Genomic DNA, 57,112 nt, shown 5'->3' on the forward strand with positions numbered 1-57,112 from the left:
GCGAAGAGACCGGGCGTCAGGCCGCGACGCTGATGATCCGTAAATTGCGCGAGCCAACATTACAAAATCAGGCGATTACGTTGTCGGGCCAACTGGTGCCGCGCGAGTCTGCCTGAACCACGTTCACCAGCCAATCCAGCCTCGCCGCGTTTTCCGGCGACATCACGAGCCCGCACTGGACGTACAGGGCGGCTTCATCAATGGGGCGGAAAACCACGCCCTGGCGCTGAATCGCAGCAAAAGATTCGGGAAACAAACTCAGCCCTTCTCCACGGGCAATACGCGCCAGCAGCACGTCATGTTCCAGCGGCTCTTCAATACAGGCGGGCAGGTAACCCGCCCGGCGGAAAATATCGCGAGTAAAGTCAAAGAAGGCGGGGTTACGCTCGCGCTTGAACCAGAATAACGGTCGGCCGTTCAGCTCGCGGAGCATCAGTTGCTGCTGCTTCGACTCAGGCCATTGTGCGGGCAACGCCGCAATCAACGGCTCCTGTCGGCTAAGAGGCATCAGGCTTAACCCTGGGGTTTCCAGCGGCAACGCCACCAGCGCAGCATCCAGTTTTCCGCGGCGCACCTGACGCACCAGCTCTGGTGAACCGTGCCGCACAACGTGCAGTGTCTCCACCTGGGCCGCCAGCACGGTTTCCAGCGTGGCAAAAACGCCCTGCTCAAATGCGGTGGTCAATCCAATGCGTAGCGATGACGCGCCAGCCTGAGCGAGCCGGCTCAGGGCATCATAGGTTTCATCCTGCTGCGCCAACAGTGGGCGAATAATCGCCAGCACCTGCCGCCCTTCAGCCGTTAACGTCAGCCCTTTGGTATGCCGGACAAAAAGCGTTACCCCCAGCCGTTCTTCAAGCTGGCGAATGTGACGGCTCAGCGGCGGCTGCGACATATACAGCCTTTCCGCCGCACGACGCATATTGTTCTCTTCCGCCACCACGGCAAAGTAGCGCAGCAGCCGGATATCCAGCGCATGCAAAGGGGATGTAGTCATACCGAAAAGGTATCACGGAATCGGTATTATCCAAATGATTCTGCGCGCTCTATCCTCTCGCCATACGCTAACAAACGAGGTGATGATGATGGATTCAGAACGCTATATAACCGGTCAGAAAATGCTGCAACAGGTTGATGGAAAAGGGGGAGAGGCCGTCGTGAATAGCCTGAAGGATATCGCACCGGACTTCGCCCGCTATCTGCTTGAGTTCCCGTTTGGCGATATTTATGCGCGCCCGGGGCTGGACCTGCGCAGCCGGGAAATTGCCACCGTCGCCGCGCTGACCGCCATGGGTAACGCCGCGCCGCAGCTCAAAGTGCACATCGCCGCGGCGCTGCACGTTGGCTTAACTCAGGAAGAGATTATTGAAGTGATTATGCAGATGGCGGTTTATGCGGGATTCCCGGCGGCGCTCAACGGCCTGTTCGCCGCAAAAGAGGTTTTTGCGGCGAACGGCAAACGCTAGTTACAGCAACTGCGCCAGACGATTAATATCCGACTGAATGGCCCCGGCGGTCACGTCGCGGCCGGCGCCCGGCCCACGAATCACCAGCGGGTTATCGCGATACCAGCGGCTTTCAATGGCAAAGACGTTATCACACGGTAGCAGCGAGGCCAGCGGATGTTCCTGACGCACCGCTTCCACGCCGACGCGCGCTTTGCCGTTGGCGTCGAAACGCGCCACATAACGCAGCACCAGCCCCATTTCCTGAGCGGCTTCCAGACGCTGCAACATCTGCTCGTTCAGCTCATCGCCGTTCTCAAAGAAATGGTCGATTGAGCCTTCTTCACAGTGCGCCGGCACCAACGATTCCACGCGAACCTGGTCCGGCTCAATGTCATAGCCCGCCTCACGCGCCAGAATCACCAGCTTACGCATCACATCCTTACCGGAGAGGTCGACACGCGGATCCGGCTCGGTCAGCCCCTGCTGCCAGGCCTGATCGACAAGGTCGGTAAACGGCACAGTGCCATCAAACTGCAGGAACAGCCAGGAGAGCGTGCCGGAGAAGATGCCGCTGATCGCCAGAATGCTGTCGCCGCTTTCAATCAGGTCGCGCACGGTATGATTAACCGGCAGACCCGCGCCTACGGTGGCGTTATACAGCCAGTGACGGCCGGTTTTTTCAAACGCGTCGTGAATCTGGCGATATTTATCGCTGCTGCTGGCCCCGGCCAGTTTGTTGGCGCTGATCACGTGGAAACCGTGGCTGGCAAAATCGAGATACTGATCGGCCAGCTGTTCGCTGGCGGTGACATCCAGTACCACCAGGTCGTCATATGGATGGGCGCGCATCCACAGGAACAGCGACTCTTCGTCCTGCTCAACGGCTTCATCGTCAAAGAAAGCCAGCGCGCGGCTGGCGTCCAGCCCTTCATAGCTCAGCAGGCTGCGGCGGCTATCCACCACGCCTGCCAGCACAAATTCAAAACCGGTTCGCGCCGATAGCGTCGTCTGCTCACGGGCAAACAGTTCCAGCCAGCGGGAACCGATATTCCCTTTGCCGAACAGCACCAGGCCAATGCGTTTTTCGGCGCGGAAAATCGACTGGTGCAGCCCCTGAATCAGGCTTTCCGTCGGGCCAGCACGCAGTACGGCGACCAGGCTGATGCCCTCTTCCGACTGCCAGGTAAATTCGACCGGCTGCCCCTTAAGCTGTTGCCAGAAACGGTGGCAGTGCAGCGGGTTGCGGGTGACGCCCGCACCAACCATCGCCACCAGCGCCAGCCCCTGTCGCAGGCGTAGCTCGCCCGGCAGACCCGCTTCATCGAGAATTTTCAGCGCGCTATCAACCACTTCCGAGGTATAGCAGAACTGCAGCAGACGATGATCCGCGTGCACGCCAACCGCCAGCGGACGAATCTGCGCGCGTTTGAGTATCTGGTCGATCTCCTTATGCGCCAGCTTAAAGTCCTGGCTAGCCGGAACGCGGAATTCGATTAAACAGACATCATCATGACTGGTGACAATCCGCGCGCCGGTACCGGAAGCCAGCACGCGTTCGATGCGCGTGGACCCTTGATCCGGCGTGTAGCTACAGCGCAATTGCAGATCGATATCGCTGCCGGAAACCGGCTGTAAAGTACGCGCGTGCAGCACCGGAGCGGCCAGACGCGCAAGTTCACTGGCTTCATCCAGACGCAGCAGCGGCAGCAGACAAGCATCTTTCACTTTACGCGGATCGGCGCTGTACACGCCCGCCACGTCGCTCCAGATGGTAACGCGGGAAACACCCGCCAGCGCGCCAATCTGGGTGGCGGAATAGTCGGAACCGTTACGCCCCAACAGTACGGTTTCACCCGCGTTATTACGGCTGATAAAACCGGTCACCACCAGACGTTTACCCGGATGCTGCGCCATCAGCTGTTGTAACAGAGGGTATGACAATCCTTCATCCACCTGCGGCTGCGCGCTACGTTCGGCACGCAGGAACGCGCGGGCATCGAGCCAGGCAGCGTCCAGACCTTGCAGCTTGAGGACTTCCGCCATCAGGCGCGCCGACCACAGTTCACCGTGGCCGACCACTTCCGCGTACACCGCGTCGTTGACGCCGTTATCCAGCAGCCCGGCTAACCGCTCCAGGTCATGAATAAAGTCGGCAATCATGCCATCGGCAATCTCGGCGGGCAGCAGGCCGCTAATCAGATCGGACTGATAGCGGCGCAGCGTCTGCTGAACCTGATGCGCAGAGAGGCGATCGGTCTGACTGAGCTTCAGCCAGTTGATCAGCTGGTTGGTGGTGCTACCGGCGGCGGAAACCACCATCATATCGCCTGGCTGAGAGTACTCCGCCATAATGCCGGCAACACGCAGGTAACACTTCACATCCGCCAGACTACTCCCACCAAATTTATGCAGCTGACGCTCTTTCGCCCCTGCCTGCGCAATCACACTCATATTTACCCCTGTGCTGCGATCCGGAATCCATTTTCCAGATCGGCAATTAAGTCTTCGCTATCTTCAATACCGGTTGAGATGCGTAATAGCGTCTCAGAAATCCCCGCAGCGGCGCGCGCTTCCGGCGCCATGCCCGCATGGGTCATGGTAGCCGCATGCGAGATCAGGCTCTCTACCCCGCCCAGCGATTCCGCCAGGGTGAACAACGACAGCCCGCTCAGGAAGCGGCGCAGCGTTTGCTCGTCGCCGTTTAGCTCGAAGCTGAGCATCGCGCCAAACCCTTTCTGCTGGCGGGCGGCAATTTCGTGGCCCTGGTTTTCCGGCAGAGAAGGATGATACAGCTTTTTCACCAGCGGTTGGGTTTTCAGGAAGTCGACAATCGCATACGCGTTACGCTGCGCCACTTCCATACGTGGAGAGAGCGTACGCAGGCCGCGCAGCAACAGGTAGCTGTCGAACGCGCTGCCGGTGACGCCGATATTATTCGCCCACCATGCCAGTTCTGTGACGGTATCCGGATCTTTAGCAATCACCACGCCCGCCACCACGTCGGAATGGCCGTTGAGGTATTTGGTGCAGGAGTGCAGTACCAGATCGGCGCCAAGCGCCAGCGGGTTTTGCAGCGCCGGGCTTAAGAAGGTGTTATCCACCACGCTCACCGCACCGGCCTCACGTGCCAGCTGGCAGATTTTCGCAATATCGACCACGCGCAGCAGCGGGTTGCTCGGGCTTTCGACCAGCACCAGCTTCGGTTTTTCCGCCAGCGCCGCTTTTAAGGCTTCATCATTGCCCTGATCGACAAACAGCACGCGATAGCAGCCGCGTTTTGCCAGGCTATCAAACAGGCGGTAGCTGCCGCCGTAGCAGTCGTGCGGCGCCACCAGCAGATCGCCAGGTTTCAGGAAGACGGTGGTCACCAGGTGAATCGCCGACATGCCCGTATTGGTCATCACGGCGCCCGCGCCGCCTTCCAGTTCAGCCAGCGCGCGCTGCACGACGTCACGCGTCGGGTTGCCGCGACGCGAGTAGTCATGCGCGCGCGGTTCGTTAAAACCGGTAAAGTTATAGGTACTGGAAAGATGAATCGGCGGGACAACACAACCATACTGCTCGTCGTCATTTAATCCGCTACGCACTGCGATGGTGGCCTGTTTACGGGTCATGAGGATTCGTTCCTGGCAAGGTCTGTGAAAAGTCAGACCCCAGAGTAAACATTGTTACCATAGCCGTCAATACATCTAGACATCTAAACCTCTTTGCGTATAGATTGAGCTATTGGCAAATAGCCGTTAAAATTATATGCATTAGCGCACATCTGCGAAGGCGAAGCGCGTGTCAGCGCAAGGCCACTACGGTACACTACGCGCGATTACGGCCGTGAACCGGCCTGTTAACTAATGACTAGAGGATTAAAGGTATCTCATGGCTGAATGGAGCGGCGAATATATCAGCCCATACGCTGAGCACGGTAAGAAGAGTGAGCAAGTAAAAAAAATTACGGTTTCCATTCCTCTGAAGGTGTTGAAGATCCTCACCGATGAACGCACGCGTCGTCAGGTGAACAACCTGCGTCACGCCACCAACAGCGAACTGCTGTGTGAAGCGTTCCTGCATGCTTTTACCGGTCAACCGTTACCTAACGATGAAGACCTGCGGAAAGAGCGCAGCGATGAAATTCCGGAAGCGGCGAAAGAAATTATGCGTGAGCTGGGAATTGACCCGGAGACGTGGGAATATTGATTCGCTGAAGAAGCCGGGAAACGTTAATGTTTCCCGGCTTTTTTATTGTCAGCGAGCGTTACTTCACCTCGTACTCCGGCCATGGTCGCGCGGCAATAAACTGCGCCACCGCCTCGCGGTCGGGAATCGCCGAAAGCGCCCCTTTCTGCGTGGTCGCCAGTGCGCCACAGGCGCTGGCTTGCGCCATCGCGCGATGTAACTGCGTGATATCGTCAGGCATCCCTTGCTGTGCAAGGCTGGCGAGCAAGCCCGCCATAAACGCATCGCCCGCCCCCGTCGTATCCACACTCTCAACGACATAACCGCTGAAGTGCACAACGTTCCCCTGGTACAAAACCATCGCCCCCTGCGCGCCGTAAGTCACCACTTTGAGCGTCGCCGGATAGGCCTCCAGCCCAGTAATGGCTTCGGCAAAGCTCTGGGACTGGGTTAACCAGTACCACTCCTCTTCCGAGAGCTTCAGGATATCGGCCTGACGGGCAAAGTGGCGCACGGTTTCCAGCATGCTTTCGGAGTCGGGCCACATTTGCTCACGCAGATTGACGTCAAAACTCAGCAGGCCATGCTGCTGTTTAATACCCACAATCGCCTGCACCAGTGTATCGCGGCAGGCCGGCGCCACCAGCGCCAGCGAGCAAAAGTGCAGGATATCCGCGCCAAACTCAGGGAGCGCCTGCGCCGACAAGAACTGATCGGCGGAGGGATTCACCAGGAAGGTGAAATCCCGCTCGCCGCCTTTACCGAGCGACACCACCACCGTGCTGGTGCGGTGCTGGTCATCCAGCTCCATTGCCTGCGTGTTGACGCCATACTCCCGCAGCGTCTGCTGCAAAAGATGGCCGAAAGGATCGTCACCCACCCGCCCAATAAAACCGCTGCGGCAACCTAATCGCGCGGCCCCCGCCGCGACGTTTACCGGCGCGCCGCCGGGGCAGGCTTCATAGCGCCTGTCGCCAATGGGAAGCAGATCGGCCACCGCATCGCCTAGCGCCCAGATATTCATCATGCTTCTTCCTCCGGTTATTTATCCAGGGGCCAATAGCCGCCGCTGTGCAGCGTGGCTCGCCCGTTGCTGGCGAACAGCGCCAGTTCACGTTGCCCTTCCAGCGGATAAATGCGGCTACTTAAGCAGGCCTCACCGTCATTCACGAAAACTTCCACGGAGGAACGATCGATAAATATCCGCAGCGACAGACGATCGCCCGCCGGTAACGCGATGCTGCGCGTCCCTTCCAGCGCGAATTGCGGATAGCGGCGCTCCAGCGTCAATCGCTGCGCCTGAGTATCAACAGCGATCCGCAGGCCATCGCCTAACGCGAGGCCGTAGCTTTCCGCCGTCGCGCTTTTCATCGACCACACCAGTTCCAGCTCAATCGCCTCAGCGTCATCCACGATGTGTGAACGTTGATTGTGCAACTGCTGCGCCAGCAGCGGGTAATAGCTGCCGCGCAGCGTCGCCACCTCTTCGGCGGGTACCATCTGCAGGCGGTTATCTGCGCCGAGACGAATTTCGCGTGGCAGAGAGAGCATCCCCGCCCAGCCGTCCTGCTGTTCCGGCATCGGCGATTCCCACATATCCAGCCAGCCGATCACGATGCGGCGGCCATCCGGCGTCAGGAAGCTTTGTGGGGCATAAAAATCGTGCCCGTGGTCCAGCTCAATGAATTCGCCATCGGTCGAAAACGGCTGCCCCTGCTGCCAGTCGCCAATCAGATAGCCGCTCTGGAACAGATTGCGGTTGCGATAACCTTCCGCCGCCAGCCCCTGCGGTGAAAACATCAGTATCCGCTTCCCGTTGAGCGTGAAGAAGTCCGGACACTCCCACATATAGCCCATGCCTTCCTGCGCTTCGGCCAACACGCCCTCTTCTTGCCACTGACGCAGATCGGCGGAGCTGTACAGGCGCACCTGCCCGGTATCGCCAACGCGCGAACCGACAATCAGGTACCAGGTATCGCCTTCACGCCAGACTTTCGGATCACGGAAGTGATGCAACCCGGCGGGAGTATCAATAATCTGTCCCTGACGTTCAAAATGAATCCCGTCGCGGCTGGTCGCCAGGCACTGCACCTGGTAGAGATTATCGTCACTGCCCGGATCGCCATGAAACTTATGCCCGGTGTAGATCAGCGCCAGCGTGTCGCCATCTACCACCGCAGAGCCGGAGAAACAGCCGTCCTTATCTTCCGGGCCTTCCGGCGCCAGCGCCACCGGCAGATGCTCCCAGTGCACCAGGTCTTTACTCCGCGCATGCCCCCAGTGCATTGGCCCCCACTGGGTTGAGTAGGGATGATGCTGATAAAACGCATGGTACCAGCCGTCAAACCACACCAGTCCGTTAGGGTCATTCATCCACCCGGCGCGCGCGGCAAGGTGATAGCGCGGATACCAGCGCGGATTCAGCGTGGCGCTGCGTTTCTGGAGTTCCTGTTCAGCATGGGCAATTGAAAATGTCATATTCTTCACTCTTGTTCAGACAGCAGAAGATTGTGTCAGCAGCGGCTCGGAAGCCGGTTTGCTGGCACGTAATAGGAAGATGGAAATGAAGGTGGTGCAGAACACCAGCGCTCCCATAAACAGGTAGGATTCGGCAAAGCCATATTTTTCATAGCTATAGCCCGCAAGCGGTGACAGTACGGTGGCGATAACCGAGCTGGTGCAAGCAAACCCGACCAGGTACAGCGTTGAGGAGAGGCGCTTATCAAAGTTGGCGCTGTTGTATTTGAAGATGGAGACCAGCAGTACCGGCAGCTCAACGCCGTGCAGCAACTTGGTGATGGAGATCAGCAACGGCCCCTCAACCAGCCCGGAAGACACCATGCGCAAGGCCATGATCATCCCTGCAAAAATCAGCCCGTTTTTCGCGCCAATACGATTAACCAGCCACGGCGCGCAGAACATTCCTGCCGCTTCAAGGAAGACCTGGAACGAGTTCAGATAGCCATACATCGCATTCCCTTCCTGCAGCGTCGGGAACTGTGAGGAGAAGTAGACCGGGAACTGCTGATCGTAGACGCTGTAGATACAGGTGCCGACAACAAAAAACACCAGTGCCCAGAAGCGCGGCAGCGTCAGCAGACGCAGGGCATCTTCCAGCTTGATGTTGCTCTTCTCGCCCTCTGTTGAAAGCGCCTGCGTATCACCCGGTACTGATAGACGAACCAGCAGGAAGAAAAAAACCAGCCCCGAGCAGCTTGCCACCGCAAAGTTAAGCTGTGGGTTGATGTTAAATAGCAATCCGGCAAAGAAGGTGGCGACGGCCCATCCCAGCGACCCCCACATCCGCGCTTTGCCAAACTCGAAATGCGTCTGGCGCGCCACGCGCTCAGTGTAAGACTCCAGTACGCCGATCCCGCCGTTAAAGGTCAGCCCAATGTAGAGGCCGCCAAAAAGGCTGCCAATCAAGATGTTGATTTTCAGAAGGTAGCCAAAGAGCAAATATGCCGGGCCGGAGAGAATGAGCAGTACGGTGATATACCAGAGTAGGTGTTTGCGAAGGCCTAACTTGTCCTGAATAAAACCGTAACAGATCTGCGCAAACAGCGCGGAAACCGACAGAACGGAGAAAATAATACCCGTATCGCCAGGCTGTAGCCCCACCTCCTGGTGCAGCCAGATAGAGAGCAGCGAACCTGAAGAGGACCAGGTGACAAAAAAGAAAAACAGCAAGGCGCTAAGTAACAAGTAACTGCTGGAGTGATGTTCTTTCATCATAGCAATCTCATCGTGGGTTAACGCCATAATGGTAACGTTAACAAAAAGCAATTCTCATGTCATTTTGCTGCGATATCCGATGTTAATCACAAAAGTTAACGTTAACATTATAAAAATAAGATCATGATCAACTATTTCCTGCCATAACGGGGAAGTAGAGTACGCTAGAATAACGCGCTATCCTTTTACATCAGTAAGTTAGTGGTTCTGTTGCAATCGTGGAGTCTGAAATATGGCATCTTTAAAAGATGTAGCGAAGCTGGCGAACGTCTCCCTGATGACGGTTTCCCGCGCCCTGAACAGCCCGGAGCGGCTCAAACCGGAAACGCTGGCTCGCGTACAATCCGCTATTGCCCAAACGAACTATGTCCCCGATCTCTCCGCTAAACGTATTCGTGGCGCGCACGATACGCCGAAAACTATCGGCGTACTGGCATTGGATACGGTCACCACGCCCTTCTCGGTCGAGATCACGCTGTCGATTGAAGAGACTGCGCGCGCACACGGCTGGAACAGTTTCGTGGTGAATATGTTTTCTGACGATAGCCCGGAGGCGATTGTCGACCTGTTACTCTCACACCGTCCCGGCGGTATTATTTACACCACCATGGGCCTACGTCAGGTGCCCGTTCCCGCCAAGCTGCTCACTCTGCCGTGCGTGCTGGCAAACTGTGAAAGCCTGAACGATCCGGTCGCCAGCTTTATTCCGGACGATGAACAAGGGCAATATGAAGCGGTGAAGGGGCTGCTGGCGGCAGGGTATACCCGCCCGCTGTGCCTGCATCTGCCGGAAAATCATCTGGCCACCGTACGCCGCCGACAGGGGCTGGAGCGCGCCTGCCACGAAGCGGGTATTAACGCTGATACGCTGACGCATTACTACATGGAGTACGGCGATGCGCACTACCGCGATATGCCAGCCAGAGTACTGGCGCATATCAAGCAGGGTAAACCCCAGTTTGATTCGGTAATTTGCGGTAACGATCGCATCGCGTTTATGGTTTACCAGACGCTGCTGGTGCAAGGGCTAAAGATCCCGCAGGACGTCGCGGTATTGGGTTACGACAATATGGTGGGCATTGGCGATCTGTTCCTGCCGCCACTGTCGACGGTGCAGTTACCGCACTACGAGATTGGCCGACTCAGCGCGCTGCATATCATCAATGGCGACAAACATCGCGAGACGGTCCGCGTCGCCAGCCCGTGGTTACCCGGAGAATCGATATAAAAAAACCGCCGTCAGGCGGTTTTTTTGGAATTTTTTCAGCGAATTAGAAGCGAGTCACTTCAGGATGTAGCTCAGACATTGAGATCAGGTAGGAAACAAAAACGTTTTTGATTGCAGTCAGCATAGTCACACCTTTACCCATAGTAATTTTGTGGTCGTTTGATGGGCAAATAATAAGCTTATCCGGCTGGCCGTGCAATATTTTTGTGACGCTCATCACAAAAAATCTTGTTTGACTGACTTCAGATAAACGAAAGGCGAGAGATTGCTCCCTCGCCTTTCGTTTCACATACGCAGATTACTTACTTATCCCATTGAATTTGTTCAATGTCTCTTCCATTTTCAGCGTTTCTTTACGGTTAAGCGGATAGAAATAAATCAAAATGACTGCCGCCAGGAACAAGCATAAAGCTGGCAGAAGGTTCGCCATTGTGTAGATATTTTCCTGCACGATGCTGGTTTGCACGGCGCCGCCCGTCGATGAAGACTGATAGCCAATAATCGCCAGCATAAACCCGCCAATAGCCCCGGCGCATGCCTGGCCAATCTTACGGGCAAAGAAGTTCACACCATACACAGTGCCATCTTCGCGATCGCCGGTTACATACTGGTGATAGTCGCATACGTCGGTCATAAACGCCCAAATCATCAGGTTGAACAAGCCCGCGCCCAACGTCGCCAGGAACAGGAAAATCAGATAGATTTTCGCGTCCGTAATGTGAATGAAGTACATCAGCACATACATGACGACCGCAAAAAGCAGCGCACCGACACTGGCCTCTTTTTTACCGAACCGCCTGGTGAGCCACGATGCCGATGGCGCTAACAAAACCAGCGAACCAAAGGTAAACAGCAGCGCGATGGACATCGCCTCTTTATTGTGGAAATAGTCATTAAACAGGTAAGTCATGTTGGTGCCGGAAAGGCCCTGATTAATCACAATAAGCAGATCCACAACGACTAAAACAATCAGCGCCTTATTACGTGCCAGCCCCTTCAGCAGTACAGAAACGGGCATGCTCTCTTTTCTTTCCACCCGTACGCGTTCCGTCGTTAAGTGACAGGTCAGGCTTAAAAAGATAAAACCCAGCACTGCACAACCGATGGCAATCCAGAAAAAGTGTTGCCCGGAAATCACCTGGCTGCCGTCCACCAGCGTGGTGTACATCAGGATCGGAATGAAAAAACCGGTGGCCCCGCCGCCAATCGCCGAACCAACACTGCGGTAAGTTGACAGCGATACCCGGTCTTCCGGGTTAGAACTAATCGCCGCAGACATGGCGCCATAAGGAATACTGACGGTCGATAACAAAGAACCGTAAACAAAATAGGAGCAGCAGATATAGATAATTTTTGCCGTATAGGAAAAATCATGCACAAACGGCAGGAACAGAACCACGGCAATAATGCAGAACGGATACTTCATGCGACGTACCCAAGGGTTAAAACGCCCATGAGCGGTCAGTTTTGAGGTATCACATAAACGCCCAACGCCAACATCCACAAACGCATCAAAAAGTTTGGTCACAAAATAGAGTGACCCGACAATCACGCCGGAAACGCCGATGACGTTGGTGTAATAAATCATTAAGAAACTATTGACTAACCCGAGGATGAAACAGGTTCCCAGGTCGCCACATAAATAACCGATTTTATCTCTGAATCCGAAAGGTCTGACAGCAATATTTTGATTGCTTCCAACCCGGGTTCCATCATTAGACATGATGTCAATTCCTTAGACACATTATTCACACAAGCTATACGTATATTCTGATACTTACCGCAATAAACGAAACTGGAGAATATTAATGATTAGAAGTTATAACCTAAACCAATACGGTAGCGAGTCTGGCGATCGTCAGTCGTGGAGGTATTATATCCGGATGAGACATTGCCAACTTCAATAAATGGAATCCAGGAGTTAATGTTATAAGCGACGCGGAAGTTATATTCATAATCCTCTTTGCCGTTATTGTAGAGATCTTCGCTATCCGCCACTTTATAAATGCCGTTAAGCTCAAACATCCAGTTATCGATGTTATAGCCGAGCCAAGCTTCTGGACGGTAGACGGTGCGGTCATCGCGCCCATCGCCGTTACGACGGGCGTACTCGGTACGGTAGCGAAAAGCCGTCCACCAGTTATCATTGATGTTGTACTGTACGCGAATATAAGGCTTATAGATTGCCATATCGTCGCCCGTCTCAACGGCAATGCCCGGTTGCCAAATAAATCCTTGCCATTCAAACTGGTAGCTAGCCGTATACTCTGCGCTGTTAGATTCCATATTGTTCAGCGCATGATTGGACTCTTTGTCATCCGAACGTGACACCGCTTCTACCGCGACACCAAATCCGGTTGCAAAACGGTTCGACATATAGACACGGTCGTAATTCCGGCCATCATCATAGTACTCATGACGATAGTCCACGTACCCTGCATGCGCCGCACAAGATAATAAAGGGAGCAGTAAAAATGCGTATTTCTTCATTGCAATCACTCTTAAAATATCAGCAAGATGTCCAATTAGCTCTGTTTTTAAACAAAGAAAAGGATGTTTAGTAGTATTTTTGTCACCCTGAAATTCTATTTTGCAATGTATAGAAACACCTTTTCATTACTGCCATCAAAGATTAATAAATGGCAAAAAACTAAAGGTAAATGAGATGCAGATCACCAATAAAAACCATTACCAGAACAAATAAGAAAACATTTAAAATATATAGACTGGATTTTATACATATTGAGTAAAGTAAGCATAAGAATGCATACAAGAATCAATATTTATTTTTATTACTATTTTAAAATATATATTCAGAATGAAAATTAAAATCGCCGGACACATCATTTCGTAGAGGATGGAGGGGATTTTTGGACACAAAAAAAGCGCCCTGAGGCGCTTTTTTCTGCCTGGCAACTTACTTGCTGCCTGGGATGCTGAAACGCTTGTTGAAGCGGTCAACACGGCCACCGGTAGCAACATCACGCTGCTTGCCAGTATAGAACGGGTGGCATTTACCGCACACGTCCAGGTTCAGGTCGTGACCGACGGTAGAGCGGATCTGCATGACGTTACCGCAAGAACAGGTTGCAGTAATTTCTTCGTATTTCGGGTGAATATCTTTTTTCATGGGAAAACCTCGGTTAAGGCCGCGTCGCTCTTCCAGCCCTAACGCCAGACACCACGCGATGTTGATAGTATGTTTCCTGATGCCAAAATGCACCAAAGGCGGCGAATCATACAGAATTTGACCAGCAGATGCAAACTGATCCGCACCCCTACAATGTGTATACTGTCTCGCCAGATTTCAAGTCAGGAAGAAAACATGCCCGTTGCTCACGTTGCCCTGCCTGTTCCACTGCCCCGCACGTTCGACTACCTGCTGCCTGACAACCTCAGCGCCAAAGCGGGCTGCCGCGTGCGCGTGCCGTTTGGTAAACAAGAGCGCGTGGGGATTGTGGTGTCGGTCAACGAAAGCAGCGAACTGCCGCGCGATGAGCTCAAAGCGGTGATCGACGTGCTGGACGACGAATCGGTTTTCTCAACCTCGGTGTGGCGTCTGCTGCTGTGGGCCGCGGAGTACTACCATCATCCGATTGGCGACGTTCTGTTCCACGCGCTGCCCATTATGCTACGCCAGGGAAAACCTGCCAGCGCCGCGCCGCAGTGGTTCTGGTTTGCCACCGAGCAGGGACAGGCGGTGGATATTAATAGCCTGAAGCGCTCCCCAAAACAGCAACAGGCGCTGGCGGCCCTGCGTCAGGGAAAAATCTGGCGTCACCAGGTGGCAGAGCTGGAATTTAATGAAAGCGCGATGCAGGCGCTGCGCACCAAAGGGCTGTGTGAGCTGGGCAGCCTGGCACCGGAAATTATCGACTGGCGCTCCGCTTATTCCGTCCCCGGCGAACGCCTACGTTTGAATACCGAGCAGGCCACCGCGGTTGGCGCTATTCACAGCGCCTCCGACGAATTTTCCGCGTGGCTGCTGGAAGGCGTCACCGGCTCGGGTAAAACAGAGGTGTATCTCAGCGTACTGGAAAACGTGCTGGCCAAAGGCAAGCAGGCGCTGGTCATGGTGCCGGAAATCGGCCTGACGCCGCAGACCATCGCCCGCTTTCGCGAGCGGTTTAACGCCCCGGTGGAAGTCCTGCACTCGGCGCTCAACGACAGCGAGCGGCTGGCCGCCTGGCTGAAGGCGAAAAGCGGCGAGGCGGCGATTGTCATCGGCACCCGTTCTTCTCTCTTTACGCCATTCAAAAATCTCGGCGTGATCGTCATTGATGAGGAGCACGATAGCTCGTACAAGCAGCAGGAAGGCTGGCGCTATCATGCCCGCGACCTCGCCGTATGGCGCGCCCACAGCGAGCAAATTCCCATTATCCTTGGCTCGGCAACGCCGGCGCTGGAGACCTTGCTTAACGTCCGCCAGCATAAATACCGTCTACTGCGCTTAACTCGCCGCGCGGGCAACGCGCGCCCAGCGACTCAGCACGTTCTCGACCTCAAAGGCCAGCAGTTGCAGGCCGGACTCTCCCCCGCCCTGATCAACCGCATGCGCCAACATTTGCAGGCCGATAATCAGGTGATTTTGTTCCTCAACCGCCGTGGTTTTGCGCCAACGTTACTGTGCCATGATTGCGGCTGGATTGCCGAATGCCCGCGCTGCGACAGCTACTACACGCTACACCAGTCACAGCACCATTTGCGTTGCCACCATTGCGACAGCCAGCGTCCTATCCCGCGCCAGTGCCCATCCTGCGGCTCAACGCACCTGGTTCCGGTCGGGCTGGGAACCGAGCAACTGGAACAGGTACTGGCGCCGATGTTCCCCGGCGTCCCGTTGTCGCGTATCGACCGCGACACCACCAGCCGTAAAGGGGCGCTTGAGCAACATCTTGCTGAAGTGCACCGCGGTGGCGCGCGTATTTTGATTGGCACTCAGATGCTGGCAAAGGGGCACCATTTCCCTGACGTCACGCTGGTTGCGCTACTGGACGTCGATGGCGCGCTGTTCTCCGCCGACTTTCGTTCGGCGGAACGCTTCGCCCAGCTGTATACCCAGGTCTCTGGCCGCGCCGGACGCGCGGGCAAACAGGGCGAAGTGGTGCTGCAAACACACCACCCTGACCACCCGCTACTGCAAACGCTGCTCTATAAAGGCTACAACGCCTTCGCCGAACAGGCGCTGGCCGAACGCCAGACGATGCAGCTGCCGCCATACACCAGCCATGTCCTGATTCGCGCGGAAGATCATAACAACCAGCAGGCGCCGGTGTTCCTGCAGCAGTTACGTAACCTGATACAGGCCAGCCCGCTGGCGGACGATAAGCTGTGGGTGCTCGGCCCGGTTCCTGCGCTGGCGCCCAAACGTGGCGGCCGCTATCGCTGGCAGATTCTCCTGCAACACCCCTCCCGCGTGCGTCTGCAACATATCGTCACCGGCACGCTGGCGCTCATCAACACCCTCCCGGAATCCCGCAAAGTGAAGTGGGTTCTCGACGTTGACCCGATAGAAGGTTAATTCAGAGTTGCGAGCGGGATCGTGAAATCAAACAATCATCACACTTTTGATGAAAATTCTGTAACAGATCCCCCTAACTATCTGATAAAAGTGTGTCAGATGTCAGGCCACAAAGGACGTGCCTGCGCCAGTCAGTGAGGAGAGAATCAGGTGAAGGCTAAAAAACCGGTTGTTGCCGCAACCATGAAAGACGTTGCCCTCCAGGCTAACGTCTCTACGGCAACCGTATCCCGTGCATTGATGAACCCTGAGAAGGTTTCGCAGGCAACGCGTAATCGCGTGGAGCAGGCGGCGCTGGAGGTCGGGTATCTTCCGCAAATGCAGGGCCGTAATATGAAGCGCAATGAGTCGCGCACCATCCTGGTGATTGTTCCGGATATCTGCGATCCCTTCTTTAGCGAAGTGATCCGCGGGATCGAGGTGACAGCGGCGGCGCAAGGTTATCTGGTGCTGATTGGCGACTGCGCGCATCAGAATCAGCAGGAAAAAACCTTCATCGATTTAATCATCACCAAACAGATTGACGGCATGCTACTGCTCGGCTCCCGTCTACCGTTCGACGCCAGCATTGAAGAACAGCGCAACCTGCCACCAATGGTGATGGCGAACGAATTCGCGCCGGAGCTGGGCCTGCCAACGGTCCACATCGACAACCTCACTGCCGCCTTCGACGCCGTTAACTATCTTCACGAGCTGGGCCATCAGCGTATCGGCTGTATCGCCGGGCCGGAAGAGATGCCGCTGTGCCACTATCGCCTGCAGGGATACGTTCAGGCGCTGCGCCGCAGCGGGATTACCGTTGACCCTCACTACATTGCCCGCGGCAACTTCACCTACGAAGCGGGTGCCAGCGCGCTGGAACAGCTACTGGCGCTGCCGAAACCGCCAACCGCCGTATTCTGTCACAGCGATATTATGGCGCTGGGCGCGCTCTCCTGGGCCAAACGCCAGGGTCTGAAAGTGCCGGAGGATCTGTCCATTATCGGCTTCGATAACATTTCGCTGGCCGAATTCTGCGACCCACCGTTAACCACTGTCTCTCAACCGCGTTTTGATATTGGCCGTGAAGCCATGCTGCTGCTGCTAAACCAGCTAAGCGGGCAGTTTGTTGATAGTGGTTCCCGTCTACTCGACTGCGAACTGATCGTTCGCGGCAGTACAAGCAAAATTTGATGTAAAGCCGGGCGCTTTAAGACTTGCTTGTCTGGTCAAAGCCCCGTCGCTTAAGTAACATGTCGGGCTAACTAACGGAAAAAGACAGCGAAACGATAGTGGCACAACGAGACTATGTACGCCGCGGCCAGCAGGCACCTTCGCGGCGCAAGAACAGCGCTTCACGGAATACACGGAAAAAGCAGAGTAACTTTCCGGCAGTCTCTCCTGCCATGGTGGCAATTGCTGCTGCGGTAGTGGTCGCTTTTATCGGCGGTTTGTACTTCATCACGCATCATAAAAAAGAAGACGCCGAATCCCTGCAAAGCCGCCAGATAACCGGTAACGGCCTGCCGCCGAAGCCGGAAGAACGCTGGCGCTACATCAAAGAGCTGGAAAGCCGCCAGCCGGGCGTGCGTGCGCCAACGGAACCGTCCGCGGGCGGGGAAGTCATCAATCCGAATCAGCTGACCGACGAACAACGCCAGCTGCTGGCACAAATGCAGGCGGATATGCGCCAGCAGCCCACGCAGCTGACCGAAGTGCCGTGGAACGAGCAGACGCCAGCACAGCGCCAGCAAACGCTGCAACGCCAGCGTCTTGCCCAGCAAGCGCAGCAGCAATCACAGCAGCAGCAGTGGACGCAAACGCAGCCGGTGCAGGCGCCGCAAACCCGTACCACGCAGCCGGCACAGCAGCCACGTCAAACGCAGACTCAGCAGCAGCCGAAAGCCGTTGCGTCGAACTCGCCGTATCAGGATCTGCTGCAAACACCGGCCCACACGGCTTCACAGCCAAAAACCCAGGCCGCTGCACCGGTAACGCATGAAACGACGCCGCCGAAGGCGAGCGAGAAAAAAGATGAACGCCGCTGGATGGTCCAGTGTGGTTCCTTCAAAGGTGCCGAACAGGCGGAAACGGTCCGCGCTCAGCTGGCGTTTGAAGGCTTCGACTCGAAGATCACCACCAACAACGGCTGGAACCGCGTGGTCATCGGCCCGGTGAAAGGTAAGGATAACGCCGACAGCACCATCGCTCGTCTGAAGATGGCGGGTCACGGAAACTGCATCAGGCTCGCTTCAGGGGGTTGAAACCCCCAAAAACTCCCCCATCTATACTTACATTCTGCCCCGTACGCGGTACGGGGCTACTCTATCCGTATTGGTAAAGGGGTCTGCTCGTGACAACAATAGTAAGTGTTCGCCGTAACGGCAACGTCGTCATTGCCGGGGATGGTCAGGCCACGCTGGGCAATACCGTCATGAAAGGCAACGTGAAAAAAGTTCGCCGTCTGTACAACGACAAAGTGATCGCCGGTTTTGCGGGCGGTACTGCGGACGCCTTCACGCTGTTCGAACTGTTTGAACGTAAACTGGAAATGCACCAGGGCCACCTGGTGAAAGCCGCCGTCGAACTGGCGAAAGACTGGCGTACCGACCGCATGCTGCGCAAACTCGAAGCGCTGCTGGCCGTGGCTGATGAAACCGCCTCGCTGATCATCACCGGTAACGGCGACGTCATTCAGCCAGAAAACGACCTGATTGCCATCGGCTCTGGCGGCCCATACGCCCAGGCCGCGGCCCGTGCGCTGTTGGAAAATACCGACATGAACGCGCGTGATATCGCGGTGAAAGCGTTGGATATTGCAGGTGATATCTGCATCTATACCAACCACAACCACACCATTGAAGAATTACCGTCTAAGGCGTAAGGATCTCCCATGTCTGAAATGACCCCACGCGAAATTGTCAGCGAACTGGACAAACACATTATCGGCCAGGACGCAGCGAAGCGTTCCGTCGCGATTGCCTTACGTAACCGCTGGCGTCGTATGCAGCTCGACGAAGAGCTGCGTCACGAAGTCACGCCGAAAAACATTCTGATGATCGGCCCAACCGGCGTCGGTAAAACCGAAATCGCCCGTCGTCTGGCCAAACTCGCCAACGCGCCGTTCATCAAAGTTGAAGCCACCAAGTTCACCGAAGTGGGCTATGTGGGTAAAGAAGTTGACTCCATCATCCGCGATCTGACCGATTCGGCGATCAAGATGGTGCGCGTACAGTCGATTGAGAAAAACCGCTACCGCGCGGAAGAGATGGCGGAAGAACGTATTCTCGACGTGCTGATCCCGCCGGCCAAAAACAACTGGGGCCAGGCTGAACAGCAATCTGAACCGTCCGCGGCGCGCCAGGCGTTCCGCAAGAAGCTACGCGAAGGCCAGCTGGACGACAAAGAGATTGAAATCGATCTCGCCGCGGCGCCGATGGGCGTTGAAATCATGGCGCCTCCGGGCATGGAAGAGATGACCAGCCAGCTGCAGTCCATGTTCCAGAACCTGGGCGGCCAGAAGCAGAAACCGCGTAAGCTGAAAATCAAAGATGCGATGAAGCTGTTGATTGAAGAAGAAGCGGCGAAACTGGTCAACCCGGAAGAGCTGAAACAGGACGCGATCGACGCGGTTGAGCAGCACGGCATCGTGTTTATCGACGAGATCGACAAAATCTGTAAGCGCGGCGGTAACTCCTCCGGCCCAGACGTGTCCCGTGAAGGCGTTCAGCGCGATCTGCTGCCGCTGGTTGAAGGCTGCACCGTCTCCACCAAGCACGGGATGGTGAAAACCGACCACATTCTGTTTATCGCTTCCGGCGCGTTCCAGGTGGCTAGCCCGTCAGACCTGATTCCGGAGCTGCAGGGTCGTCTGCCAATCCGCGTTGAGCTGAAAGCCCTGACCACTCAGGACTTCGAGCGCATCCTGACCGAGCCAAACGCCTCTGTCACCGTGCAATACAAAGCGCTGATGGCCACCGAAGGCGTGAACATTGAGTTCACCGAGTCGGGTATCAAGCGTATTGCCGAAGCGGCATGGCAGGTTAACGAAACCACCGAAAACATCGGTGCGCGTCGTCTGCATACCGTTCTTGAGCGCCTGATGGAAGATATCTCCTACGACGCCAGCGATCTCAATGGCCAGAGCATCACAATTGATGCGGAATACGTGAGTAAACATCTGGATGCATTAGTCGCAGATGAAGATCTGAGCCGTTTTATCCTATAATCGCGTTCACTGCATGTTCATCTTTAATTGATGGGGCTGAAAGGCCCCATTTTTATTGGCTGATTACTAATGACAAATACACCTGTAAGCCGCACTCAGGCCTGGCTGGAAAGTCTGCGCCCCAAAACGCTACCTCTGGCCTGCGCGGCGATTATCGTCGGCACCACCCTCGCCTGGTGGCAGGGCCACTTTGACGCGGGCGTCGCCGTGCTGTCGCTGATTACCGCCAGCCTGCTGCAAATCCTCTCTAATCTCGCTAACGACTACGGCGACGCGGTGAAAGGCAGCGACAAACCGGACCGCATCGGACCGCTGCGCGGGATGCAAAAAGGGGTGATTACTCAGCAGCAGATGAAGCGCGCGCTGATTATCACCGTCGGGCTGATTTGCGTCTCCGGTCTGGCCCTGCTGTTCACCGCATCCCAGACGACCGGTGATTTTATCGGTTTCCTGGTGCTGGGGCTGTTGGCGATTATCGCCGCCATCACCTATACCGTCGGCACGCGCCCGTATGGCTATATTGGCCTCGGCGATATTTCCGTGCTCATCTTCTTCGGCTGGTTGAGCGTTATCGGTAGCTGGTACTTACAGACGCACAGCCTGAGCAGCGCGATTATTCTGCCAGCCACCGCCTGCGGCCTGCTGGCCACCGCGGTGCTGAATATCAACAACCTACGCGATATCGACAGCGACCGCGACAACGGCAAAAACACGCTGGCAGTGCGTTTAGGGCCCGTCAACGCCCGTCGCTATCACGTTTGCCTGCTGATGGGCACATTGGTGTGCCTGGCGCTGTTCAACCTGATTTCCCTGCACAGCCCGTGGGGCTGGCTGTTTATCCTCAGCGCTCCGCTGCTGGTGAAACAGGCTCGCTACGTGATGCGTGAACGCTCGCCGCAGGCAATGCCGCCCATGCTGGAACGGACGGTCAAAGGGGCGCTGCTGACTAACCTACTGTTCGTCATTGGAATTGTGCTCAGCAAGACGTTCGCTTAACTGACAAATATCAATTAACAATTGATGATTTTGCCAACAATGCGTAGAGCGCGATATACTAAAATCACTCGCAGCAACTGAGCGTTAATCCTATGAAATACGATACTTCCGAGCTTTGCGACATCTACCAGGAAGATGTCAACGTAGTAGAACCCCTGTTCTCTAACTTTGGCGGGCGGCTGTCGTTCGGTGGGCAAATCATCACCGTGAAATGTTTCGAGGATAACGGGTTGCTGTACGATCTGCTCGAACAGAACGGTCGTGGCCGCATTCTGCTGGTCGACGGCGGTGGTTCTGTCCGCCGCGCACTGATCGACGCCGACCTCGCCCGTCTGGCCACTCAGAACGAGTGGGAAGGCATTGTGGTGTACGGCGCTGTGCGTCAGGTCGATGATTTAGAAGAGCTGGATATCGGCATTCAGGCCATCGCGGCGATTCCGGTCGGCGCGGCGGGCGAAGGCATCGGCGAAAGCGACGTACGCGTTAATTTCGGTGGTGTCACCTTCTTCTCCGGCGACCATCTGTATGCCGACAATACCGGTATTATTCTGTCGGAAGATGCGCTGGATATTGAATAAGCGCCATGAACCTGTAAAAAAGCCTTCTCACTGAGAAGGCTTTTTTTTCGCTCAAATCTGCCCGTTTCCGGGCAAATGTGAATCAGTACAGCTGCTTAGCGCATTCCAGCCAGTCACCTTTGAACGGACGCTTCATGTTTTCGATCGCGTCGATGATGTCATGGTGAACCAGTTTTTCGTTCTGAATACCGACGCAACGGCCACCGAAGCCCTGCTGCAGCAGTTCAATGGCGTACGCGCCCATACGGGATGCCAGGATACGGTCATAAGGCACCGGGGAGCCGCCACGCTGGATGTGGCCCAGAACGGTCGCACGGGTTTCACGGCCCGTTTCTGCTTCGATAAAGTGCGCCAGTTCGTCAACATCGCACATGTGTTCGGTAATCGCGACGATCGCGTGTTTCTTACCTTTTGCGATGCCCGCTTTGATTTCCGCAACCAGGTCGTCACGTTTGAATTCGATTTCCGGCACCACGATAAACTCGCATCCGCCTGCGATAGCTGCCGCCAGAGTCAGGTCACCGCAGTAGCGGCCCATCACTTCAACAACGGAGATACGCTGGTGAGAAGAAGAGGTGTCACGCAGACGGTCAATCGCTTCTACCACGGTGCTCAGCGCGGTGAAGAAGCCGATGGTGTAGTCAGTGCCTTTGATATCGTTGTCGATGGTGCCCGGCAGACCGATGCACGGGAAGCCCATTTCGGTCAGACGCATAGCACCCATGTAGGAACCGTCGCCGCCGATAACCACCAGCGCATCAATGCCGCGTTTTTTCAGGTTTTCGATAGCCACGTTGCGAACGTTTTCGTCGCGGAATTCCGGGAAGCGCGCGGAGCCCAGGAAGGTGCCGCCACGGTTGATCATGTCGGACACGCTGTAACGGTCAAGCGGGACCATGCGGTCTTCATACAGGCCCAGATAACCGTCGTAAATGCCCATCACTTCCAGGCCTTCCGTCAACGCCGCGCGCACCACGCCGCGAATCGCGGCGTTCATGCCTGGCGCATCACCGCCACTTGTCAACACACCGATTTTCTTAATCATGACTACCTCTGAACTTAGGAATGCTAAAAATTAATTCTTCTGCCCGAAGCGCTCCCACTGTTGGGGGAGAGAACGACTCTATGTAGAGATAGTATATCAAGCGCTTCTTGCTGAATTGATTCAGGTCAGGCTAAGCGGCGGTTATTTATACAAATAATGCCGATTTAGCTCACACTTTGTACAACCACTGCGAAAGTTCAAATGCCGCTATTGCCTTGCGGGACAACAGAGCATGGATCCTGGTGAATAATCACGTCGGAACCGGGAAAGCGATGCAAAATCGCCTGCTCCACCTGGTCGGCAACGTGATGCGCCTGAACCAGCGGCAGGTTATCTTCCATTTCCAGATGGATCTGAATAAAGCGGGTCGGCCCTGACTGCCGCGTACGGAGATCGTGAGCACCGCTTACGCCCGGCCAGGCGGTCACGATGTCGATAATTTCCTGGCGTTCTTCATCGGGCAGCGCGCGATCCAGTAGCGACTGAACCGCTTCGTACCCCATACGTAACGCGCTATATAGAATATAGATGCCAATTCCTAATGCAAACAGCGCATCGGCACGATGCCAACCGTACCAGGAGAGACCGAGTGCAACAAGAATTGCGCTGTTCATCATAACATCAGACTGATAATGAAGCATATCCGCCCGAACGGCCTGGCTTTGGGTTTTTCGCACCACCCAGCGCTGAAACGTCACCAGAACCAGAGTGCTGATTAAGGCAATAACCGTTACCGCCACGCCAATGCCCGGCTGGCTCATCGGCGTAGGGCGAACCAGATGTTCAATACCGGTCAAAAACAGGAACAGTGCGGAACCGGAGATAAACATACTTTGCGCCAGCGCCGCCAGCGATTCTGCTTTCCCATGACCAAATGTGTGCTCTTCATCAGCCGGTTGCAGTGAGTAACGCACTACCAATAGGTTGGTCAGCGAGGCAGCAATATCCACCAGTGAGTCCACCAGCGCCGCCAGAATACTGACCGAACCGGTAAACCACCATGCAAAAATTTTAATGATCAGCAACAGCGAGGCCATTACCGTTGCCGCAATTGCCGCGCGGCTGACCAACTGGCCATAAGATTGATTCATAAACACTCCTGACTTCAGATCTGCGTAGTATAGCGGAATGTTTATGCAGCGCACCGTGTCGCATTTAGGGCAAAAAAAACCCCCTCATCATGAGGGGGAAGACAGGGATGGTGTCTATGGCAAGGAAAAACAGGGTTTGTTACTGGTTGCTACGGGTATTGCTACTAAACAGATTCACATTCGAACCTTGTTGCATCCGTGCAACGTCACGCAGCTGCTCCATTCGCTGCTGGTGATTCTCATTTAAAGCCGCTTGCTGCTCTGGCGTTAGCAGGCGATACATCTGATTGCGAACCTTCGCCATTTCAACCTGGCGGTTCACCTGCTCCTCGGCCATTTTTTCGGCCTGGGCGCGCACAGCGGCTTCATCAAATTTTTCTGCGGTGACAAGGCGATGCATTGCCTCCACTTCGCTAACATTAACGGGTGGGCGATCGTGTCGCGCCCGTTGCATCAAATCGCGCATTTGCTGGCGTTGATGTTCGGTTAAACTAATACCGTCGAACATATGACCCTGGCCGTTTCGCAGCGAATTATCTTCCGCTGGGTGCCAGTTAACGCTGGTGACGACTTCATCGGCCTGGCTTAGTGCACTGAATGCCAGCGTTGAGGCCATGACGGCAGCGATAACATTGCGCATCACATGCTCCCAAAAACTTTTGTGTCGCGATTCAACGAGAGACAGTTTACGATTCAGGCTGAAAACATGCGTCAGGGGGTGTAAAACAACGTAAAGTCATGGATTAGCTGGCTCTGATGACGTAATTTCTGCCTCGGAGGGATGAAAATATGAATAAAATTTTACTAGTTGATGATGACCGAGAGCTGACTTCCTTACTTAAGGAACTGCTTGATATGGAAGGCTTTAACGTTCTGGTTGCCCATGATGGCGAACAGGCGCTTGCGCTTCTTGATGACAGCATCGACCTACTTTTACTCGACGTGATGATGCCGAAAAAGAACGGAATCGACACGCTGAAAGAATTACGACAAACACACCAGACTCCCGTCATTATGCTGACCGCCCGCGGAAGCGAGCTGGATCGCGTTCTGGGCCTTGAACTGGGCGCAGATGACTATTTACCGAAACCCTTTAACGACCGTGAGCTGGTCGCGCGTATCCGCGCTATTTTGCGCCGTTCGCACTGGAGCGAACAGCAGCAAAGTAGCGATGCCAGTTCGCCTACCGTAGAAGTCGACGCCCTGAGCCTGAATCCAGGCCGCCAGGAAGCCAGCTTCGATGGTCAAACCCTGGAGCTCACCGGCACCGAATTCACCCTGCTCTATTTGCTGGCACAGCATTTGGGTCAGGTGGTGTCGCGCGAACATTTAAGTCAGGAAGTGCTGGGCAAACGCTTAACGCCGTTCGATCGCGCAATCGACATGCACATTTCCAACCTGCGTCGTAAGCTGCCGGAACGTAAAGACGGTCATCCGTGGTTTAAAACCCTGCGTGGTCGCGGCTACCTGATGGTCTCCGCTTCATGATAGGAAGTTTAACCGCCCGCATCTTCGCCATCTTCTGGTTAACCCTGGCGCTGGTGTTGATGCTGGTTTTGATGTTACCCAAGCTCGACTCGCGTCAGATGACCGAACTGCTGGATAGCGAGCAGCGTCAGGGCATCATGATCGAACAGCACGTTGAAGAAGAGCTGGCCAACGATCCCCCCAACGATTTGATGTGGTGGCGTCGGCTGTTCCGCGCGATTGATAAATGGGCTCCGCCGGGCCAGCGTCTGCTGCTGGTCACCAGCGAAGGCCGCGTGATTGGCGCAGAACGCAACGAAATGCAGATTATCCGTAACTTTATCGGACAGTCGGACAACGCCGACCATCCGCAGAAGAAGAAATACGGGCGCGTGGAGTTAGTCGGGCCATTTTCGATTCGTGACGGTGAAGATAACTATCAGTTGTACTTAATCCGTCCGGCCAGCAGTTCGCAGTCTGACTTTATCAACCTGCTGTTCGACCGGCCGCTGTTGCTGTTGATCGTCACCATGCTGGTCAGCGCGCCGCTGCTGTTGTGGCTGGCGTGGAGCCTGGCAAAACCGGCACGTAAGCTGAAAAACGCCGCGGATGAAGTCGCTCAGGGCAACCTGCGCCAGCATCCCGAACTGGAATCCGGGCCGCAGGAGTTTCTGGCGGCAGGGGCCAGTTTTAACCAGATGGTGATGGCGCTGGAACGGATGATGACCTCCCAGCAGCGTCTGCTTTCCGATATCTCCCACGAGCTGCGCACGCCGTTAACGCGTCTGCAACTGGGCACGGCGCTGCTACGTCGCCGCAGCGGTGAAAGCAAAGAGCTGGAGCGTATTGAGACAGAAGCGCAACGTCTGGATAGCATGATCAACGACATGTTAGTGATGTCGCGAAATCAGCAGAAAAGCGCACTGGTGAGTGAGACGCTGAAGGCGAATCAGCTGTGGGGCGAGGTGCTGGATAACGCCGCGTTCGAAGCCGAGCAGATGGGTAAAACGTTCAACGTTGACTATCCGCCGGGGCCGTGGCCGCTGTACGGCAACCCGAACGCGCTGGAAAGCGCGCTGGAGAACATCGTCCGTAACGCGCTGCGCTACTCGCACACGAAAATCGCCGTGAGCTTCTCGGTGGATAAAGACGGCGTCACCGTTCACGTGGACGACGACGGTCCGGGTGTCAGCCCGGAAGATCGCGAGCAGATATTCCGCCCGTTCTATCGCACCGACGAGGCACGCGACCGTGAGTCTGGCGGTACGGGGCTGGGACTGGCGATTGTTGAAAGCGCCATGCAGCAGCACCGCGGCTGGGTGAAGGCTGATGACAGCCCGCTCGGCGGCTTGCGCCTGACGCTGTGGTTACCGCTGTACAAGCGAACCTAGAAACCATCGGCCTGCATATGCAGGCCGATTTTTTTGGCCATGTGCGTTTGACCGCCTGATGGCGTTACGCTTATCAGGATTACTTGCCCCACAATCTTCGGCTGTTATCTTCAATCTTGCCGCTCATGCGGCGCTTCTGCATGGTTCTGCTCCAGCTGACGGACAGTCCGGCTGCGCTCAGCAGGCGGTGATACTGGTCGTCATCAAAAGGCAGATGCCAGGCAATGGCAGCGGCGTCATACACCGAAACATCGCTCAGGCGCGACACCAGCTCCAGCGGAGCGTCAGTGGAAACCTTACCCGGCGCAATCACCCGATACAGCCAGCCCACCTTGCCGCTGCGCTGCATCTGAGAAGCCATATCGCTGATAGCAAAGTGGAAATTGAGCTTAAAACACGGAGAACGCGGCTGGGTGACCTGAATCAACGTCTCACCCCAGCGATAAATATCGCCGATAAACACGTTGTGTTCGGTCATGCCTTCCGTCGAAAGATTTTCACCAAAGGCGGGGGCGCAGAACAGTTCGGCCTGTTCGGGGAATTCACGAATCAGCTCGGCATAGTGTTCGCGGGGATAGTGGCACAGCGCGCGGTCGGGGCCGCCGTGGATTTTCTTTTCGGCCTGCTCATCGCCAAGCAGTCCCAGCTCGGTCAGTTCCAGCTCGCCGTCGATTTGCACCTTGGCGATAGCGCTCGGGCGGCTGCCGTCATAATCACGAATTTTGCCAATAAACACGTCAACCGGATAATGCATCTGCTGCTCCTTACGCGGATACAAAAAAAGCGAGTCATCAGACTCGCTTCTACAGACGTGCAATGCAAATTATTTTTTAGCGGCGAAACGCGCTGCTGCTTCGTCCCAGTTCACCACGTTCCAGAACTCTTTGATGTAGTCCGGGCGGCGGTTCTGGAATTTCAGGTAGTAAGCGTGTTCCCAAACGTCCAGGCCCACGATCGGGAAGCCGGAAGCGCCGGAAATGGCTTCACCCATCAGCGGGGAATCCTGGTTAGCGGTAGAAACCACAGCCAGTTTGTCGCCTTTCAGCACCAGCCACGCCCAGCCGGAGCCGAAACGGGTTGCTGCTGCTTTTTCGAATTCAGCTTTGAAGTTGTCAACGGAACCGAAGTCACGCTCGATAGCCGCTTTCAGATCACCCTGCAGGGTGGTGCCTTTTTTCAGGCCTTTCCAGAAGAAGCTGTGGTTAGCGTGGCCGCCGGCGTTGTTACGCAGAACGGTTTTCTTATCCGCCGGCAGCTGATCCAGTTTCGCGATCAGTTCTTCAGCAGACAGAGAAGCGAACTCCGGCAGGCTCTCCAGCGCTGCATTAGCGTTGTTCACGTAAGCCTGGTGGTGTTTGCTGTGATGGATTTCCATCGTCTGTTTGTCGAAGTGCGGTTCCAGGGCATCGTACGCATAAGGCAGTGACGGCAGGGTATAGCTCATAATCATCTCCATTATTGTCGGGCGGCAAACCTGTAAACGCCGCGTAATCAGTTGGTTCATTATAGTTAATTAAATGATATTGAAAATGATTATCAATGCCGTAGTTTTTATAAGGTTATAACAATTTGTTATGCCCCTGATAACACGCGGCATTCAGGTTAATTGACGGGGATACGACTGCGCTGACGCCACTGCCCCGGCGTCATGCCAATCTCGCGGTTGAACACCACGGAAAAGTAATTGCTGTCCTCAAACCCACAGCGCATCGCCACTTCACCAATCAGCAGCTCAGTGTGTTGCAACAGGTACTGCGCGTGGCAAATGCGCAGCTGGCGCAGGTAATGGTTTACGGTCATGCCGGTCTGGCTGCGGAACTGCTGGCGTAGCGCTCGCTCGCTACATCCCTGTTGCGCACAGAAGGAATCCAATACGAAAGGCCGGTTCAGACTGCCCGCCAGCGCGGTGAGCAGTTTATCCAGCAACGCTTCGCTTTGCGTTGCCGCCAGATTATCCGTCGCGTAACGATAGCGCTTCAGGCACACCACCAGTTGGGCAAACAGCAGTTCAGACATCTGGTTTGCCAGCGCGTCTTCTTTGCGGCTCTCGTGCTCCAGCTGGGTCATAATCTGCCGCGCCTGTGTCATTCCGGTACTGCCAATGCGCCAGTGCGGCACCCAGGGCGAACCGCGCAATCCAGGAATATGGCTGACCCAGTCAAGATTAAGCTTCAGGCGTTCGGGGCAATAGATAATATTCTGCAAAACCAAATCGTTAACCGAAGCGTAGGAGTGTTTATCTTCGGCACGAATATAGAACAGATCGCCGCGGGTAATACGGTAGGGACGGTCATTGAGGATGTGCAGGCCGTTGCCGCGCCAGACCAGCACCAGCTCGCAAAATTCGTGGGTATGCTCAGCAAAAACGTTTTGCGGATAACGATCCGCCACCGCAACGGCCTGTGCGGTACTGGCGAAAAACTCGTCTTTTCGAAGGATTAACTGGCCTGACACGCTGATACCTCAACGACTAACAACTCACTATTATTAGCCGTTTTGCGGTAAAAAACGGTGATTGCCTTCGCGTTACTGAAGCAGCGTATCCCGGCCCTGGCGGATATCGCGCGGCGACCAGTTAAATTCGCGACGGAACAGCGTGGAGAAGTGGTTACTGTCACCAAACCCGCAGTGGTAAGCAATATCGGTCACGCTTTCATCGCTGTGGCGCAGCAGGTGCCGCGCTTTAATCAGCCGCAGACGGTTCAGATAACGCTGCGGCGTCAGGCCGGTACAGTGCTTCAACTGGCGGTGCAGCGTACGTAGCGATAGCGAGAACTGCTCGGCCAACCCTTCCCAACATACGTCCTCAGCAAAGTGATCTTCCAGCCACGCCATCAACTGGTTTAGTCGGGCATCGTTATCGATAGCGCCTTGCACCTGACTGCCTTTACGTAACAAGACCAGTAGTTGCATAAACAGAATTTCTCGGTTGGCCAGCGACATCATATCGGTACTGTCATTGGCTTCTTCCATCTGACCCACAATCGCTCGCACCTGCTGTAACGTACTCTGGTTAACACGCCAGTGGGAAGGATAGTGGCCATCAAGTTCCTGCGGCAGCAGTTTGTTCAGACCTGACAAGAACTGGAAAGCATCCGGGGCACGATATAACACGTTTGTCAGACAGAGATTGTCGGTATGTTCATACAGATGGCGATCGACGTCGCGCACGAAGCAAACGGTGCCACCACAAATGGTATGCGGCTGGCCATTGAACACATGAATACCCGTGCCGTGCTCAACAATAACAATCTCATTAAAATCATGATGATGCTCAGGAAAAGCCGCCTGAGGAAGTCGAGGTTCGATCGCAACAGGCAACTTACCGGAAGAGAAGAAATCCACGCTGTGTAATACGGTCATAACAACGCCCACCAGATGAGAAATGTTATCAGGATAGTAATATCCGCTGAGGGTTCTCACCTTGACGTTTTGACAGCAAAGCGCGCAAACCCGGTCATTTTTTCAAGAAACAGCCGGAAAGTTCGGGAAATGAGGTCAGTATCACACCCCCTGAAAGCGGCATGATCGCAGGAATTTGTGAACTCTCTCACGTTCATCTTTGCTTTCTTGCCAGCGCCCAATAGCGTCTGTCAGTAACGAGAAGGTAGTGGCGGTGTCCTTTTTTTAGACTGAGCGGTAATGACTCTCAGAAGGACTTTTGCCATGACTCTTCGCCATTGTGTGGCCGTCGATTTAGGCGCTTCAAGCGGACGCGTAATGCTGGCGCGCTACGATGCCCGGTCGCGTTTGCTTTCACTGCGCGAAATCCACCGTTTCACGAACAGCCTGCATCAGCAGGATGGTTTTGATACCTGGAACATCGACAGCCTGGAAGCAGAAATCCGCACCGGCCTTAACAAGGTGTGCGATGAAGGCATCCGTATCGACAGCATCGGTATCGACACCTGGGGCGTTGACTACGTGCTGCTGGATAAAAATGGCCAGCGTGTCGGCCTGCCGGTCGCCTATCGCGACAGCCGCACCGACGGCGTGATGGCCATGGCGATGGAACAGTTAGGTAAAAGCAATATTTACCGCCGCAGCGGCATTCAGTTCCTGCCGTTCAATACGCTATATCAACTGCGCGCGCTGGTTGAACAACAGCCGGAACTGGTCGCTCAGGCGACTCACGCGCTGCTGATCCCGGACTATTTCAGTTACCGTCTGACCGGCAAGATGAACTGGGAGTACACCAACGCCACAACCACGCAGTTGGTGAATATCAACAGCGATAGCTGGGACGAAGACCTGCTCAACTGGACCGGCGCGCCGGCCTCCTGGTTTGGCACGCCGACGCATCCAGGTAACGTGATTGGTCATTGGGTTTGCCCACAGGGTAACAATATTCCGGTCATTGCCGTCGCCAGCCATGACACCGCCAGCGCGGTGATTGCATCGCCGCTGGCAAGCCATGATGCCGCCTACCTCTCTTCCGGCACCTGGTCGCTAATGGGCTTTGAGAGCAAAACGCCTTACACCAGCGAGCAAGCGCAGCGCGCGAATATCACTAACGAGGGCGGTGCCGAAGGCCGCTATCGGGTGCTGAAAAACATTATGGGTTTGTGGCTGCTACAGCGTGTGCTGAAAGAGCAGAACGTGAGTGATCTGCCGACGCTCATCGCGGATACCGCGAAGCTGCCCGCCTGCCGCTGGCTGATCAACCCCAACGACGACCGCTTTATTAACCCACACAACATGAGCGCCGAAATTCAGGCTGCCTGCCGCGAAACGGCACAACCGGTGCCTGCCAACGCCGCCGAGCTGGCGCGCTGCATTTTCGACAGCCTCGCGCTGCTGTACGCCGACGTGCTCAACGAGCTGGCGCAGCTACGCGGCAAGCCATTTAGCCAACTGCATATCGTGGGCGGCGGCTGCCAGAACCATCTGCTGAACCAACTGTGCGCCGATGCCTGCGGCATCACCGTGGTGGCGGGGCCAATCGAAGCCTCAACGCTGGGTAATATCGGCATCCAATTAATGGCGCTGGACGAACTTTCCAACGTCGATGATTTCCGCAAGGTCGTGACCCATAACTACGGTCTCACCACCTTCACCCCTCATCCTGACCATGAAATTGCCCGCTACGTTGCGCAGTTTCAGCAACAACGACAGACAAAGGAGCTTTGCGCATGACCACTCAACTTGACCAAGCCTGGGAACTCGCGAAACAGCGCTATGCCGCCGTCGGTATCGACGTCGAAGAGGCGTTGCGCCAGCTGGATCGCCTGCCGGTATCCATGCACTGCTGGCAGGGCGATGACGTCGCGGGTTTTGAAAACCCAGAGGGCAACTTAACGGGTGGGATCCAGGCAACCGGCAACTATCCGGGCAAAGCGCGTAACGCCAGCGAACTGCGTGCCGATCTGGAGCAGGCGTTAAGCCTGATTCCGGGGCCAAAACGTCTGAACCTGCACGCGATCTATCTCGAGTCGGATACGCCGGTCGCGCGTGATGAAATCAAACCCGAGCACTTCAAAAACTGGGTTGAGTGGGCGAAAAAACACAAGCTGGGTCTCGACTTCAACCCATCCTGCTTCTCACACCCGCTGAGCGCAGATGGCTTTACCCTGTCCCACGCCGATCCGAAAATCCGCCAGTTCTGGATTGACCACTGCAAGGCCAGCCGCCGCGTTTCCGCTTATTTCGGCGAACAGTTGGGCACACCGTCGGTGATGAACATCTGGATCCCGGACGGCATGAAAGATGTCACCGTTGACCGTCTGGCGCCGCGCCAGCGTCTGGCCGCCGCGCTGGATGAAGTGATCAGCGAGAAACTGGACCCGGCGCACCACATTGACGCCGTGGAAAGCAAACTGTTCGGTATCGGCGCAGAAAGCTACACCGTGGGCTCCAACGAGTTCTATATGGGCTATGCCACCAGCCGCCAGACCGCGCTGTGTCTGGATGCCGGCCACTTCCACCCGACTGAAGTGATCTCCGACAAAATCTCCGCCGCCATGCTGTATGTACCCCGCCTGCTGCTGCACGTCAGCCGCCCGGTGCGTTGGGATAGCGACCACGTTGTGCTGCTGGATGACGAAACCCAGGCCATTGCCAGCGAAATCATCCGTCACAACCTGTTTGATCGCGTGCATATCGGTCTCGATTTCTTCGATGCCTCCATCAACCGTATCGCGGCGTGGGTTATCGGGACTCGCAACATGAAGAAAGCCCTGCTGCGCGCGCTGCTGGAGCCAACCGCCGAGCTGCGCAAGCTGGAAGCTGAAGGCGACTACACCGCACGTCTGGCGCTGCTGGAAGAGCAGAAGTGCCTGCCATGGCAGGCGGTGTGGGAAATGTACTGCCAGCGTAACGATACCCCAGCGGGCAGCCAGTGGCTGGAGAACGTGCGTCAGTATGAGAAAGAGATCCTGAGCAAGCGTGGGTAACTAACCCTCTCCAGATAACACCGAACAGTCCCCTCTCCCCTGCGGGGAGAGGGCTAGGGTGAGGGGAAACACCTCACCGATACAACAGGAACCACAAGACTATGCAGAACATTACCGACTCCTGGTTCGTCCAGGGCATGATCAAAGCCACCTCTGACGCCTGGTTAAAAGGCTGGGACGAGCGTAACGGCGGCAACCTGACGCTGCGTCTGGACGAAGCGGATATCGCGCCATTCACTGCTGATTTCCACGCTGAGCCGCGCTATATCGCCCTGAGCCAACCGATGCCAATGCTGGCGAACACGCCGTTTATCGTCACCGGTTCCGGTAAATTCTTCCGTAACGTGCAGCTCGACCCCTCCGCTAACCTCGGCGTAGTAAAAGTGGATAGCGACGGCGCGGGTTACCACATTTTGTGGGGGCTAACTCACGAAGCGGTGCCCACCTCCGAACTGCCTGCGCATTTCCTGTCGCACTGCGAACGTATCAAACTGACTGACGGCAAAGATCGCGTCATCATGCACTGCCACGCGACCAACCTGATCGCCCTGACCTACGTACTGGAAAACGACAGCGCGCTGATCACCCGCAAACTGTGGGAAGGCAGCACCGAGTGTCTGGTGGTCTTCCCGGACGGCGTTGGCATTCTGCCGTGGATGGTGCCGGGCACCGATGAAATTGGTCAGGCGACCGCCGTTGAAATGCGTCAGCATTCTCTGGTGCTGTGGCCGTTCCACGGCGTCTTTGGCAGCGGCCCAACGCTCGATGAAACTTTTGGTCTGATTGATACCGCCGAAAAATCCGCAGAAGTGCTGGTGAAGGTGTACTCAATGGGCGGCATGAAGCAGACCATCACACAGCAAGAACTGATTGCCCTCGGCCAGCGCTTTGGCGTAACGCCGATGGCCAGCGCATTAAATCTGTACAAGTAAGTCTATAGCCTGGCCTCGCCGCTCGAGGTCAGGCGTCAGAACCTATCCCTTTAGAACCGTCTCACGCTGAGCTAATGGGATAGGTTTTTAGCCCATTGTGGCGCCACTCTCATACCTTCCCTTCCTGAAAGACCATGCTACTCCCCGAAGGGAATACGGAATTAAACAAGATAGGTATCAAGGAGAACACCATGAGTTTTATGTTAGCACTGCCAAAAATCAGCCTGCACGGCGCGGGCGCAATTGCCGATATGGTTAACCTGGTTGCCGGGAAACAGTGGGGCAAAGCGCTGATCGTTACCGACGGGCAGCTGGTGAAACTGGGCCTGCTGGACAGCCTGTTTACCGCGCTGGATACGCATAAAATGTCTTACCACCTTTTCGATGAGGTTTTCCCCAACCCGACCGAAGAACTGGTGCAAAAAGGTTATGCCGCGTACCAGGCGGAATCCTGTGATTACATCATCGCTTTCGGCGGCGGCAGCCCAATCGACACCGCGAAAGCGATTAAGATCCTGACCGCTAACCCAGGTCCATCTACCGCCTACTCAGGCGTGGGTAAGGTGCTGAACGCGGGTGTACACCTGGTGGCAATCAACACTACCGCCGGCACCGCCGCCGAGATGACCAGCAACGCGGTCATCATCGACACCGCCCGCCAGGTGAAAGAAGTTATTATCGACTCGAATATTATTCCGGACATCGCCGTGGACGATGCCAGCGTGATGCTCGATATTCCGGCTTCGGTCACCGCAGCAACCGGTATGGATGCCCTGACCCACGCGGTTGAAGCGTATGTTTCCGTTGGCGCGCACCCGCTGACCGACGCCAACGCGCTGGAAGCGATCCGTCTGATCACCCTGTGGCTGCCGAAAGCCGTCGACGACGGTCATAACCTGGAAGCGCGCGAGCAGATGGCCTTTGGTCAGTATCTGGCGGGGATGGCATTCAACAGTGCCGGTCTGGGCCTGGTACATGCGCTGGCGCATCAGCCGGGCGCAACCCACAATCTACCGCACGGCGTGTGCAACGCCATCCTGCTGCCGATCATCGAAAACTTTAACCGTCCGAACGCGGTGGCGCGCTTTGCTCGCGTCGCGCAAGCGATGGGGGTCGACACCCGCAACATGAGCGACGAAGCCGCCAGCATGGAAGCCATTAACGCCATTCGTCAGCTGAGCGCGCGTGTTGGCATTCCTGAAGGTTTCAGTAAACTGGGTGTCACCAAAGAAGACATCGAAGGGTGGCTGGATAAAGCGCTGGCAGACCCTTGCGCGCCTTGCAACCCGCGTACCGCCAGCCGCGATGAAGTTCGCGAGCTGTACCTGGAGGCATTATGATCCGTAAAGCCTTTGTGATGCAGGTGAACGCCAACGCACACGAAGAGTACCAGCGCCGCCACAATCCTATCTGGCCGGAGCTGGAAGCTGTGCTGAAAGCGCATGGCGCGCACCACTATGCGATTTATCTCGATCAAGCACGCAACCTGTTGTTCGCCACCGTGGAGATTGAGTCTGAAGAACGCTGGAATGCAGTGGCCAACACCGACGTATGCCAGCGCTGGTGGAAATACATGACCGAAGTGATGCCGTCTAATCCGGATAATAGCCCGGTAAGTGCAGAGCTGAAGGAAGTGTTTTACCTGGCATAATTCGATGACCTACCCGTAGGACGGATAAGGCGCTTTGCTTATCCGTTCTACAATAAATTATGCCGTATAAAAGAGAAAGGCCCCTGTTTCCAGAGGCCTTTGTTGTTTTAGAAGTAGTATTTGAAGCGAACGCGCGCGCCGTAACGATCGTCGTCTGAGGAAATCTTCTCGTCACTCTGGATTTTAGAGTAATAGGTACCCAGATAAATATTAAAGTTCTGCATATTCATTACGTTTTTAATCCAGTAGGAAGCATGAACGGTATGAATATCGTAGGTACCCTCTTCCTGAATAATGCAGTCGTTATCGCAGACTACGCCATTAAAGTCGCTAATCTTGTTATGCGCATAAATATAACCGACTTCAAAGTTCTTCCACCAGATATTAGTGGCCGCAGTAAAATCGTCTTCATTATTCGCATCTAAATAGGCGGTATTCAGGTTAAAGATAACGCCATTATCGGGATCAGTTTTGGTATTATCCCAGGTCATGGTTAAACCATAACCGGTACGATCAGACTGATCGACAAACTCGCCTTTGCTGTTGGTATAACCGTAAGCATTGTTGACCACGTTCGATTCCATCGCCGCAGAGAACGAGAGCTCGGACGTCGGTTTCCAGTTCACGACCGGGCGCAGATAGACCACGTTTTTATCGTTTTCCATCTTACGACCATGATAGGTGCGGCCATCCGTCTGGACGTTATCACCGTCGGCAAACAGGGTAGTACCGTCTTCAATCAACGAGTTCAGTTCGAAGTACCAGTTATCAACCTGCTTGCTCATCAGGAAGTTGCCGCCCGCATCGGAACGACCGCGGCCTTCTTTCATCATATAGATATAGCCCTGACCGTCGGTGTACAGGTCGTTGGCGGTATTACCAGAATGCTCGACGAAGGTATCCTGGTTGAGCGGGAACATATCGGCGGCTTCAAAACGACCAACCTTAATTTTCCAGTCGTTTTCTTCACCGAAGTGGAAGTATGAATCATCGAGGTTCATGCTGCCGTACATATCAGCCAGCGGCTGGATGGAGAAGCCAGCGAATTGGCCGTTATCCAGCTTCCGCATGCCGTCAAAACCGATCAGGATACGGCCATCCATATCCCACGTCCCGATAGATTTATCTTCATTGAGCTTGGTCAGCGTGCCGCGGCGGCTCTCGCCATCCATGTTGAATTCCACATCGCCGTAGATTTTCAGGTCGCCATACCCGGTCAGCTGAAGATTGGGCATCGTGGCGTTTTTCTTCGTCTCTTCCACAGGGGTCTGGCCGTTTACCGGCGTATTGCCCTGCGCTGTCTTAATTTCTTTAATCTCTGCTGCCTGCTGCACCTGCAGGTCCTGAACTTTTTGTTCAGCCCGATCGGCGCGGCTTTCTGCGGCTTCCAGACGAGATTCTAACTGTTCCAGTCGCTGTTCCAACGTCATCTTCGTTGTTTTAGCGAAACCGGTATTGGCCACTAATAATAATCCAATAGCAATAGCTAGTGTCGATTTCTTCATTATTTACTTTCCTTGAAATAAATAACTACCTGGAAATCCCAAAAGAGATTTCACGCGCATTTGTATAACGGTGATGAATGTTTTATCATCCACTCAATAAAGGACATCAACCTTTAAAAAAAAGACACATTTCTTAATAGGCGGAAAAACACTAGCTAATATTCTTTAGCGCGTAAATAAGGGTCTTTGAAAGATCGTGAGCGAGATAACACTGAAAGAGAATAAAAGAGGAGTGCCGGATATTATTTATAATAAACAACCAATAGAAAAGACAAACAAATAGAAATTAAACATTATTTAAATAATATAGTTTATAGTGGTAGATAAAGAATTATATATACCTTCATCGCTGTACACTCAGTTTTGCTCTACCACCAGCACGCAGCCCTGGGTCACGATATATGTTCAATCGAACCCGGCGAATGGGGATGGAAGAGACGATCCACACCCGGCGGACAGGTGGCAAGTCACGTCGCCTGGCAGGCAGAAACGAAAAAAGCGCCCCAAGGGCGCTCTTTCGACAGTAGCTAATGGCTTATTTAGTCAGTTCAGCGGTCATATGCACGCGGTTACCGGTGTAAGCCTGGGTAATTTTGTAGGAGCTGGCGCCTGCTTGTTCGGCCTGAGCGGCAATTTTCGCTTCCGCGCCGTCGATGGTTGAGGCGGTTGCGGTCACTGTTTGCGCAGCGAAAGAACCAAAAGAAGCGGCCAGAGTCATAACTGCGACAAAAGTTTTGATGCTTTTCATGATATAAACCCTTTAATTTAGTTGTTTGGATAAGGCGTGTTGCCTTGATGAGATAAATATTAGGTCACATCTCTATCAACTAAAAGCGGAGTAATTTGTCGTTATTGTTCAAAATTTTTGACACGATATTTATCGCCTGTTACCGCTCCTCCCCACAATGATTTCCATAATAAAAACAACGGTCGATCACGATCACATTCCGATTAAAACAAGGTTTTACTTTCCTGAATAAACGAGGAAAGTATTAAGTGTCTAATAACAATATTAGTGTCTAGTGTCTAATTTATTTCGACGCTATTTTCTACTCTATGCAGGACATTGAATAAATGGCGCTGTCAGCAAAAGAAAAACTGTTCCATAAAATACTGACCCACTATGCGGAAAGCCCTTCAGGATTCACGGCTCAGGACTGCGCCGACTTTATGCAGGTGAACCGTAGCGTAATTAGCCATTATCTGAACAGGCTCTGCGATGACGGTCGCTTAAGTAAGGAGAATACCCGGCCGGTACGATTCTTTGTCCAGCGTAACGGGGCACCCACACCCTTGTCGTCCCGATTAGTGTCGAAAAAGACCGATGCCTTTATGCCGTTGATCGGTGCGCAAGGCAGCCTGGCTGAAGCCATTGCGCTGTGCCGCTCAGCGGTAGACTACCCAGGCGATGGCTTACCGATTTTACTCTCAGGGGAGAGCGGCGTAGGGAAAAGCCACCTCGCCTCACTTATCTACCAGTACGCTCTGGAACGCGGTGTCATCGCCGCCGATAAACCCTTCGTCGAACTGAACTGCGCCGATTATGCCAATAACCCAGAGCTACTTTCCGCCACGCTGTTCGGCTATACCCGCGGCGCGTTCACCGGCGCTGATCGCGATAAACGCGGCGCGTTTGACGACGCCGACGGGGGTTTCCTGTTCCTGGATGAAGTACATCGCCTGTCTGCGGAGAATCAGGAGAAGCTGTTCCTGTTTATGGATAAAGGCTATTTCTACCGGCTGGGCGATAACCGTACCCGTCACCCGGCTTCGCTGCGTTTTATCTTTGCCACCACCGAAAATATCGATACGGTACTGCTCAACACCTTCCGCCGCCGCATACCGGTGCGGGTGACGCTCCCCAATTTTATTTCACGTCCCCTGACCGAGCGGATTGCCCAGGTGAATCTGTTCCTGCGCCAGGAAGCGATCAGTCTGCGCAGGGATATTCATCTGGATAATCAACTCATGCACCGGCTTGTCACGTCGCCGGTGCGCGGCAATATTGGCGAGCTGAAAAATCAGGTCAAAGTGATGTGCGCCAGCGCCTGGAGCGATAATCGCGATGCGGACGTCATCGCACTACACAGTGCGCACCCTAGCGGAGAAATGCTGGTCATCTCCGCCGGCAAACAGGCAACCGAGCCGGATATCAACACGCTGCTACCCAAAGCGATGCACGATGACATCATTTTTCGCGAGTTTTGCCACAGTGGCAACGTCATGCTGTTGAACCGCAAAATTGAAAACCTGCTGACCACGGTAAACGGCGTTGTCTCTCAGGAGGCGCTGTATAGCGGTTACGTCTGGCAGAACACTATGCACGCCATCAATGAGCTGGAAAATCTGACCGGTGTTCCCTGCGGACAGGAGATCCGCAAAGCTATCTGGCTATGCCTGACCTATGCGCTACACACCCCTATACACACTGAGCAGGTCGATGAACTCCAGACCATTGCCGACTATGTCTCCGGGAAGGCGCGCCTGCTGGCGGAAGAGTGTATCAGTCTGCTGGCGAAACATGTGGTCAACACGCCTTTGCCGCTGTTGCTGCCTTTACTTAGCTGCATCTTCCATTCTCTGGCAGGTGAGGATTCGCCAATCCAGGGCATTATCGTCTCTCATGGGCGCTCCACCGCCTCAAGTATTGCCGGTATCGCCAACCAGTTAACCGGCGGTTACTACTTCAAAGCCTTTGATATGCCCAACGCCACCTCTACCCGTGAAATTATTGACCTGTTGATCGCTCACCTGTCGCGCCTCAGGCAGGGCGACGGCCTGATAATCCTCGTCGATATGGGGTCGCTCAAGGAGATCTACGAAGAAATTAAACTGCATCTGCACGGCGAACTGCTGGTGATTAACAACGTCAGTACCGCCATGGCGCTGGATATCGCAGCTAAGATTCAGGATAAGCTGTCTATGGAGGCGATTATCGAGGGGGCAAAGGGTGCGTATGACGTGGAAACGCGCTACTACGCTGGAATGCTCCCAGGCAATAAAATCATTATCTCCTGCATATCTGGCGAAGGCATTTCGCGCAAGCTGAAAGATATTGTCCAGCGCTACCTGGTACAGGATGAGATCGATATCCTCACGATGGAATATGACGATCTGAAATGGAAAATCGCCCGCGCCGACCCGGCATTGAACGGCACGCGGCTGATCATTACAACCACCGATCTTGAAGCGGGTTATATCCCGCTGATTAGCGTTGAACAGCTGATTAAAGAAAAAACCCAGGTGCTAAAACGCGACTACTTCAACGGCTTGCTGATGGACGGCGGGCTGGAACCCATGGTCGAGGAAGTGGTGAAGTTGTTTACCGTTGAGGGCGTCGCCAGCCGCCTGAATTTCCTCAACCCGGTGGTGATTATTGATGAAGTAGAAGCTGTGATTAAACAGTATGAAGCGTTCTACAAAATTCATTTTGAAAGCTATCTACGCATTAACTTATTTATGCACATCGCGCTGATGATTGAACGCGTGATGGTCAACAACGGCGTTCGTCATCGCGAAGAGGCGCAGTTGACGCTTGAACAACAAGCTTTTGTCGCCGTGCATGACACCTTCTTCCAGGCGCTAAACCGTAAGTACAACATCACGCTGCCGCTCACCGAGGTGCTGATGATTTATGAAATCATGGAACCGTGGATTGCGGCCGACTCCCTCAGCTAAATGCGCTGCCAGCGCAGGCTGGCAGACGCTTCGACACTCCCCTTACAGCCGTTTTCGACACGATTACAACGTGCAGACACTACATTATTTACTAATAAAATCATAAAGATAAAAACATGGCACGGCGGTTGCAATATTCTCAACAGATACCAAAAAAACGAAGGAATACGCAATGCGAGAGATGTACATCGCAACCCACGGGCGCTATGCGGAAGGGATAATCTCGGCGCTGAACCTGCTGGTTGGCGACGATCACGGCGTAACACCCATCTGCGCCTACTGCGGCGAAATTGGCTCCACAGCCGAATTGGCGGTGCGCTTTGAGGCCATCGCCCAACAGGCGGCCAGCCGGGGAAGAGAGCTGGTGCTGTTTACCGATATGCCCGGCGGGAGCGTCAACAACACCGCCGTACAGATGCTGGTCAAATACCCGCATGTTCATGTTATTAGCGGCGCCAATCTGATTATGCTGATGGAGTTCTGTCTCTCTGAACATACCGATACTCCATCACGCCTGCAGGACGCCATCACCGCCGCCAGCGGCGCGATGCAGTACATGAACGTGCAGCCAGAAATTATCGCCGCTCGCCAGACCATACAGCCAGCCGTTGACGATGATATCGACGACTTTTTTGCCGCGGAGACACAACCATGACCGTTGCGCTGGAAACGCTCGACAGCCGCTATCTTGCACCACAGCCGTGTTTAGACTCTCGCTGGCTGAGCGAAGCACTCCGCGAAGTGCTTGCCAAAGTTGACGAGATGATGCCGCGTTTTACCATGACTTTTCCCGCAGCCAGCGCGACTGATGGTCACTACCCGGCAGTAGAGAAGGTCGACTGGACCGAAGGATTCTGGACCGGCATGCTGTGGCTGGCCTGGGAAGTGACCGGCGATGATAAATACCGCACGGTGGCGGAGGGTCTGCTCGACAGTTTTGAAGAGCGCCTTGATAAGCAAATTAAAGTCGATACCCACGACCTGGGTTTTCTCTATTTGCTCTCTTGCGTTAACGCCTGGAAGCTCACCGGCAACCTCCGCGCTCGCAGCCTGGCGCTACGCGCCGCAGAGCTACTGTACCGTCGCTTTAATGAAACGGCAGGCGTGATTCAGGCCTGGGGCGATCTCAACGACCCGGCGCGTCAGGGTCGCATGATTATCGACTGCAATCTCAACGTGCCGTTACTGTTCTGGGCCGCCAACGAAACGGGCAATGCCGCGTGGCGCGAAGCCGCTACGCGTCATCTGGCGCAGGCCGTTCGTTATCTGGTTCGTGAGGATGCTTCCAGCTTCCACACCTTCTACATGGACGTGCACAGTGGCCAGCCGCTGCGTGGCGATACTCATCAAGGGTTTAGCGATAGCTCCTGCTGGGCACGCGGCCAGGCCTGGGGGATTTACGGCTTTGCGCTGGGATTCCGTCATACCGGCGATACCACTCAGCCAGAGCTGGCGCGGAAGCTGGCGCACTATTTTCTCAACCGTCTGCCGGAAGATTTTGTCTGCTACTGGGACCTGATCTTCACCCCGCAGGACAACGCTCCGCGCGATACGTCTGCCGCCGCAGTCGCCGCCTGCGGTCTGGCGGAGTTGCTGACGCTGCTGCCGCTAACCGATCCACTACGCTCCGCCTATAACAACGCCATCGAACTGATGATGCGCAATTTACGCGAGCGCTATTTTGCCCACACGCAGGACGGCCTGCTGCGTGAAGGCGTTTATAACTTTGGCCGCAACATGGGCATTAACGAACCTAACCTCTGGGGCGATTACTTCTATTTCGAAGCCCTGGTTCGCCTTTCCCGCGTCTGGACACCCTACTTTTGCTAACTGGAGCTACACATGATTTCTTTAGTACGAATTGACGATCGCTTGATTCACGGCCAGGTTGCCGTGGTCTGGACCAAGCACCTCGGCGTAAACCGCATCCTGGTCGCCAACGATCAGATAGTGAATAACGAAGTGCAGAAGATGTCGCTGCGCATGGCGGCCCCTGATACCGCCAAGTGCGCCATTATGGCGGTCAAAGACGCAGGCGATATCCTCAATGACCCGCGCTCCGAGGCCGTGAAAATTATGGTGATCGTTAACAATGCCGCCGACGCGCGTCGACTGGTCGAGCAGGTTGAGGGGATAAAAACCCTGAACGTCGCCAACTTTGGGCGCATTACGGACAATCTGGCGGCGAAAAAACGCATTAGCGACACCGTGTACGTTACACCGGAAGATGTCGCCGATTTTCATGCCATCGCCGCACGCGGCGTGAAGGTGGAATACCAGGTTCTGCCATCTCATCCGGTGAAAAACCTGATTGAGATGCTGGATAACGCTGCTAGCTAAGCGAGGTCGCTATGTTAACGTCTGCACTGCTTGTCGCGCTGGTGATGTATATCGCCAAGTTCGCTGACCACACGTTAGGCCAGCCGCTGATTGAACGGCCGCTAATCTGCGGCGCGATGGTCGGCTTTGTGCTGGGTGATTTTCAGCAGGGGATCATCATCGGCGCGACGCTGGAACTGATTTTTCTCGGCACCATCACCATTGGCGGCTCGGTACCGGCCGATCTGGCTGTCGGCTCGGTTCTGGCAACCGCCTTTACCATTTTGACGAAAGCGGAACCTGCCGTCGCCGTCGCGCTTGCACTGCCCATCAGCCTGCTGGCGGTCTTCGTTTACCAGGTTCTGAAGCTGGTTTATACCGCGCTGGTCGAGAAATATGACGCCTTGCTTGAAGAGGGGCGCGACCGCGCCGCGCTCGGCATCACGCTCGGGATGACCATGTTCTACGGCGTGCCGTTCGCGGTGCTGGCCTTCTTCGGCATTCTGTTCGGCACCGACGTGATCCGCAGCCTGGTCGAAAGCATTCCGGATACCGTGATGCGCGGGATGACGGCGGTGGGCGGTATTCTGCCTGCGTTGGGCTTCGCCATCTTGTTAAAGGCGCTGTGGAACCGAAATATTGCCGCATTCTTCTTTATCGGCTTCGCCATGGCGGCTTATCTGCAACTGCCGATTATGGGCATCGCGATTATCGCCGCTTCCGTTGCCGTTTATCTCTGCTTCAACGAATTCAACCAGTTGAAAGCCAATAAACACGCCACCACTGCCGCAAGCGCGTCGGTTGATGATAAGGACGGGTTCTTCAATGACTGATATCCACAACAGCGCAGTAAGCGCAGGCGACGACAGCAAGAACGAAAAAAAGATGTTCCGCCAGCTGTTCTTCCGCCAGTTCCAACTGCTGGGCTCCATGAACTTCACCCGAATGGAGGGGTTGAGCTACGGCTGGATTCTGGCGCCGCTGCTCAAGAAAATCTACACCGGCAACCCGCACGGTTACGTGGAGTCACTAAAACGTAACAGCCAATTCTTCAATACCAACCAGCATCTGGCGCCATTCATTATGGGCCTGACGCTATCGATGGAAAAAGAGAACGCCGCGAACCCTAATTTTGATACCTCCAGTATTAACGGCATCAAAGTGGCTTTAATGGGGCCGTTCGCGGGCGTCGGCGATTCATTCTTCTATGGCGTGCTACGCATCATCGCCACGGGGATTGCTATCGGCCTGGCCTCACAGGGAAACCCGCTAGGGCCACTGCTGTTCCTGCTGATTTACAACATCCCGAGCTACCTGCTGCGCTACTACGGCGGGGTAATGGGCTACCGGCTAGGTTCGAAGTATATCGCCGAAGCCACGCAGTCCGGCTTGCTCTCGTGTATCACCAAAGCCTCAGCCATGATGGGTCTGATGATGGTAGGCGCGATGAGCGCCAGCATGGTGAAATTTACCACCACCTTTAAAACCACCATCGCCGGACAGCCTTTCGTATTGCAGGAGATCCTCGACAAAATCTGCGTCGGGCTCATTCCACTGCTGCTGGTGTTGGGATGCCTGAAGCTGTTGAATAAAAAGGTGAGCCCAAACAAGGTGCTGATTATGCTAATCGTCTTTGGCTTTGCCGCCGCAGGCGTTGGGATTATTTAACCGCGGCCCCCATTATTGGGGGCCTGTTAACAACAGGATATCCAATGAAGAAAGCGCTCACCTGTTGTGCGTTAGCGTTGGCTCTCACAAGCCTGAGCAGCATGGCAAAGCAAGACAAAATGGCAGTAATCGATGATCAAATCGCGTCCTGGGTCGCCCAACACAACCACTCAGGCGCGGCGATTATTATCGTTAAAGATGATAAGCCCATTTTTGAGAAATATTACGGCGGCTACACCTCACAGACTGAGGTTCATATTGCTTCGGCAGGGAAATGGCTGGCTGCCGCAACTATCGCCTCTCTCGTTGATGACGGCGTTCTTTCCTGGGACGATCCGGTCAGAAAGTGGTTACCTGCTTTTACCGATTCCAAAGGTGATGCCACCCTACGCCAACTCTTTTCACATACCTCAGGCTACCCAGACTATCAGCCTGCCAATAAGCCAGAAGATCACTATCAAACGCTAACAGAATCCGTTGCTCATATTTTACCCCTGCCATCCGTTAACCCACCAGGCACGACATTCAATTACGGTGGACTCGCGATGCAGGTTGCCGGGCGCATGGCCGAAGTCGCCAGCGGAAAATCGTGGGAATCTCTGTTTCAGGAACATATTGCCCAACCACTCGGTATGACCCACACCGGATTCACCCCAGTGAGTGAGGAGCAAGGATTTAGCCCAATGCTCGCTGGCGGGGCAAGAACAACGCTTGCAGACTATCGACGCTTTCTCCAGATGGTTGCCCATAATGGGCAATTTGAAGGCCGGCGAATTCTGAGCACAGCTGCGATTACCATGATGCAGAGCGATCAGCTCCAGGGCGCTAAAATATTGCCTGGCGCGGTCAATCGCTATGTGCAGGATGTTCGGGGACAAGCCCGGAATGATATCTATGGACTTGGCGAATGGCGGGAACAGGTCGACAACCAGGGCCGTCCGCTACTCATCAGTAGCCCAGGTTGGGCGGGCAGCTATCCCTGGATTGATAAGACCAATAATAGCTATGGCGTAATATTGGCAAAAGTGAATCTGTCGGTGGCACACAAAACAGGTTTTAATAGTTTTTATGCTGGACCGCAGCTTATTCCAGCTATTCGCGAGGCGCTCGCGACCCAGTAACGAAAAAAGCGCCCAAGGGCGCTCTTTCGACAGTAGCAGATAGCTTATTTGGTCAGTTCTGCGGTCATATGAACGCGGTTACCGGTGTAAGCCTGGGTAATTTTGTAGGAGCTGGCGCCTGCTTGTTCGGCCTGAGCGGCAATTTTCGCTTCCGCACCGTCAATGGTTGAGGCGGTTGCGGTCACTGTTTGCGCAGCGAAAGAACCAAAAGAAGCGGCCAGAGTCATAACTGCGACAAAAGTTTTGATGCTTTTCATGATGTAAACCCTTTAATTTAGTTGTTTGGATAAGGCGTGCTGCCTTGATGTGATAAATATTAGGTCGCATCTTGATCAACTAAAAGCGGAATGATTTGCATTTGTCTTTCAAATTTTTTGAGATAACGATATGCAGCTGAATCAGCAGTTACTGACGAGTCGTAAAAAGTCGCAGAGCGCGGGCGCCTGGCTGCTGCATCAGGGCGAGGTGCAAAGCCATTTTTACTATTTACATCAGGGTGTTGTGCGGGCGGTTTATCACTCCGATCGGGGCGTGGAGCGCGTAAAAGAGTTCTATTTCCCAGGGGAATGCTGCTTTTTATACCTTAACTGGCTGACGGCAACGCCGGCGGATTATAGTCTGCAGATGGTCACCGCGGGCGAAACCAGTGACATTCCGCTCTCCTTTTTCGAGGCTGCTGAAAACCAGGAGTTCAAGATGCAACTCCTCATTCAGCAGTTGATCTACAAAGAAAAGAAGGAACAGATGCTGTTGCTCAACACGCCAGAACAACGCTACCGCTACGTCCAGACTCAGTTCCCACACTGGGAATCACAGCTAACGCAACGGGATCTCGCTAGCTATATCGGTATCACCCCCGTCAGCCTTTCACGTATTCGCCAGCGTCTTAACAAAAGTTAACGCGAGGCCGGCTTAAGCCCATTATGGTGAAGCCATTGATTTGCGAAATGGCTGCCGTGATGACCACTTTCCTGTTTTCCCAGATACTTGCAAGCGTCAGCTTTGCGCTTGATATTACTGCTTTTCATTTTCATCGTCGGGCGAAAACGCTGACGGTACTTGCCTGCTCCACCGGTCTGCTGGCATGGCACTTTTATCTTTTGCAACAGCCTGTTGCTGCCGTGTTGATGGCGATTGCGGCCTGCCGCTTTGCGATCGCTGTCGTTACGCTTCGTCTGTGGGTGATGTGGGGATTTATGGTGGTGTCGATGGCCTGTAGCGCCTACTTCTGGCAGGGAACAGCAAGCCTTTTGCCGCTGATGGGTAGCCTGCTGATGACCTTTGCCGCGTTTCAAGGTCAGAGTTCCAGGCTACGCGGATACACGCTATGCGGCAGCGTTTGTTGGCTACTGAACAACATAATGGCGGGATCGCCGGTCGCTGCGATCATGGAGCTCGCGTTTTCAGGCAGTATTCTGCTGGCGGCTTGGCGGCATTACTCCGCAACCAGACGTTCCGGATGGGTATAAATCGTCGCTCTTCCCGGCTTGCAGAAGCCTACCAGCGTCAGATTGCAGCGTTCAGCCACTTCGACCGCCAGCGTTGTGGCGGCAGAGACGGCGAACAGAATTTCGACGCCGCACATCGCAGACTTTTGCACCATTTCATAGCTGGCGCGGCTGGAAACCAGCGCGGCTCCCTGCTGCCACAGCGCGCCTTCTTTCGCGCGGCGCCCCAGCAGTTTATCCAGCGCCACGTGACGACCGACATCTTCATGGCCGCCCACCAGCTCGCCGGAGGGCATAATCCATGCCGCCGCGTGCGTACAGCCCGTTTCACGGCCAACGGGCTGGACGTCATCTAAATGTCTGAGCGCGTAATCGAGATGAGCCAGATCGAACGTCTGGCTAAAGGGCAGCGGTTTTATCGGCCTGCCAATATCGTTGAGTTGCTCAACGCCGCACACGCCGCAGCCCGTACGACCAGCCAACGCCCGACGACGCTCTTTCAGCCCCATAAAGCGGCGGCTGGAAAGCTCGATGCGAACTTCCATGCCATTACAGGCAGGGACAACATCCATACCGAAGATTTCCCGGGGATGTTCAATGATGCCTTCCGACAGCGAAAAGCCGATCGCAAAGGCTTCAAGATCTTTTGGCGTCGCCATCATCACGACGTGAGAGATGCCGTTGTAGACCAGCGCAACGGGAACTTCTTCGGCAAGAATATCCTGTGTGGGTTGCATAATTTGTGGCCTTCTGAAGACGGTACGCTCGGCTGCGCCAACCAGCTGTAACGAGGGCTCGACTTCATCTTTAACATTAAACACGGCAAATACTCTGAACGGCGTAAAAATAAGGGGCGTCTATTCCATCACAACATCAGGGAATTGAGGCTTATTATGGATCAAGTTTGTGGTGCAATAACGCACAATCTTGATTTATTTCGCCGCACATTGCGCCAGACCGGCCGATTAATCCCTTATGGTTAAAGTCATTGAGCACGCGCCCAGGCGAGATTTGATTTCGGCTAAATTGCGATCGATATCACAGTTCAATGTTAATGCATACAAAATCAATTCACCTGCCATTAACCGCGTTAGAACAAGCCTACCGATAATGTGGTATTCTGGATCAAAGCCCTCCTGGAACTGAGGGCATCGTATTATTCAGCATCTTTGCCGCCATCTGGCGAAGAACAACTACAAGCAATGACAATGTCGAAACAAGGAGTGAACCATGCAGGTCAGCAGAAGGCAGTTCTTTAAGATCTGCGCTGGCGGTATGGCAGGAACCACGGCAGCAGCACTGGGCTTTGCCCCGAGCATCGCACTCGCGGAAACACGGCAGTATAAATTGCTGCGTACCCGTGAGACCCGTAACACCTGCACTTACTGCTCTGTCGGCTGTGGGCTTTTAATGTATAGCCTCGGCGACGGCGCAAAAAATGCGAAAGCCTCGATTTTCCACATCGAAGGGGATCCAGATCACCCGGTAAACCGTGGTGCATTGTGTCCGAAAGGCGCAGGTCTGGTGGACTTTATCCACTCCGAAAGCCGTCTTAAATATCCTGAATATCGCGCACCTGGTTCTGATAAATGGCAGCAAATCAGCTGGGAAGAAGCGTTCGACCGTATCGCTAAGCTGATGAAGGCTGACCGCGATGCCAACTTCGTCGAGAAAAACGATGCCGGCACCACCGTTAACCGCTGGCTCACAACCGGTATGCTGTGTGCCTCGGCGTCCAGCAACGAAACCGGCTATTTAACCCAGAAATTTACGCGTGCACTCGGTATGCTCGCGGTCGACAACCAGGCGCGTGTCTGACACGGACCAACGGTAGCAAGTCTTGCTCCAACATTTGGTCGCGGTGCGATGACCAACCACTGGGTCGACATCAAGAACGCCAACCTCATTGTGGTGATGGGCGGTAATGCCGCTGAAGCTCACCCGGTCGGGTTCCGCTGGGCGATGGAAGCCAAAATTCACAACGGCGCTAAGCTGATTGTTATCGATCCCCGCTTTACGCGTACCGCGTCGGTGGCGGATTTCTATGCCCCAATTCGTTCCGGTACCGACATTACCTTCCTGTCGGGCGTGATGCTGTACCTGTTGAACAACGAAAAATTCAACCGTGAGTATACCGAGGCGTATACCAACGCCAGCCTTATCGTGCGCGAAGACTTTAGCTTCGACGACGGTCTGTTTAGCGGTTACGACCCGGAAGCACGCAAGTACGATAAGACATCCTGGAACTACGAGCTGGATGAAAACGGTCACGCGAAACGGGATACCACCCTCACCCATCCGCGTTGCGTCTGGAATCTGCTGAAACAGCATATTTCCCGCTACACGCCGGAAATGGTTGAGAAGATCTGCGGTACGCCAAAAGCTGACTTCCTGAAAGTCTGCGAATACATCGCCGAAACCAGCGCCCACGACAAAACCGCCTCGTTCCTTTATGCACTGGGTTGGACGCAGCACTCCATCGGCGCGCAAAACATCCGTACCATGGCGATGATTCAGCTGCTGCTGGGCAATATGGGGATGGCTGGCGGCGGCGTAAACGCCCTGCGCGGACACTCGAACATTCAGGGGCTGACCGACTTAGGCTTACTGTCACAGAGTCTGCCGGGCTATATGACGCTGCCGAGCGAAAAACAGGCTGACCTGCAAACCTATCTGACCGCCAACACGCCAAAACCGCTGCTGGATGGCCAGGTTAACTATTGGGGCAACTATCCGAAATTCTTCGTCTCAATGATGAAGTCTTTCTACGGGGATAAAGCCACGGCGGAAAACAGCTGGGGCTTTGACTGGCTGCCAAAATGGGACAAAGGCTACGACGTTCTTCAATACTTCGAGATGATGAATCAGGGCCTGGTCAATGGCTATATCTGCCAGGGCTTCAACCCGGTTGCCTCATTCCCGAACAAAAACAAGATTGTCGCCTCGTTGTCGAAACTGAAGTACCTGGTGACTATCGATCCGCTCAACACCGAAACCTCGACCTTCTGGCAGAACCATGGCGAGTCGAACGATGTTGATCCGTCGAAAATCCAGACCGAAGTGTTCCGCCTGCCTTCCACCTGCTTTGCCGAGGAGAACGGTTCTATCGTTAACTCCGGACGCTGGCTGCAGTGGCACTGGAAAGGTGCGGATGCCCCGGGGGATGCGGTCACCGACGGTGAAATCCTCGCCGGTATCTTCATGCGTCTGCGTAAGATGTACGCCGAAGAAGGCGGCCCGGCGCCAGAGCCGGTGCTGAATATGACCTGGAACTACTCGACGCCAAATGAACCGGCTTCCGAGGAAGTGGCGATGGAGAGCAACGGTAAGGCGCTGGCCGATATTATCGACCCGGCGACCGGTGCGGTTATCGTGAAGAAAGGCCAACAGCTCAGCTCGTTTGCCCAACTGCGTGACGACGGGACAACCGCCAGCGGCTGCTGGATCTTCGCCGGTAGCTGGACGCCTGAAGGCAACCAGATGGCGCGCCGCGATAACGCCGACCCATCCGGCCTTGGCAACACGCTGGGCTGGGCCTGGGCGTGGCCGCTCAACCGCCGTATTCTGTATAACCGCGCTTCCGCTGACCCGCAGGGCAACCCGTGGGATCCAAAACGCCAGCTCCTGAAATGGGACGGCGCGAAGTGGGGCGGCGTGGATATTCCGGACTACAGCGCTGCGGCGCCGGGCAGTAACGTCGGGCCGTTCATCATGCAGCCGGAAGGGATGGGTCGCCTGTTTGCCCTCGACAAGATGGCAGAAGGTCCGTTCCCGGAACACTATGAGCCGTTTGAAACGCCGCTGGGGACTAACCCGCTGCACCCGAACGTCATTTCCAACCCTGCCGCCCGTATCTTTAAAGGCGACAAGGAAGCGTTGGGGAAAGCGGATAAATTCCCGTACGTCGGTACCACCTATCGTCTGACCGAACACTTCCACTACTGGACTAAGCATGCGCTGCTTAACGCCATTGCGCAGCCGGAACAGTTTGTAGAGATCGGTGAAAAGCTGGCAGATAAGCTCGGCATCGCTCACGGCGATACCGTCAAAGTCTCCTCCAACCGTGGCTATATTAAAGCTAAGGCGGTGGTGACCAAGCGTATCCGCACGCTGAAAGTTGACGGTAAGGATATCGATACTATCGGTATTCCAATCCACTGGGGCTACGAAGGCGTAGCGAAAAAAGGCTTTATTGCCAATACGTTGACGCCATTCGTCGGCGATGCGAACACGCAAACGCCGGAGTTTAAGTCCTTCCTCGTGAACGTGGAAAAGGTGTAACGGAGACGACCTATGGCTTATCAATCGCAAGATATTATTCGTCGTTCCGCCACTAACGGTTTCACTCCCGCGCCGCGCGCGCGGGATCACCAGGAAGAGGTGGCAAAGCTTATCGACGTTACTACCTGCATCGGCTGTAAGGCCTGTCAGGTGGCGTGCTCGGAGTGGAACGACATCCGTGATGAAATCGGCAGCAACGTCGGGGTGTACGATAACCCCGCCGATCTGACCGCTAAATCCTGGACGGTCATGCGCTTCTCGGAAGTGGAGCAAAACGACAAACTGGAATGGCTGATCCGTAAGGATGGCTGCATGCACTGCGCTGACCCAGGCTGCCTGAAGGCCTGCCCATCGGAAGGCGCAATCATTCAGTATGCCAACGGTATCGTCGACTTCCAGTCCGAGCAGTGCATTGGCTGCGGCTACTGCATCGCTGGTTGCCCGTTCAACGTCCCGCGTCTTAACCCGGAAGACAATCGCGTCTACAAATGTACGCTGTGCGTCGACCGCGTGACCGTGGGGCAAGAACCGGCCTGCGTGAAAACCTGCCCAACCGGCGCTATCCACTTTGGTTCCAAAGAGGATATGAAAACGCTGGCGGGCGAACGCGTGGCCGAACTGAAAACCCGTGGTTACGACAATGCAGGGCTGTACGATCCGGCCGGCGTTGGCGGTACGCACGTGATGTACGTACTGCACCATGCTGACAAGCCGAATCTGTACCATGGCCTGCCGGAAAACCCGGAAATCAGCGCTACCGTGAAATTCTGGAAAGGCGTCTGGAAACCGTTAGCCGCTATCGGCTTTGCCGCCACGTTCGCCGCGAGCGTCTTCCACTACGTCGGGGTCGGTCCGAACCGTGCGGAAGAGGAAGAGGATAATCTTGATGAAGAGAAAGACGAGGTGCGCAAATGAAAAGACGTGACACCATCGTGCGCTACACGGCGCCGGAACGCATCAACCACTGGGTCACCGCCTTCTGCTTCATACTGGCGGCGGTGAGCGGGCTGGGCTTTTTCTTCCCGTCCTTCAACTGGTTGATGCAAATCATGGGCACTCCGCAGCTGGCGCGCATTCTGCACCCGTTTGTCGGCGTTATCATGTTTGCGTCGTTTATCATCATGTTTTTCCGCTACTGGCACCATAATCTAATCAATCGGGATGATATCTTTTGGGCGAAGAATATTCGTAAGATCGTCGTCAACGAGGAAGTAGGTGACACCGGGCGTTATAACTTCGGCCAGAAATGCGTATTCTGGGCGGCGATTATCTTCCTGGTACTGCTGCTGGTAAGCGGTGTGATTATCTGGCGTCCGTACTTTGCGCCTGCTTTCTCAATCCCGGTGATCCGATTTGCGCTAATGCTGCATTCATTTGCCGCAGTGGCGTTAATTGTGGTTATCATGGTGCATATTTACGCCGCCCTTTGGGTGAAAGGCACCATTACCGCGATGGTGGAAGGATGGGTTACCAAATCGTGGGCGAAGAAACATCACCCGCGCTGGTACCGTGAAGTCCGCCAGAAACAGGAAAAGTCATCTGAATGAGTATTCGCATAATCCCGCAAGATGAGCTGGGTTCGAGCGAGAAACGTACGGCGGAAGTCATTCCGCCGTTGTTGTTCCCCAGACTCAAGAACCTCTACAATCGTCGCGCCGAGCGTCTGCGCGAGCTGGCAGAGAACAACCCGCTGGGCGACTACCTGCGCTTTGCGGCGCTGATTGCCCACGCACAGGAAGTGGTTCTGTACGACCATCCGCTGCGGATGGATCTGAGCGCGCGTCTTAAAGAGGCAAACGACCAGAGCAAGCCGCCGCTGGATATCCACGTTCTACCGCGCGATAAACACTGGCATACGCTGCTGCACTCCATGATTGCTGAACTGAAGCCGGAAATGAGTGGCCCAGCGCTGGCGGTTATCGAGAATCTGGAGAAAGCCTCCGAACAGGAGCTGGAGCAAATGGCCAGCGCGCTGTTTGAATCGGATTTCTCATCCGTCAGCAGCGATAAAGCGCCGTTCATCTGGGCCGCCTTGTCACTCTACTGGGCACAGATGGCGAGCCTGATTCCAGGTAAAGCCCATGCAGAATACGGCGAACAGCGTCAGTACTGCCCGGTGTGTGGCTCAATGCCGGTTTCCAGCATGGTGCAAATTGGCACCACTCAGGGGCTGCGCTATCTGCACTGCAACCTGTGTGAAACCGAGTGGCATGTCGTGCGCGTGAAGTGCAGTAACTGCGAACAAAGTCGCGACCTGCACTACTGGTCTCTGGATAATGAGCAGGCTGCGATTAAAGCCGAAAGCTGTGGCGACTGCGGCACCTACCTGAAGATTCTGTATCAGGAAAAGGACCCGAAAGTGGAAGCCGTGGCTGACGACCTCGCCTCACTGGTGTTGGACGCGCGGATGGAGCAGGAAGGGTTCGCCCGTAGCTCTATCAACCCGTTCCTGTTCCCGGGGGAAGGGGAGTAAGTTCTCTGGTAAAACCGGGCGGTCATCCCTGCCCGGTTTACAATGCGTAAGGCACTATCACGCCAGGTAGCCCGGCAAAATCCTTTGTATTACGCGTGACCAATTCTCTTCGGTGTATATGCGCAGTGGCCAGAATGATGGCATCCGGCAGCTTCATGCCATATTCCTGCCTCAGGTTGACACTCTTTTCGGCAATCTCTGGCGATATCTCTATGACCTCAAAAGCATTCAGGGCCATTCTTGTGCGCCGCTCCTGATGAAATCGCTTTGCGCCCACCATCACCTCCATCCAGGTAATCAAGCTAATAGCATGCTGCGGCGGATACAAATCCAACGTATTTTTAGCTTCAACCCGGCCACTAAACAGATCGATTAAAATATTAGTATCAAAGATGACGGGACCGTTCATCGCGTCCACTCCTCGCGGAGTTTTCTTTCGAATTCAACGCCATCGTCTTCACATTCTTGCCAAATGCCAAGCGCGCCGGCGATAGCCTGTTCAGCCTGATTTTGTTTCTCCAGATACATTTCTACCGCTTCACGTAGCAGTTCCGCACGTGGCATATTCCGCTGCTGCTTGAGCTCATCGAGACGCCTGATCACCTCATCTGATAAATCGAGAAGTATTCTGCCCATATCCCTTTCCGCCATCATGCTCATATATACCTCCAGTATATCATCCATGCTCAATAAGTGAACAAAATACACGCAGTTCGCTAAACGTGACACTCTCATTTTGTAGAAATAATCGTTTTTGCGAGCGGCTATCCAGAATAATGCTGCAACTTTATTTACCCGTTTCTCTTCTCATTAAACCAGGTTATAAACTGTACATACATACAGCCTTAGGAGCCTTATATGCCACTGGAAAAAGGAATTGCGGAACTGGTTGCCGGGTTTATCGCTGCGGGCCGCCCCTCTTCACGAGAGCAGAGTATTGATGATCGGAGGGCGGGCTATATTGCCAGCACGTCGCTGGCGGGCGAGAAAGAGATTCGCGTAAAATCGGAAGATATCGTGCTGGAAGGGATGACATTTCGCGTCGTTTCGCCGCTAAACGCATCCGGTTCGCTACCCTGTATCCTCTACTATCACGGCGGCTGTTTTGTTAGCGGCGGCTTTCTGACTCATGACCTCCAGCTACGGCAACTGGCCTGGAAAAGCGGCTGTAGAGTGATTGCCATTCAGTATCGTCTTGCGCCAGAGCACACCTTCCCTGCGGCTCATGACGACGCTGAACGTGGGGCCAATATCGTCCATCAATACGCGGAGCAGTTAGGCATCGATCGTGAACGTATCACGCTTGCTGGCGACAGCGCAGGCGGGCACCTGGCATTGGTCAGCGCGCTACGCCTGAAATCAACCGCCCAATGGTCTCCGGCGAAGCTGCTGCTGATCTACCCGATGCTTGACGCTACCGCCAGTTTCCCCAGCTATGCCAGCAACGGGCAAGACTACATCATCACCCGCGATACGCTGCTATCGGGTTTTGAAATGTATCTCCAGGATACCGACCTCCGCCACCCGGAAGCCAGTCCGATATGGCGTGAAGATTTTGCCGGTTTACCGCCGGTGCATATTCTCACCGCAGAGTTCGATCCACTGCGTGATGAAGGCGAAGCGCTATATCACCGCCTGAACGACCAGGGCGTGGCGTGTACTTGCCAGCGCTATCTCGGCGTTATCCACGGATTTTTCCAATTGGGCGGCGTGAGCAAGACGGCGCGGGACGCAATACGCGACGTGGCCTGGCGCGCGGCCACTCGTGAATAAATAGCATCAGGAGCGTGGGCTCTAAGCTACTCCTCTTCGTTGCCGCCTTCTTCGAAGGCGCCAAAAGGCTTAGCGGGAAGCACGATATAAGTGCCTTCAAATACCACGCCCGCTTTCTCATCACCGAACAGCTCAACCTGTAGCTGAACACGCGCTTTGCGGCCACGGGCCAGTCGGTCCAGGTCGCCGCTCAGCGAGCCCAGGTCGGCGATCGCCGTTGGTCTGCCGGCAATCGGCCGGCTATAGCGGATATGAGCATCGGCTAAGATAATCGTGCCGCCCAGATGGCGTTCACGCAGCATCAGCCAGATAAGGCCCCAGCCGGTCAGTGTCGCCAGCGAGAACAAGCTACCCGCGAACAGCGTGTGGTGTGGATTCTGGTTACCGGTTTCCGGCATGGTGGTGATAAATTTCTGCCCGGTGTACTGCTGAATGCGCACGCCCATCTTTTCGCTGAGCGGGATATGATCGTACCAGGCCTGCTGCAACTGCGCGCACCAGTCACCACGATGCAGAATATCGTCCAACGACGCCACCGGTTTAATCATCAGAAAGTGGCGCACCGGCGTGGTTTGCGGGGTGGTGATCTCCCCCTGGTTCACAAAGCCCAGCTTGGCGAAAAACGGCACGGCATCTTCACGTGCGCTACAGGTTACACGCTTCACGCCTTCCTGACGGGCGACAGATTCCAGCGTCATGGCGATCAGCGTGCCCAGGCCTTTGTCCTGCACTTCTGGATGGACAGCCATAAAACGAATCGACGCTTCGTTATCGGCGTTGATGTACAGTCGCCCGACAGCGACCAGCTTTCCCTGTTCATCCACCACCATCTGATGGTGCGCCATCGCGTCCCAGGCGTCTCGCTCGGACCCTTTTGGCTGATGCAACGGCTTACGCAGCATTTCCCAGCGAAACTGGTAGTATTCCTCTAACTCTTCTGCCGTTTGCGGTACTCGGAGATGGTACATAATCGCGCTCTCTTTTGCCCCCCGCG

General features: G+C 54.8%; 55 protein-coding genes and 1 pseudogene (1 of these 56 running past the window's edge). 32 read left to right on the plus strand and 24 right to left on the minus strand.

The genetic code is table 11. The features are described from left to right. Positions 1-116, plus strand: the 3' portion of a protein-coding gene (gene malI, locus GY169_RS22930) for a Mal regulon transcriptional regulator MalI (RefSeq protein ID WP_065357279.1). The gene continues 901 nt to the left of window position 1, outside the view; only the last 116 of its 1,017 coding nucleotides appear in the window; its start codon lies off the left edge, out of view; its stop codon occupies positions 114-116. On the opposite strand, the gene GY169_RS22935 is transcribed toward malI, so the two are convergent. After that, entirely contained in the window at positions 68-997 is a 930-nt protein-coding gene (locus GY169_RS22935; RefSeq protein WP_167577194.1) for a LysR family transcriptional regulator, read from the minus strand. The two genes, malI and GY169_RS22935, sit on opposite strands and share 49 nt — an antisense overlap. A gap of 88 nt (positions 998-1,085) precedes the next feature. Between GY169_RS22935 and GY169_RS22940 the strand changes: the two genes are divergently transcribed. After that, the gene (locus GY169_RS22940; protein WP_163448642.1) at positions 1,086-1,466 is read left to right on the plus strand and encodes a carboxymuconolactone decarboxylase family protein; all 381 of its coding nucleotides are present in this window, start codon (positions 1,086-1,088) and stop codon (positions 1,464-1,466) included. Here GY169_RS22940 and GY169_RS22945 read toward each other — a convergent pair whose 3' ends face one another. After that, on the minus strand, positions 1,467-3,899 hold the full coding sequence (locus GY169_RS22945) for a bifunctional aspartate kinase/homoserine dehydrogenase II (protein ID WP_163448635.1): 2,433 nt from the start codon (positions 3,897-3,899) through the stop codon (positions 1,467-1,469). A gap of 2 nt (positions 3,900-3,901) precedes the next feature. Continuing rightward, positions 3,902-5,062 carry a cystathionine gamma-synthase gene (metB, locus tag GY169_RS22950; RefSeq protein ID WP_163448636.1) on the minus strand — a complete coding sequence of 387 codons (1,161 nt, stop codon included), beginning with the start codon at positions 5,060-5,062 and terminating at the stop codon, positions 3,902-3,904. Positions 5,063-5,321: 259 nt separating this feature from the next. Between metB and metJ the strand changes: the two genes are divergently transcribed. Continuing rightward, the gene (gene metJ / locus GY169_RS22955; RefSeq protein WP_012907792.1) at positions 5,322-5,639 is read left to right on the plus strand and encodes a met regulon transcriptional regulator MetJ; all 318 of its coding nucleotides are present in this window, start codon (positions 5,322-5,324) and stop codon (positions 5,637-5,639) included. Positions 5,640-5,697: 58 nt separating this feature from the next. Here the strand turns inward: metJ and GY169_RS22960 are convergent, their stop codons facing one another. The 4 genes and pseudogenes from GY169_RS22960 to GY169_RS23685 form a co-directional block, all read right to left on the minus strand. Further along, positions 5,698-6,642, minus strand: a complete 945-nt coding sequence (locus GY169_RS22960) for an aminoimidazole riboside kinase (protein WP_167577365.1) — start codon at positions 6,640-6,642, stop codon at positions 5,698-5,700. Positions 6,643-6,659: 17 nt separating this feature from the next. Further along, positions 6,660-8,096, minus strand: a complete 1,437-nt coding sequence (locus GY169_RS22965) for a glycoside hydrolase family 32 protein (protein WP_167577195.1) — start codon at positions 8,094-8,096, stop codon at positions 6,660-6,662. 15 nt (positions 8,097-8,111) lie between these two features. Next, entirely contained in the window at positions 8,112-9,353 is a 1,242-nt protein-coding gene (locus GY169_RS22970) for an MFS transporter (RefSeq protein WP_167577196.1), read from the minus strand. A 57-nt stretch (positions 9,354-9,410) separates the two neighbouring features. Further along, positions 9,411-9,488 (minus strand): annotated as a pseudogene (locus tag GY169_RS23685) (hypothetical protein); the annotation flags it as partial. Positions 9,489-9,585: 97 nt separating this feature from the next. Between GY169_RS23685 and GY169_RS22975 the strand changes: the two are divergent. Beyond that, positions 9,586-10,581, plus strand: a complete 996-nt coding sequence (locus GY169_RS22975; protein WP_167577197.1) for a LacI family DNA-binding transcriptional regulator — start codon at positions 9,586-9,588, stop codon at positions 10,579-10,581. 298 nt (positions 10,582-10,879) lie between these two features. Here GY169_RS22975 and GY169_RS22980 read toward each other — a convergent pair whose 3' ends face one another. The 3 genes from GY169_RS22980 to rpmE form a co-directional block, all read right to left on the minus strand. Then, a complete protein-coding gene (locus GY169_RS22980) occupies positions 10,880-12,304 on the minus strand; it encodes an MFS transporter (protein ID WP_167577198.1) in 1,425 nt (474 codons plus the stop codon). Positions 12,305-12,393: 89 nt separating this feature from the next. Further along, the gene (locus tag GY169_RS22985) at positions 12,394-13,071 is read right to left on the minus strand and encodes an oligogalacturonate-specific porin KdgM family protein (RefSeq protein ID WP_064540370.1); all 678 of its coding nucleotides are present in this window, start codon (positions 13,069-13,071) and stop codon (positions 12,394-12,396) included. 427 nt (positions 13,072-13,498) lie between these two features. Beyond that, positions 13,499-13,711, minus strand: coding sequence for a 50S ribosomal protein L31 (gene rpmE, locus GY169_RS22990; protein WP_035892364.1), 213 nt, complete (start codon positions 13,709-13,711; stop codon positions 13,499-13,501). A 195-nt stretch (positions 13,712-13,906) separates the two neighbouring features. Between rpmE and priA the strand changes: the two genes are divergently transcribed. From priA to rraA, 7 genes are all read left to right on the plus strand, one after another. Further along, a complete protein-coding gene (gene priA / locus GY169_RS22995; protein ID WP_163447322.1) occupies positions 13,907-16,102 on the plus strand; it encodes a primosomal protein N' in 2,196 nt (731 codons plus the stop codon). A 150-nt stretch (positions 16,103-16,252) separates the two neighbouring features. Then, the gene (cytR, locus tag GY169_RS23000; protein ID WP_163447323.1) at positions 16,253-17,275 is read left to right on the plus strand and encodes a DNA-binding transcriptional regulator CytR; all 1,023 of its coding nucleotides are present in this window, start codon (positions 16,253-16,255) and stop codon (positions 17,273-17,275) included. 98 nt (positions 17,276-17,373) lie between these two features. Further along, positions 17,374-18,345, plus strand: a complete 972-nt coding sequence (gene ftsN, locus GY169_RS23005; protein WP_163447324.1) for a cell division protein FtsN — start codon at positions 17,374-17,376, stop codon at positions 18,343-18,345. 89 nt (positions 18,346-18,434) lie between these two features. Then, the gene (gene hslV / locus GY169_RS23010; protein ID WP_064540381.1) at positions 18,435-18,965 is read left to right on the plus strand and encodes an ATP-dependent protease subunit HslV; all 531 of its coding nucleotides are present in this window, start codon (positions 18,435-18,437) and stop codon (positions 18,963-18,965) included. A 9-nt stretch (positions 18,966-18,974) separates the two neighbouring features. Further along, positions 18,975-20,309, plus strand: coding sequence for an HslU--HslV peptidase ATPase subunit (hslU, locus tag GY169_RS23015; protein WP_065357286.1), 1,335 nt, complete (start codon positions 18,975-18,977; stop codon positions 20,307-20,309). 69 nt (positions 20,310-20,378) lie between these two features. Beyond that, positions 20,379-21,305, plus strand: a complete 927-nt coding sequence (menA, locus tag GY169_RS23020; RefSeq protein ID WP_065357287.1) for a 1,4-dihydroxy-2-naphthoate polyprenyltransferase — start codon at positions 20,379-20,381, stop codon at positions 21,303-21,305. A gap of 92 nt (positions 21,306-21,397) precedes the next feature. After that, positions 21,398-21,883, plus strand: a complete 486-nt coding sequence (rraA, locus tag GY169_RS23025; RefSeq protein WP_035892355.1) for a ribonuclease E activity regulator RraA — start codon at positions 21,398-21,400, stop codon at positions 21,881-21,883. Between the two features lie 82 nt (positions 21,884-21,965). Here the strand turns inward: rraA and pfkA are convergent, their stop codons facing one another. The 3 genes from pfkA to cpxP all read right to left on the minus strand — a co-directional run bounded on the left by pfkA (position 21,966) and on the right by cpxP (position 24,659). After that, on the minus strand, positions 21,966-22,928 hold the full coding sequence (gene pfkA / locus GY169_RS23030) for a 6-phosphofructokinase (RefSeq protein ID WP_064540394.1): 963 nt from the start codon (positions 22,926-22,928) through the stop codon (positions 21,966-21,968). Positions 22,929-23,125: 197 nt separating this feature from the next. Then, the gene (fieF, locus tag GY169_RS23035) at positions 23,126-24,019 is read right to left on the minus strand and encodes a CDF family cation-efflux transporter FieF (RefSeq protein ID WP_163447325.1); all 894 of its coding nucleotides are present in this window, start codon (positions 24,017-24,019) and stop codon (positions 23,126-23,128) included. Positions 24,020-24,158: 139 nt separating this feature from the next. After that, positions 24,159-24,659, minus strand: coding sequence for a cell-envelope stress modulator CpxP (cpxP, locus tag GY169_RS23040; RefSeq protein WP_163447326.1), 501 nt, complete (start codon positions 24,657-24,659; stop codon positions 24,159-24,161). Positions 24,660-24,808: 149 nt separating this feature from the next. On the opposite strand from cpxP, the gene cpxR reads away from it, so the two are divergent. Together cpxR and cpxA are read left to right on the plus strand one after the other, a co-directional pair. After that, the gene (gene cpxR / locus GY169_RS23045) at positions 24,809-25,507 is read left to right on the plus strand and encodes an envelope stress response regulator transcription factor CpxR (RefSeq protein ID WP_064540403.1); all 699 of its coding nucleotides are present in this window, start codon (positions 24,809-24,811) and stop codon (positions 25,505-25,507) included. Next, positions 25,504-26,877, plus strand: a complete 1,374-nt coding sequence (gene cpxA / locus GY169_RS23050) for an envelope stress sensor histidine kinase CpxA (protein ID WP_163447327.1) — start codon at positions 25,504-25,506, stop codon at positions 26,875-26,877. Before cpxR ends, cpxA begins: the two co-directional genes overlap by 4 nt. Before the next feature lie 79 nt (positions 26,878-26,956). Here cpxA and yiiM read toward each other — a convergent pair whose 3' ends face one another. From yiiM to rhaS, 4 genes are all read right to left on the minus strand, one after another. Beyond that, a complete protein-coding gene (yiiM, locus tag GY169_RS23055; RefSeq protein WP_167577199.1) occupies positions 26,957-27,694 on the minus strand; it encodes a 6-hydroxyaminopurine reductase in 738 nt (245 codons plus the stop codon). A gap of 6 nt (positions 27,695-27,700) precedes the next feature. Further along, positions 27,701-28,321 carry a superoxide dismutase [Mn] gene (gene sodA / locus GY169_RS23060; protein WP_163447329.1) on the minus strand — a complete coding sequence of 207 codons (621 nt, stop codon included), beginning with the start codon at positions 28,319-28,321 and terminating at the stop codon, positions 27,701-27,703. Between the two features lie 158 nt (positions 28,322-28,479). Then, positions 28,480-29,331 (minus strand): HTH-type transcriptional activator RhaR, encoded by an 852-nt coding sequence (rhaR, locus tag GY169_RS23065; RefSeq protein ID WP_167577200.1) that lies wholly within the window; start codon positions 29,329-29,331, stop codon positions 28,480-28,482. Between the two features lie 72 nt (positions 29,332-29,403). Then, positions 29,404-30,240, minus strand: coding sequence for an HTH-type transcriptional activator RhaS (gene rhaS / locus GY169_RS23070; RefSeq protein ID WP_163447331.1), 837 nt, complete (start codon positions 30,238-30,240; stop codon positions 29,404-29,406). Positions 30,241-30,543: 303 nt separating this feature from the next. On the opposite strand from rhaS, the gene rhaB reads away from it, so the two are divergent. The 5 genes from rhaB (at position 30,544) to rhaM (ending at position 35,852) form a co-directional block, all read left to right on the plus strand. Continuing rightward, entirely contained in the window at positions 30,544-32,013 is a 1,470-nt protein-coding gene (gene rhaB, locus GY169_RS23075; RefSeq protein ID WP_167577201.1) for a rhamnulokinase, read from the plus strand. After that, entirely contained in the window at positions 32,010-33,269 is a 1,260-nt protein-coding gene (rhaA, locus tag GY169_RS23080) for an L-rhamnose isomerase (protein WP_167577202.1), read from the plus strand. The genes rhaB and rhaA overlap by 4 nt, the downstream gene beginning before the upstream one ends. 101 nt (positions 33,270-33,370) lie before the next feature. Beyond that, the gene (gene rhaD, locus GY169_RS23085) at positions 33,371-34,201 is read left to right on the plus strand and encodes a rhamnulose-1-phosphate aldolase (protein ID WP_064540441.1); all 831 of its coding nucleotides are present in this window, start codon (positions 33,371-33,373) and stop codon (positions 34,199-34,201) included. A 191-nt stretch (positions 34,202-34,392) separates the two neighbouring features. Continuing rightward, a complete protein-coding gene (gene fucO, locus GY169_RS23090) occupies positions 34,393-35,541 on the plus strand; it encodes a lactaldehyde reductase (protein WP_167577203.1) in 1,149 nt (382 codons plus the stop codon). Then, a complete protein-coding gene (gene rhaM / locus GY169_RS23095) occupies positions 35,538-35,852 on the plus strand; it encodes an L-rhamnose mutarotase (RefSeq protein WP_163447335.1) in 315 nt (104 codons plus the stop codon). Before fucO ends, rhaM begins: the two co-directional genes overlap by 4 nt. Positions 35,853-35,959: 107 nt before the next feature. Here rhaM and GY169_RS23100 read toward each other — a convergent pair whose 3' ends face one another. Together GY169_RS23100 and GY169_RS23105 are read right to left on the minus strand one after the other, a co-directional pair. Next, positions 35,960-37,357, minus strand: coding sequence for a carbohydrate porin (locus GY169_RS23100; RefSeq protein WP_167577204.1), 1,398 nt, complete (start codon positions 37,355-37,357; stop codon positions 35,960-35,962). A 535-nt stretch (positions 37,358-37,892) separates the two neighbouring features. Next, positions 37,893-38,105 (minus strand): DUF1471 domain-containing protein, encoded by a 213-nt coding sequence (locus tag GY169_RS23105; RefSeq protein WP_163448697.1) that lies wholly within the window; start codon positions 38,103-38,105, stop codon positions 37,893-37,895. A 326-nt stretch (positions 38,106-38,431) separates the two neighbouring features. On the opposite strand from GY169_RS23105, the gene GY169_RS23110 reads away from it, so the two are divergent. From GY169_RS23110 to GY169_RS23140, 7 genes are all read left to right on the plus strand, one after another. Continuing rightward, positions 38,432-41,035, plus strand: a complete 2,604-nt coding sequence (locus GY169_RS23110) for a sigma 54-interacting transcriptional regulator (protein ID WP_167577205.1) — start codon at positions 38,432-38,434, stop codon at positions 41,033-41,035. A gap of 172 nt (positions 41,036-41,207) precedes the next feature. Beyond that, entirely contained in the window at positions 41,208-41,690 is a 483-nt protein-coding gene (locus GY169_RS23115; RefSeq protein WP_167577206.1) for a PTS sugar transporter subunit IIA, read from the plus strand. Beyond that, positions 41,687-42,865, plus strand: coding sequence for a glycoside hydrolase family 88 protein (locus GY169_RS23120; protein ID WP_167577207.1), 1,179 nt, complete (start codon positions 41,687-41,689; stop codon positions 42,863-42,865). The genes GY169_RS23115 and GY169_RS23120 overlap by 4 nt, the downstream gene beginning before the upstream one ends. A 12-nt stretch (positions 42,866-42,877) precedes the next feature. Then, positions 42,878-43,375, plus strand: a complete 498-nt coding sequence (locus tag GY169_RS23125; RefSeq protein WP_167577208.1) for a PTS system mannose/fructose/N-acetylgalactosamine-transporter subunit IIB — start codon at positions 42,878-42,880, stop codon at positions 43,373-43,375. An 11-nt stretch (positions 43,376-43,386) separates the two neighbouring features. Further along, positions 43,387-44,187, plus strand: a complete 801-nt coding sequence (locus GY169_RS23130; RefSeq protein WP_135370586.1) for a PTS mannose/fructose/sorbose/N-acetylgalactosamine transporter subunit IIC — start codon at positions 43,387-43,389, stop codon at positions 44,185-44,187. After that, positions 44,180-45,022 carry a PTS system mannose/fructose/sorbose family transporter subunit IID gene (locus tag GY169_RS23135; RefSeq protein ID WP_167577209.1) on the plus strand — a complete coding sequence of 281 codons (843 nt, stop codon included), beginning with the start codon at positions 44,180-44,182 and terminating at the stop codon, positions 45,020-45,022. Before GY169_RS23130 ends, GY169_RS23135 begins: the two co-directional genes overlap by 8 nt. Before the next feature lie 44 nt (positions 45,023-45,066). Continuing rightward, positions 45,067-46,143 carry a serine hydrolase domain-containing protein gene (locus GY169_RS23140; RefSeq protein WP_167577210.1) on the plus strand — a complete coding sequence of 359 codons (1,077 nt, stop codon included), beginning with the start codon at positions 45,067-45,069 and terminating at the stop codon, positions 46,141-46,143. A gap of 44 nt (positions 46,144-46,187) precedes the next feature. On the opposite strand, the gene GY169_RS23145 is transcribed toward GY169_RS23140, so the two are convergent. Next, positions 46,188-46,400 carry a DUF1471 domain-containing protein gene (locus GY169_RS23145; RefSeq protein ID WP_163448697.1) on the minus strand — a complete coding sequence of 71 codons (213 nt, stop codon included), beginning with the start codon at positions 46,398-46,400 and terminating at the stop codon, positions 46,188-46,190. Positions 46,401-46,530: 130 nt separating this feature from the next. Between GY169_RS23145 and GY169_RS23150 the strand changes: the two genes are divergently transcribed. Together GY169_RS23150 and GY169_RS23155 are read left to right on the plus strand one after the other, a co-directional pair. Further along, the gene (locus GY169_RS23150; protein WP_163448698.1) at positions 46,531-47,043 is read left to right on the plus strand and encodes a Crp/Fnr family transcriptional regulator; all 513 of its coding nucleotides are present in this window, start codon (positions 46,531-46,533) and stop codon (positions 47,041-47,043) included. Positions 47,044-47,066: 23 nt separating this feature from the next. Continuing rightward, on the plus strand, positions 47,067-47,612 hold the full coding sequence (locus GY169_RS23155; RefSeq protein ID WP_223882134.1) for a YgjV family protein: 546 nt from the start codon (positions 47,067-47,069) through the stop codon (positions 47,610-47,612). Here GY169_RS23155 and fdhD read toward each other — a convergent pair. Continuing rightward, on the minus strand, positions 47,579-48,373 hold the full coding sequence (fdhD, locus tag GY169_RS23160) for a formate dehydrogenase accessory sulfurtransferase FdhD (protein ID WP_411908132.1): 795 nt from the start codon (positions 48,371-48,373) through the stop codon (positions 47,579-47,581). The two genes, GY169_RS23155 and fdhD, sit on opposite strands and share 34 nt — an antisense overlap. 448 nt (positions 48,374-48,821) lie before the next feature. Here fdhD and fdnG point away from each other — a divergent pair, with 448 nt between their 5' ends. From fdnG to fdhE, 4 genes are read left to right on the plus strand one after another with little or no spacing between them, the layout of a single operon-like run. Next, positions 48,822-51,872, plus strand: a complete 3,051-nt coding sequence (gene fdnG / locus GY169_RS23165) for a formate dehydrogenase-N subunit alpha (protein WP_167577211.1) — start codon at positions 48,822-48,824, stop codon at positions 51,870-51,872. A 12-nt stretch (positions 51,873-51,884) separates the two neighbouring features. Further along, the gene (fdxH, locus tag GY169_RS23170) at positions 51,885-52,787 is read left to right on the plus strand and encodes a formate dehydrogenase subunit beta (RefSeq protein ID WP_167577212.1); all 903 of its coding nucleotides are present in this window, start codon (positions 51,885-51,887) and stop codon (positions 52,785-52,787) included. Beyond that, entirely contained in the window at positions 52,784-53,419 is a 636-nt protein-coding gene (fdoI, locus tag GY169_RS23175) for a formate dehydrogenase cytochrome b556 subunit (RefSeq protein WP_064540466.1), read from the plus strand. Before fdxH ends, fdoI begins: the two co-directional genes overlap by 4 nt. Further along, the gene (gene fdhE, locus GY169_RS23180; RefSeq protein ID WP_167577213.1) at positions 53,416-54,345 is read left to right on the plus strand and encodes a formate dehydrogenase accessory protein FdhE; all 930 of its coding nucleotides are present in this window, start codon (positions 53,416-53,418) and stop codon (positions 54,343-54,345) included. Before fdoI ends, fdhE begins: the two co-directional genes overlap by 4 nt. A gap of 37 nt (positions 54,346-54,382) precedes the next feature. On the opposite strand, the gene GY169_RS23185 is transcribed toward fdhE, so the two are convergent. After that, complete coding sequence (locus GY169_RS23185; protein WP_163448704.1) at positions 54,383-54,754, minus strand: type II toxin-antitoxin system VapC family toxin; 372 nt, start codon at positions 54,752-54,754, stop codon at positions 54,383-54,385. Then, on the minus strand, positions 54,751-55,005 hold the full coding sequence (locus tag GY169_RS23190; RefSeq protein WP_163448705.1) for a CopG family transcriptional regulator: 255 nt from the start codon (positions 55,003-55,005) through the stop codon (positions 54,751-54,753). Before GY169_RS23190 ends, GY169_RS23185 begins: the two co-directional genes overlap by 4 nt. 198 nt (positions 55,006-55,203) lie before the next feature. Between GY169_RS23190 and GY169_RS23195 the strand changes: the two genes are divergently transcribed. Then, positions 55,204-56,118 (plus strand): alpha/beta hydrolase, encoded by a 915-nt coding sequence (locus GY169_RS23195; RefSeq protein ID WP_167577214.1) that lies wholly within the window; start codon positions 55,204-55,206, stop codon positions 56,116-56,118. A gap of 26 nt (positions 56,119-56,144) precedes the next feature. Here the strand turns inward: GY169_RS23195 and fabY are convergent, their stop codons facing one another. Beyond that, complete coding sequence (fabY, locus tag GY169_RS23200) at positions 56,145-57,086, minus strand: fatty acid biosynthesis protein FabY (RefSeq protein WP_163448707.1); 942 nt, start codon at positions 57,084-57,086, stop codon at positions 56,145-56,147. Between the last annotated feature and the right edge of the window lie 26 nt (positions 57,087-57,112).

The organism is Kluyvera genomosp. 3 (assembly GCF_011765685.1).
GTDB lineage: Bacteria > Pseudomonadota > Gammaproteobacteria > Enterobacterales > Enterobacteriaceae > Kluyvera > Kluyvera georgiana_A.

Excerpts from the sequence above, each read along its gene's own strand:
- GY169_RS22935 (WP_167577194.1), bottom strand. The coding sequence starts at position 997 with ATGACTACATCCCCTTTGCATGCGCTGGATATCCGGCTGCTGCGCTAC.
- GY169_RS22940 (WP_163448642.1), top strand. The coding sequence starts at position 1,086 with ATGGATTCAGAACGCTATATAACCGGTCAGAAAATGCTGCAACAGGTT.
- GY169_RS22945 (WP_163448635.1), bottom strand. The coding sequence starts at position 3,899 with ATGAGTGTGATTGCGCAGGCAGGGGCGAAAGAGCGTCAGCTGCATAAA.
- metB (WP_163448636.1), bottom strand. The coding sequence starts at position 5,062 with ATGACCCGTAAACAGGCCACCATCGCAGTGCGTAGCGGATTAAATGAC.
- metJ (WP_012907792.1), top strand. The coding sequence starts at position 5,322 with ATGGCTGAATGGAGCGGCGAATATATCAGCCCATACGCTGAGCACGGT.
- GY169_RS22960 (WP_167577365.1), bottom strand. The coding sequence starts at position 6,642 with ATGAATATCTGGGCGCTAGGCGATGCGGTGGCCGATCTGCTTCCCATT.
- GY169_RS22965 (WP_167577195.1), bottom strand. The coding sequence starts at position 8,096 with ATGACATTTTCAATTGCCCATGCTGAACAGGAACTCCAGAAACGCAGC.
- GY169_RS22970 (WP_167577196.1), bottom strand. The coding sequence starts at position 9,353 with ATGATGAAAGAACATCACTCCAGCAGTTACTTGTTACTTAGCGCCTTG.
- GY169_RS22975 (WP_167577197.1), top strand. The coding sequence starts at position 9,586 with ATGGCATCTTTAAAAGATGTAGCGAAGCTGGCGAACGTCTCCCTGATG.
- GY169_RS22980 (WP_167577198.1), bottom strand. The coding sequence starts at position 12,304 with ATGTCTAATGATGGAACCCGGGTTGGAAGCAATCAAAATATTGCTGTC.
- GY169_RS22985 (WP_064540370.1), bottom strand. The coding sequence starts at position 13,071 with ATGAAGAAATACGCATTTTTACTGCTCCCTTTATTATCTTGTGCGGCG.
- rpmE (WP_035892364.1), bottom strand. The coding sequence starts at position 13,711 with ATGAAAAAAGATATTCACCCGAAATACGAAGAAATTACTGCAACCTGT.
- priA (WP_163447322.1), top strand. The coding sequence starts at position 13,907 with ATGCCCGTTGCTCACGTTGCCCTGCCTGTTCCACTGCCCCGCACGTTC.
- hslU (WP_065357286.1), top strand. The coding sequence starts at position 18,975 with ATGTCTGAAATGACCCCACGCGAAATTGTCAGCGAACTGGACAAACAC.
- menA (WP_065357287.1), top strand. The coding sequence starts at position 20,379 with ATGACAAATACACCTGTAAGCCGCACTCAGGCCTGGCTGGAAAGTCTG.
- rraA (WP_035892355.1), top strand. The coding sequence starts at position 21,398 with ATGAAATACGATACTTCCGAGCTTTGCGACATCTACCAGGAAGATGTC.
- pfkA (WP_064540394.1), bottom strand. The coding sequence starts at position 22,928 with ATGATTAAGAAAATCGGTGTGTTGACAAGTGGCGGTGATGCGCCAGGC.
- fieF (WP_163447325.1), bottom strand. The coding sequence starts at position 24,019 with ATGAATCAATCTTATGGCCAGTTGGTCAGCCGCGCGGCAATTGCGGCA.
- cpxP (WP_163447326.1), bottom strand. The coding sequence starts at position 24,659 with ATGCGCAATGTTATCGCTGCCGTCATGGCCTCAACGCTGGCATTCAGT.
- cpxR (WP_064540403.1), top strand. The coding sequence starts at position 24,809 with ATGAATAAAATTTTACTAGTTGATGATGACCGAGAGCTGACTTCCTTA.
- cpxA (WP_163447327.1), top strand. The coding sequence starts at position 25,504 with ATGATAGGAAGTTTAACCGCCCGCATCTTCGCCATCTTCTGGTTAACC.
- sodA (WP_163447329.1), bottom strand. The coding sequence starts at position 28,321 with ATGAGCTATACCCTGCCGTCACTGCCTTATGCGTACGATGCCCTGGAA.
- rhaS (WP_163447331.1), bottom strand. The coding sequence starts at position 30,240 with ATGACCGTATTACACAGCGTGGATTTCTTCTCTTCCGGTAAGTTGCCT.
- rhaB (WP_167577201.1), top strand. The coding sequence starts at position 30,544 with ATGACTCTTCGCCATTGTGTGGCCGTCGATTTAGGCGCTTCAAGCGGA.
- rhaA (WP_167577202.1), top strand. The coding sequence starts at position 32,010 with ATGACCACTCAACTTGACCAAGCCTGGGAACTCGCGAAACAGCGCTAT.
- rhaD (WP_064540441.1), top strand. The coding sequence starts at position 33,371 with ATGCAGAACATTACCGACTCCTGGTTCGTCCAGGGCATGATCAAAGCC.
- fucO (WP_167577203.1), top strand. The coding sequence starts at position 34,393 with ATGAGTTTTATGTTAGCACTGCCAAAAATCAGCCTGCACGGCGCGGGC.
- rhaM (WP_163447335.1), top strand. The coding sequence starts at position 35,538 with ATGATCCGTAAAGCCTTTGTGATGCAGGTGAACGCCAACGCACACGAA.
- GY169_RS23100 (WP_167577204.1), bottom strand. The coding sequence starts at position 37,357 with ATGAAGAAATCGACACTAGCTATTGCTATTGGATTATTATTAGTGGCC.
- GY169_RS23105 (WP_163448697.1), bottom strand. The coding sequence starts at position 38,105 with ATGAAAAGCATCAAAACTTTTGTCGCAGTTATGACTCTGGCCGCTTCT.
- GY169_RS23110 (WP_167577205.1), top strand. The coding sequence starts at position 38,432 with ATGGCGCTGTCAGCAAAAGAAAAACTGTTCCATAAAATACTGACCCAC.
- GY169_RS23115 (WP_167577206.1), top strand. The coding sequence starts at position 41,208 with ATGCGAGAGATGTACATCGCAACCCACGGGCGCTATGCGGAAGGGATA.
- GY169_RS23120 (WP_167577207.1), top strand. The coding sequence starts at position 41,687 with ATGACCGTTGCGCTGGAAACGCTCGACAGCCGCTATCTTGCACCACAG.
- GY169_RS23125 (WP_167577208.1), top strand. The coding sequence starts at position 42,878 with ATGATTTCTTTAGTACGAATTGACGATCGCTTGATTCACGGCCAGGTT.
- GY169_RS23130 (WP_135370586.1), top strand. The coding sequence starts at position 43,387 with ATGTTAACGTCTGCACTGCTTGTCGCGCTGGTGATGTATATCGCCAAG.
- GY169_RS23135 (WP_167577209.1), top strand. The coding sequence starts at position 44,180 with ATGACTGATATCCACAACAGCGCAGTAAGCGCAGGCGACGACAGCAAG.
- GY169_RS23140 (WP_167577210.1), top strand. The coding sequence starts at position 45,067 with ATGAAGAAAGCGCTCACCTGTTGTGCGTTAGCGTTGGCTCTCACAAGC.
- GY169_RS23145 (WP_163448697.1), bottom strand. The coding sequence starts at position 46,400 with ATGAAAAGCATCAAAACTTTTGTCGCAGTTATGACTCTGGCCGCTTCT.
- GY169_RS23150 (WP_163448698.1), top strand. The coding sequence starts at position 46,531 with ATGCAGCTGAATCAGCAGTTACTGACGAGTCGTAAAAAGTCGCAGAGC.
- GY169_RS23155 (WP_223882134.1), top strand. The coding sequence starts at position 47,067 with ATGGTGAAGCCATTGATTTGCGAAATGGCTGCCGTGATGACCACTTTC.
- fdxH (WP_167577212.1), top strand. The coding sequence starts at position 51,885 with ATGGCTTATCAATCGCAAGATATTATTCGTCGTTCCGCCACTAACGGT.
- fdoI (WP_064540466.1), top strand. The coding sequence starts at position 52,784 with ATGAAAAGACGTGACACCATCGTGCGCTACACGGCGCCGGAACGCATC.
- fdhE (WP_167577213.1), top strand. The coding sequence starts at position 53,416 with ATGAGTATTCGCATAATCCCGCAAGATGAGCTGGGTTCGAGCGAGAAA.
- GY169_RS23185 (WP_163448704.1), bottom strand. The coding sequence starts at position 54,754 with ATGAACGGTCCCGTCATCTTTGATACTAATATTTTAATCGATCTGTTT.
- GY169_RS23190 (WP_163448705.1), bottom strand. The coding sequence starts at position 55,005 with ATGAGCATGATGGCGGAAAGGGATATGGGCAGAATACTTCTCGATTTA.
- GY169_RS23195 (WP_167577214.1), top strand. The coding sequence starts at position 55,204 with ATGCCACTGGAAAAAGGAATTGCGGAACTGGTTGCCGGGTTTATCGCT.
- fabY (WP_163448707.1), bottom strand. The coding sequence starts at position 57,086 with ATGTACCATCTCCGAGTACCGCAAACGGCAGAAGAGTTAGAGGAATAC.